Origin of the sequence: Pseudolabrys sp. (assembly GCF_035943735.1) — a bacterium.
Classification (GTDB): domain Bacteria; phylum Pseudomonadota; class Alphaproteobacteria; order Rhizobiales; family Xanthobacteraceae; genus Pseudolabrys.
In genome coordinates this window covers 171,237-228,907 of record NZ_DASZBV010000006.1, presented here as the reverse complement: position 1 = coordinate 228,907, position 57,671 = coordinate 171,237, and the positions used below count along the sequence as shown (strand labels likewise).

51 protein-coding genes (2 of these 51 cut by a window edge) are annotated in these 57,671 nt (G+C 66.9%); 33 read left to right on the top strand and 18 right to left on the bottom strand.

What is annotated here, in order from left to right; genetic code table 11:
- The 5 genes from sufD to VGV41_RS04065 all read right to left on the bottom strand — a co-directional run.
- On the bottom strand, positions 1-557 hold the beginning of the coding sequence (gene sufD, locus VGV41_RS04085) for a Fe-S cluster assembly protein SufD (protein ID WP_326862378.1). 724 nt of this gene lie to the left of the window's left edge; only the first 557 of its 1,281 coding nucleotides appear in the window; its start codon is at positions 555-557; its stop codon lies beyond the left edge, outside the window.
- 24 nt (positions 558-581) lie between these two features.
- Positions 582-1,343, bottom strand: a complete 762-nt coding sequence (gene sufC, locus VGV41_RS04080) for a Fe-S cluster assembly ATPase SufC (protein ID WP_326862377.1) — start codon at positions 1,341-1,343, stop codon at positions 582-584.
- A 10-nt stretch (positions 1,344-1,353) separates the two neighbouring features.
- Positions 1,354-1,626 carry a hypothetical protein gene (locus VGV41_RS04075; RefSeq protein ID WP_326862376.1) on the bottom strand — a complete coding sequence of 91 codons (273 nt, stop codon included), beginning with the start codon at positions 1,624-1,626 and terminating at the stop codon, positions 1,354-1,356.
- A 4-nt stretch (positions 1,627-1,630) separates the two neighbouring features.
- Positions 1,631-3,151 (bottom strand): Fe-S cluster assembly protein SufB, encoded by a 1,521-nt coding sequence (sufB, locus tag VGV41_RS04070; protein ID WP_326862375.1) that lies wholly within the window; start codon positions 3,149-3,151, stop codon positions 1,631-1,633.
- Positions 3,152-3,250: 99 nt separating this feature from the next.
- Positions 3,251-4,420, bottom strand: coding sequence for a cysteine desulfurase family protein (locus VGV41_RS04065; RefSeq protein WP_326862374.1), 1,170 nt, complete (start codon positions 4,418-4,420; stop codon positions 3,251-3,253).
- A gap of 314 nt (positions 4,421-4,734) precedes the next feature.
- On the opposite strand from VGV41_RS04065, the gene VGV41_RS04060 reads away from it, so the two are divergent.
- The gene (locus VGV41_RS04060) at positions 4,735-5,400 is read left to right on the top strand and encodes an alpha/beta hydrolase (RefSeq protein WP_326862373.1); all 666 of its coding nucleotides are present in this window, start codon (positions 4,735-4,737) and stop codon (positions 5,398-5,400) included.
- Between the two features lie 45 nt (positions 5,401-5,445).
- Here the strand turns inward: VGV41_RS04060 and VGV41_RS04055 are convergent, their stop codons facing one another.
- Positions 5,446-6,207: a glucose 1-dehydrogenase gene (locus VGV41_RS04055; RefSeq protein ID WP_326862372.1), complete on the bottom strand. Its 762-nt coding sequence runs from the start codon at positions 6,205-6,207 to the stop codon at positions 5,446-5,448.
- Positions 6,208-6,222: 15 nt separating this feature from the next.
- Positions 6,223-7,341 carry an anhydro-N-acetylmuramic acid kinase gene (locus VGV41_RS04050; protein ID WP_326862371.1) on the bottom strand — a complete coding sequence of 373 codons (1,119 nt, stop codon included), beginning with the start codon at positions 7,339-7,341 and terminating at the stop codon, positions 6,223-6,225.
- A gap of 79 nt (positions 7,342-7,420) precedes the next feature.
- Between VGV41_RS04050 and tyrS the strand changes: the two genes are divergently transcribed.
- Complete coding sequence (tyrS, locus tag VGV41_RS04045) at positions 7,421-8,677, top strand: tyrosine--tRNA ligase (protein WP_326862370.1); 1,257 nt, start codon at positions 7,421-7,423, stop codon at positions 8,675-8,677.
- Between the two features lie 141 nt (positions 8,678-8,818).
- Here the strand turns inward: tyrS and VGV41_RS04040 are convergent, their stop codons facing one another.
- Together VGV41_RS04040 and VGV41_RS04035 are read right to left on the bottom strand one after the other, a co-directional pair.
- Positions 8,819-9,796, bottom strand: a complete 978-nt coding sequence (locus tag VGV41_RS04040) for a tripartite tricarboxylate transporter substrate binding protein (RefSeq protein ID WP_326862369.1) — start codon at positions 9,794-9,796, stop codon at positions 8,819-8,821.
- 97 nt (positions 9,797-9,893) lie between these two features.
- The gene (locus VGV41_RS04035; RefSeq protein ID WP_326862368.1) at positions 9,894-13,445 is read right to left on the bottom strand and encodes a DUF3971 domain-containing protein; all 3,552 of its coding nucleotides are present in this window, start codon (positions 13,443-13,445) and stop codon (positions 9,894-9,896) included.
- A 159-nt stretch (positions 13,446-13,604) separates the two neighbouring features.
- Here VGV41_RS04035 and VGV41_RS04030 point away from each other — a divergent pair, with 159 nt between their 5' ends.
- The 5 genes from VGV41_RS04030 (at position 13,605) to VGV41_RS04010 (ending at position 20,257) form a co-directional block, all read left to right on the top strand.
- Positions 13,605-14,075 (top strand): peroxiredoxin, encoded by a 471-nt coding sequence (locus tag VGV41_RS04030; RefSeq protein WP_414705055.1) that lies wholly within the window; start codon positions 13,605-13,607, stop codon positions 14,073-14,075.
- Between the two features lie 105 nt (positions 14,076-14,180).
- Positions 14,181-15,515: a M23 family metallopeptidase gene (locus tag VGV41_RS04025; RefSeq protein WP_326862367.1), complete on the top strand. Its 1,335-nt coding sequence runs from the start codon at positions 14,181-14,183 to the stop codon at positions 15,513-15,515.
- Between the two features lie 79 nt (positions 15,516-15,594).
- Positions 15,595-17,754, top strand: coding sequence for a carbamoyltransferase C-terminal domain-containing protein (locus VGV41_RS04020; RefSeq protein WP_326862366.1), 2,160 nt, complete (start codon positions 15,595-15,597; stop codon positions 17,752-17,754).
- Between the two features lie 31 nt (positions 17,755-17,785).
- The gene (locus tag VGV41_RS04015; RefSeq protein WP_326862365.1) at positions 17,786-18,901 is read left to right on the top strand and encodes a 5-methyltetrahydropteroyltriglutamate--homocysteine S-methyltransferase; all 1,116 of its coding nucleotides are present in this window, start codon (positions 17,786-17,788) and stop codon (positions 18,899-18,901) included.
- Positions 18,902-19,009: 108 nt separating this feature from the next.
- Complete coding sequence (locus VGV41_RS04010; protein WP_326862364.1) at positions 19,010-20,257, top strand: MFS transporter; 1,248 nt, start codon at positions 19,010-19,012, stop codon at positions 20,255-20,257.
- 9 nt (positions 20,258-20,266) lie between these two features.
- Here the strand turns inward: VGV41_RS04010 and prfB are convergent.
- Positions 20,267-21,398 (bottom strand): peptide chain release factor 2 gene (gene prfB, locus VGV41_RS04005; RefSeq protein WP_326862363.1). Its coding sequence is split into 2 segments (ribosomal slippage): positions 20,267-21,328 and positions 21,330-21,398, totalling 1,131 coding nucleotides; the frame shifts between segments, so codons are not numbered across the junction.
- A 138-nt stretch (positions 21,399-21,536) separates the two neighbouring features.
- Here prfB and VGV41_RS04000 point away from each other — a divergent pair.
- Positions 21,537-22,895, top strand: a complete 1,359-nt coding sequence (locus VGV41_RS04000; protein WP_326862362.1) for a hypothetical protein — start codon at positions 21,537-21,539, stop codon at positions 22,893-22,895.
- A gap of 15 nt (positions 22,896-22,910) precedes the next feature.
- Here the strand turns inward: VGV41_RS04000 and VGV41_RS03995 are convergent, their stop codons facing one another.
- Together VGV41_RS03995 and VGV41_RS03990 are read right to left on the bottom strand one after the other, a co-directional pair.
- Entirely contained in the window at positions 22,911-25,415 is a 2,505-nt protein-coding gene (locus VGV41_RS03995; RefSeq protein ID WP_326862361.1) for a penicillin-binding protein 1A, read from the bottom strand.
- 169 nt (positions 25,416-25,584) lie between these two features.
- Entirely contained in the window at positions 25,585-26,832 is a 1,248-nt protein-coding gene (locus VGV41_RS03990) for an N-acetylmuramoyl-L-alanine amidase (RefSeq protein WP_326862360.1), read from the bottom strand.
- A 617-nt stretch (positions 26,833-27,449) separates the two neighbouring features.
- On the opposite strand from VGV41_RS03990, the gene VGV41_RS03985 reads away from it, so the two are divergent.
- The 4 genes from VGV41_RS03985 (at position 27,450) to VGV41_RS03970 (ending at position 33,518) form a co-directional block, all read left to right on the top strand.
- Positions 27,450-30,404: an Rne/Rng family ribonuclease gene (locus VGV41_RS03985; protein ID WP_326862359.1), complete on the top strand. Its 2,955-nt coding sequence runs from the start codon at positions 27,450-27,452 to the stop codon at positions 30,402-30,404.
- 18 nt (positions 30,405-30,422) lie between these two features.
- A complete protein-coding gene (locus tag VGV41_RS03980; protein WP_326862357.1) occupies positions 30,423-32,477 on the top strand; it encodes a bifunctional aldolase/short-chain dehydrogenase in 2,055 nt (684 codons plus the stop codon).
- Positions 32,478-32,585: 108 nt separating this feature from the next.
- Positions 32,586-32,882, top strand: a complete 297-nt coding sequence (locus VGV41_RS03975; RefSeq protein WP_326862356.1) for a hypothetical protein — start codon at positions 32,586-32,588, stop codon at positions 32,880-32,882.
- Between the two features lie 330 nt (positions 32,883-33,212).
- Positions 33,213-33,518: an NIPSNAP family protein gene (locus tag VGV41_RS03970; RefSeq protein WP_326862355.1), complete on the top strand. Its 306-nt coding sequence runs from the start codon at positions 33,213-33,215 to the stop codon at positions 33,516-33,518.
- 21 nt (positions 33,519-33,539) lie between these two features.
- Here VGV41_RS03970 and VGV41_RS03965 read toward each other — a convergent pair whose 3' ends face one another.
- Both VGV41_RS03965 and VGV41_RS03960 read right to left on the bottom strand, forming a co-directional pair.
- Positions 33,540-34,841, bottom strand: a complete 1,302-nt coding sequence (locus VGV41_RS03965) for a flavin-dependent oxidoreductase (RefSeq protein WP_326862354.1) — start codon at positions 34,839-34,841, stop codon at positions 33,540-33,542.
- Positions 34,842-34,866: 25 nt separating this feature from the next.
- On the bottom strand, positions 34,867-36,042 hold the full coding sequence (locus VGV41_RS03960) for a pyridoxal phosphate-dependent aminotransferase (RefSeq protein ID WP_326862353.1): 1,176 nt from the start codon (positions 36,040-36,042) through the stop codon (positions 34,867-34,869).
- A 168-nt stretch (positions 36,043-36,210) separates the two neighbouring features.
- On the opposite strand from VGV41_RS03960, the gene VGV41_RS03955 reads away from it, so the two are divergent.
- The 9 genes from VGV41_RS03955 to VGV41_RS03915 all read left to right on the top strand — a co-directional run bounded on the left by VGV41_RS03955 (position 36,211) and on the right by VGV41_RS03915 (position 45,176).
- Entirely contained in the window at positions 36,211-37,632 is a 1,422-nt protein-coding gene (locus VGV41_RS03955) for a M48 family metalloprotease (RefSeq protein ID WP_326862352.1), read from the top strand.
- Positions 37,633-37,660: 28 nt separating this feature from the next.
- Positions 37,661-38,428, top strand: coding sequence for a DsbA family protein (locus VGV41_RS03950; RefSeq protein WP_414705058.1), 768 nt, complete (start codon positions 37,661-37,663; stop codon positions 38,426-38,428).
- A gap of 118 nt (positions 38,429-38,546) precedes the next feature.
- A complete protein-coding gene (locus tag VGV41_RS03945) occupies positions 38,547-39,668 on the top strand; it encodes a carboxylate-amine ligase (protein WP_326862350.1) in 1,122 nt (373 codons plus the stop codon).
- A 95-nt stretch (positions 39,669-39,763) separates the two neighbouring features.
- Complete coding sequence (locus tag VGV41_RS03940) at positions 39,764-40,219, top strand: type II 3-dehydroquinate dehydratase (RefSeq protein WP_326862349.1); 456 nt, start codon at positions 39,764-39,766, stop codon at positions 40,217-40,219.
- Positions 40,220-40,230: 11 nt separating this feature from the next.
- Positions 40,231-40,698 (top strand): acetyl-CoA carboxylase biotin carboxyl carrier protein, encoded by a 468-nt coding sequence (gene accB, locus VGV41_RS03935; protein WP_326862348.1) that lies wholly within the window; start codon positions 40,231-40,233, stop codon positions 40,696-40,698.
- Positions 40,698-42,050: an acetyl-CoA carboxylase biotin carboxylase subunit gene (accC, locus tag VGV41_RS03930; protein ID WP_326862347.1), complete on the top strand. Its 1,353-nt coding sequence runs from the start codon at positions 40,698-40,700 to the stop codon at positions 42,048-42,050. Before accB ends, accC begins: the two co-directional genes overlap by 1 nt.
- 75 nt (positions 42,051-42,125) lie before the next feature.
- A complete protein-coding gene (locus VGV41_RS03925; RefSeq protein WP_326862346.1) occupies positions 42,126-43,634 on the top strand; it encodes a sensor histidine kinase in 1,509 nt (502 codons plus the stop codon).
- Positions 43,631-44,083 (top strand): response regulator, encoded by a 453-nt coding sequence (locus VGV41_RS03920; protein WP_326862345.1) that lies wholly within the window; start codon positions 43,631-43,633, stop codon positions 44,081-44,083. The genes VGV41_RS03925 and VGV41_RS03920 overlap by 4 nt, the downstream gene beginning before the upstream one ends.
- 13 nt (positions 44,084-44,096) lie before the next feature.
- A complete protein-coding gene (locus VGV41_RS03915; protein WP_326862344.1) occupies positions 44,097-45,176 on the top strand; it encodes a sensor histidine kinase in 1,080 nt (359 codons plus the stop codon).
- Between the two features lie 4 nt (positions 45,177-45,180).
- Here the strand turns inward: VGV41_RS03915 and VGV41_RS03910 are convergent, their stop codons facing one another.
- The gene (locus VGV41_RS03910) at positions 45,181-45,555 is read right to left on the bottom strand and encodes a response regulator (RefSeq protein WP_326862343.1); all 375 of its coding nucleotides are present in this window, start codon (positions 45,553-45,555) and stop codon (positions 45,181-45,183) included.
- 153 nt (positions 45,556-45,708) lie between these two features.
- Between VGV41_RS03910 and aat the strand changes: the two genes are divergently transcribed.
- A complete protein-coding gene (aat, locus tag VGV41_RS03905) occupies positions 45,709-46,383 on the top strand; it encodes a leucyl/phenylalanyl-tRNA--protein transferase (protein WP_326862342.1) in 675 nt (224 codons plus the stop codon).
- Between the two features lie 3 nt (positions 46,384-46,386).
- Here the strand turns inward: aat and VGV41_RS03900 are convergent, their stop codons facing one another.
- Both VGV41_RS03900 and VGV41_RS03895 read right to left on the bottom strand, forming a co-directional pair.
- Entirely contained in the window at positions 46,387-47,484 is a 1,098-nt protein-coding gene (locus tag VGV41_RS03900) for a DUF2155 domain-containing protein (protein ID WP_326862341.1), read from the bottom strand.
- A 103-nt stretch (positions 47,485-47,587) separates the two neighbouring features.
- Positions 47,588-47,998, bottom strand: coding sequence for an NADH:ubiquinone oxidoreductase subunit NDUFA12 (locus VGV41_RS03895; RefSeq protein WP_326862340.1), 411 nt, complete (start codon positions 47,996-47,998; stop codon positions 47,588-47,590).
- 116 nt (positions 47,999-48,114) lie between these two features.
- On the opposite strand from VGV41_RS03895, the gene VGV41_RS03890 reads away from it, so the two are divergent.
- The 9 genes from VGV41_RS03890 (at position 48,115) to VGV41_RS03850 (ending at position 56,426) form a co-directional block, all read left to right on the top strand.
- Entirely contained in the window at positions 48,115-49,266 is a 1,152-nt protein-coding gene (locus VGV41_RS03890; protein WP_326862339.1) for a mechanosensitive ion channel family protein, read from the top strand.
- Positions 49,267-49,975: 709 nt separating this feature from the next.
- Positions 49,976-53,683 (top strand): vitamin B12-dependent ribonucleotide reductase, encoded by a 3,708-nt coding sequence (locus tag VGV41_RS03885; protein ID WP_326862338.1) that lies wholly within the window; start codon positions 49,976-49,978, stop codon positions 53,681-53,683.
- 103 nt (positions 53,684-53,786) lie between these two features.
- Positions 53,787-53,960 (top strand): hypothetical protein, encoded by a 174-nt coding sequence (locus tag VGV41_RS03880; RefSeq protein WP_326862337.1) that lies wholly within the window; start codon positions 53,787-53,789, stop codon positions 53,958-53,960.
- 143 nt (positions 53,961-54,103) lie between these two features.
- Positions 54,104-54,256 (top strand): hypothetical protein, encoded by a 153-nt coding sequence (locus tag VGV41_RS03875; RefSeq protein WP_326862336.1) that lies wholly within the window; start codon positions 54,104-54,106, stop codon positions 54,254-54,256.
- Positions 54,257-54,324: 68 nt separating this feature from the next.
- Entirely contained in the window at positions 54,325-54,576 is a 252-nt protein-coding gene (locus VGV41_RS03870; RefSeq protein ID WP_326862335.1) for a hypothetical protein, read from the top strand.
- 225 nt (positions 54,577-54,801) lie between these two features.
- On the top strand, positions 54,802-55,038 hold the full coding sequence (locus VGV41_RS03865; RefSeq protein WP_326862334.1) for a hypothetical protein: 237 nt from the start codon (positions 54,802-54,804) through the stop codon (positions 55,036-55,038).
- Between the two features lie 66 nt (positions 55,039-55,104).
- Positions 55,105-55,440 (top strand): hypothetical protein, encoded by a 336-nt coding sequence (locus VGV41_RS03860; protein WP_326862333.1) that lies wholly within the window; start codon positions 55,105-55,107, stop codon positions 55,438-55,440.
- 126 nt (positions 55,441-55,566) lie between these two features.
- Positions 55,567-55,905 (top strand): DUF3147 family protein, encoded by a 339-nt coding sequence (locus tag VGV41_RS03855; protein WP_326862332.1) that lies wholly within the window; start codon positions 55,567-55,569, stop codon positions 55,903-55,905.
- Between the two features lie 41 nt (positions 55,906-55,946).
- Positions 55,947-56,426 carry an SRPBCC family protein gene (locus tag VGV41_RS03850; protein WP_326862331.1) on the top strand — a complete coding sequence of 160 codons (480 nt, stop codon included), beginning with the start codon at positions 55,947-55,949 and terminating at the stop codon, positions 56,424-56,426.
- Between the two features lie 2 nt (positions 56,427-56,428).
- On the opposite strand, the gene VGV41_RS03845 is transcribed toward VGV41_RS03850, so the two are convergent.
- Positions 56,429-56,854 (bottom strand): DoxX family protein, encoded by a 426-nt coding sequence (locus tag VGV41_RS03845; protein ID WP_326862330.1) that lies wholly within the window; start codon positions 56,852-56,854, stop codon positions 56,429-56,431.
- 511 nt (positions 56,855-57,365) lie between these two features.
- Between VGV41_RS03845 and VGV41_RS03840 the strand changes: the two genes are divergently transcribed.
- Positions 57,366-57,611: a FeoA family protein gene (locus VGV41_RS03840; protein WP_414705054.1), complete on the top strand. Its 246-nt coding sequence runs from the start codon at positions 57,366-57,368 to the stop codon at positions 57,609-57,611.
- Positions 57,612-57,624: 13 nt separating this feature from the next.
- On the top strand, positions 57,625-57,671 hold the 5' portion of the coding sequence (gene feoB, locus VGV41_RS03835) for a ferrous iron transport protein B (protein WP_326862328.1). It continues 1,837 nt past the right edge of the window; 47 of the gene's 1,884 nt are visible here — the first part of the coding sequence; its start codon is at positions 57,625-57,627; the stop codon falls past the right edge of the window.

Sequence of the window (57,671 nt, the reverse complement as noted above, 5' to 3'; positions counted from 1 at the left end):
CCGATCGTGACCAGCGAGCGCACGAAGGCAGAGGAGTTGCCCGTGCCCGCAAAGACCAGATGGATCGGCCGCCGGATGCGCGCATGCGCGGCGACGTCGATGACCGCGCCGTCACCCATCAGTGCCGTGTTGAGCGCGACGGCGACGTCGTCGGTCGAGAACGCTGTCCCGAGCGCCGGAACGCCGCCCTTGGCGAGCGCGTCGGCCAGCGAACCGATGGTAAGGCCCGGTTCCGGCGTGAGGTCCGACAGCTCCGGCGCGAAAGCGCCGTCGACGAAGACGATGCGCCGCATCTCAACGCCGGCGAGAATCTTGCCGGCCTCTTTCGCCTTCGCCCTGGCGGCGGCGTCCGGCGCGCCGGCAAGCGGCGCCATGTCACGCATCAGCGCGCGCAGGTCGGTGTATTTCCACTCCTCGACGCGCCGGTGTGGCAGGCCGCGCTCCTCGAAACGCTTGAACGCGTCCTCGCGCAGTGACGCCACGGCGCCTTTGCCGGGCAATCGGCTGCGCGCGCTGGTATAAGCCGCGCTCAGCGCCTGCTCGGCGGGAGTTTTCATGGTGCGTACGTCGGCATTCATCGCTTACGCCGCCTCGCCCACATATTGCGCGTAGCCCTTGGCCTCGAGCTCGAGCGCGAGCTCCTTGCCGCCGGTCTTCACCACGCGGCCCTTGGCCATCACGTGCACGACGTCCGGCACGATGTAGTTCAGGAGCCGCTGGTAGTGCGTGATCACGACCATGCCGCGCTCGGGCGAACGCAGACGGTTGACGCCGTCGGCGACGATCTTGAGCGCGTCGATATCGAGGCCGGAATCGGTCTCGTCGAGCACCGCGAGCCGCGGCCGCAGCATCGCCATCTGCAGGATCTCGTTTCGCTTCTTCTCGCCGCCCGAAAACCCGACATTGACGGCGCGGCGCAGCATCTCCTGCGTGATGCCGAGCGAACCGGAGGTTTCGCGCACCAGTTTCATGAATTCCGGCGTCGAAAGTTCGGCCTCGCCGCGCAGTTTGCGCTGGGCGTTGAGCGCGGTGCGCAGGAAGGTCATGGTCGCGACGCCCGGCACCTCGACCGGGTACTGGAAGGCGAGGAACACGCCCTTGGCGGCGCGCTCGTCGGCGCCCATGTCGAGCACGCTCTCGCCGTCGAGCAGCACGTCGCCCTCGGTGACGGTGTAGCCGGGCTTGCCGGCGAGCACGTAAGCGAGCGTCGACTTGCCGGAGCCGTTCGGCCCCATGATGGCGGCGACCTGGCCCCTCTCGATGGTCAGGTTGAGACCGTTGAGGATTTTCTTGCCCTCGCTCTCGATCTCGACGTGCAGGTTCTTGATTTCTAGCAGCGACACGTATCGGCCCTCACTCAATATTCGTTTGATTACGGCCGGCGCCCCAGCGCCACCGCCACTCGCCTTCGGTCTTGCAGCGGCTCACGATGAACAGCAGCACCAAGGCGACAGCATCGAAAGCGATCAGCGCCGCCAGCGACAAATAGCTTTTGGTCTCGAGCCTCAGAGCGAACGACACCACCACCATCGCCAGCACGGTCGCCAGCGTCACGGCCCAGCCTTCCCAGCTGATGGGCGTGGCGCCGTAGCCGTAGCGTTTCGGTCTGAACCAGTAACGCGTCATCGGATCAGCCCACCGAGCCTTCGAGCGAGATCGAAATCAGCTTCTGCGCCTCGACCGCGAACTCCATCGGCAGTTGCTGCAACACGTCCTTGACGAAGCCGTTGACGACGAGCGCCGTCGCCTCCTCCGCCGACATGCCGCGGCTCTGGCAGTAGAACAGCATGTCTTCGGAGATCTTCGACGTCGTCGCCTCGTGCTCGAACACCGTGGAGGCGTTCTTCGCCTCGATGTAGGGGACGGTGTGCGCACCGCACTGATCGCCGATCAAGAGCGAGTCGCAGTTGGTGAAGTTGCGCGCGCCCTTGGCCTTGCGATGCGCGGTGACGAGACCGCGATAGGTGTTCTGCGAACGCCCGGCGGCGATGCCTTTGGAGATGATGCGGCTCGTCGTGTTCTTGCCGAGGTGCAACATCTTGGTGCCGCTATCGACCTGCTGATAGCCGTTCGAGATGGCGATCGAATAGAACTCGCCGCGCGAATTGTCGCCGCGCAGGATGCAGCTCGGATATTTCCAGGTGATGGCCGAGCCGGTCTCGACCTGCGTCCACGAAATCTTGGAGCGCGCGCCGCGGCAGTCGCCGCGCTTGGTGACGAAATTGAAGATGCCGCCCTTGCCGTTGGCGTCGCCCGGGTACCAGTTCTGCACGGTCGAATATTTGATCTCGGCGTCGTCGAGCGCGACGAGTTCGACCACGGCGGCGTGCAGTTGGTTCTCATCGCGCATCGGCGCGGTGCAGCCCTCCAGATACGAGACGTAGGCGCCCTTGTCGGCGATGATCAAGGTGCGCTCGAACTGTCCGGTGTTCTTCTCGTTGATGCGGAAATAGGTCGACAGCTCCATCGGGCAGCGCACGCCCTCCGGCACGTACACGAACGAGCCATCGGAGAACACCGCCGAATTCAGCGTGGCGAAGAAATTGTCGGAGGTCGGCACGACCGAGCCGAGATACTTCTTGATGAGCTCAGGATGCTCGCGGATCGCTTCCGAGATCGGCATGAAGATCACGCCGGCGCGCTTGAGCTCTTCCTTGAAGGTGGTGGCGACGGACACCGAGTCGAACACGGCGTCGACCGCGACGCGGCCGCGCGACTCGCCGCCGGTCATCTCGTCGTCGTCGAGCTTCGAGGGTTCGCCCTGCCTGCGCACGCCGGCGAGGATTTCCTGCTCCTTGAGCGGGATGCCGAGCTTCTCGTAGGTCTTCAGGATCTCCGGATCGACCTCGTCGAGCGAGGCCAGCGCCTGCCGCTTCGGCGCCGAATAGTAATAGAGGTCCTGGTAATCGATCTTCGGATAGTCGACGCGCGCCCAGGTCGGCTCGCGCATGGTCAGCCAGCGGCGATAGGCGTCGAGCCGCCACTGCAGCATCCACTCCGGCTCGTTCTTCTTGGCCGAGATATAACGGATGGTGTCTTCAGACAGACCCTTGGGGGCCTTCTCGGATTCGATGTCGGTGACGAACCCGTATTTGTATTGGTCAACGTCGATGAGGCGGACCTTGTCGACGGTCTCTTGTACGGCCGGCATTCTTCCCTCCGCTCACGGTTGCAAGGACCGCGGGTTGGATTTGTCGGTTATGGTTCGGTTCGCTACTTCGTTTCGCGATCGTTCCTGATGAGGCCGCGGTCAGGCGGCAAGACCCTGGTTCGGCTGGTTCTTAAGTAATGACGGAACCACCCTTTTCCAAGCAATGAGAAGGCTTTCTACCTGGGTTTCGGTGGTCATCGGCCCCAAACTGATGCGAATGGCGCCGCGCGCCAGCGCCGGTTCCATCCCCATGGCGGCGACCACGTGCGAGGCGGCGACCTTGCCGGAGGAGCAGGCCGACCCCGACGATACCGCTATGCCGTTGAGATCGAAGGCAATCAGCGCGGTCTCGGCTTTGATGCCGGGAACCGCGACGAGCGTTGTGTTGGGAAGCCGATTGACGCCCGCGGCGAAAATGACGGCGTCGGGGGTCGCTGCGCGCAGGCCAGCCTCCAGGCGGTCGCGCAACGCGGCCATGCGCGCGGCGTCGGTCGCGAGGCTCGCGCGCGCCGCTTCGGCCGCGGCGCCAAAGCCGGCGATGGCGGCAACGTTCTCGGTGCCGGCGCGAATTCCCCGCTCCTGGCCGCCGCCGCGAATCAGCGGCGCAACGGAAAGGCGACCGCGCACGATCAGCGCGCCCGCGCCTTGCGGGCCGCCAAGTTTGTGCGATGACAGGCTCATCAGGTCGGCGCCGAGCGCAGACATGTCGAGCGGAATGCGGCCGGCCGCCTGCACCGCGTCGATGTGCAGCAGGCCATTGGCGGCGTGCACGATGCCAGCGATCTCCGCGATCGGCTGGATCACGCCGGTCTCGTTATTGGCGAGCATGACCGAGACCAGCGGCCGTTCAGCCTTGGCCAGCGCGGCGGCGAGCGTGGCCGGGTCGACGCGCCCGTCGCGATCGACCGGCAGGATCTCGACCTGCTCCGGAGCGAAGCGGCCGCCGGCCAGAACCGATGGGTGCTCGACCGCCGACACGAACAAGCGATCACGTGGCGCCTTATTGCCATCGGCCTCGATCGCGGGCGTCAGCGCCAGCGCATTGGCCTCGGTGGCGCCGCCGACGAAGGTCACCTGCTTGGCCTCCGCCCCGGCCAAGGCCGCGACCTGCCGCCGCGCTTCCTCGATCAGCCGCCGCGCCCCCCGCCCTTCGCCGTGTACGGACGAGGCGTTGCCGGGCGCGTCCAGCGCGGCAAGCATGGCCGCGCGCGCCGCCGGCCGCAGCGGCGCGGTGGCATTCCAGTCGAAATAGGCGCGGTCAGCGGTCAAATTGGCATCATCCCAAGTGGCGTCGCGTCGTCCCGGCCAGATTAAAGCCGCAAGCGGCGCATTCTTTGGCCGGGCGCAAGTCCAGCCCTAGTCAGTTCAAGTCCTAGGCCCCGCAAAAAGCTTGCTTTTTGCCCTGTCACCCGTGCTAGGAAGCCGCACGGTCTCCGTGGCTGCTTATAGCCCGCGTTGCGGCAAAGCACAGCAGGAAATCCTATAGTTAGAATAATTCTAAACTGCCCGGCGCTACCGGGCGTGGTGGGACGCCGAAACCGCTCTAGATGATGATGCGGTGACGCCTGATCTCGAGGTTCGAAATGCCTGAAGTCATCTTTGCCGGTCCCGCGGGACGCATCGAGGGCCGCTACCATCCGGCGCGGCAGAAGAACGCGCCGATCGCCATCGTGCTGCATCCGCATCCGCAGTTCGGCGGCACGATGAATCATCCGATCATCTACCAGCTCTACTATCAGTTCGTGCACCGCGGCTTCTCAGCGCTGCGCTTCAATTTCCGCGGCGTCGGCCGCTCGCAGGGCTCGTTCGACCACGGCACCGGCGAACTGTCGGATGCGGCGGCGGCGCTCGACTGGGCGCAGACCATCAATCCGGAAGCGAAGAGCTGCTGGATCGCCGGTTTCTCGTTCGGCGCCTGGATCGGCATGCAGCTTTTGATGCGCCGCCCGGAGATCGAGGGCTTCATCTCGATCTGCCCGCCGGCCAACCTCTACGACTTCTCCTTCCTCGCCCCCTGCCCGTCCTCGGGCCTGATCATCCACGGCGACAAGGACGCAGTGGTGCCGGCCAAGGACGTGAACACGCTCGTCGAGAAGCTGAAGACGCAGAAGGGCATCGTCATCGAGCAGAAGGTCGTGACGGGCGCCAACCACTTCTTCGACGGCAAGGTCGAGCCGCTGCTGACCCAGGTCGGCCAGTATCTCGACAAGCGTCTCAATGTGCAGCGCAAGCCGACCGCGGCGGCGTAAGGCCCGCGGCGACCGGACATCCCGGTCGTCGCCTTCAATTTCAAATCAAGTCTGTACCGAAAATCCGCCGTCGACCGGGATCGCCGTCCCAGTGATGAAGTCCGACGCGCGCGAAGCCAGGAACACCGCGATGCCCGCGAAGTCCGCGGGAGAGCCCCAGCGGCCCGCCGGCGTGCGATCGAGCACGCGCTCGTTCAGGCCGGGCACCTGCGCCCGCGCGGTCCTGGTCAGATCGGTGTCGATCCAGCCTGGCAAAATGCAATTCACCTGGATGTTGTCCTTCGCCCAGGCGACGGCGAGCGCCCGCGCCATCTGCACAATGCCGCCCTTGCTCGCGGCGTAAGGCGCGGCGAATGATGAGGCGAAGATCGACATCATCGAACCGATATTGATGATCTTGCCGCCGCCGCCGCGTTTCATATGCGGATAGGCCGCCTGCGCGCAGACGAAGGCACTGGTGAGGTTGGTGTCCATCACCCGACGCCACTCCTCCGTCGTCAAATCCTGCGGCTGCTTGCGCACGGTGGTGCCGGCATTGTTGACGAGGATGTCGAGCCGCCCGAAGCGCGCAGCGGTGGCGTCGATCGCCTTGCGGCATGAGGCTTCGTCGAGCACATCGAGTTCGACGAAGTCCGCTTCGCCCAGCGCACGCAACTCCGCGAGCGCCGTTTCCGCCTTCGTCTTGCTGCGGCCGGCGATCACGACCGTGGCGCCCGCTTCCGCCAGCCCCTTCGCCATGCCGAGGCCGATCCCGCCATTGCCGCCGGTGACGAAGGCGACGCGCTGGCTCAAATCGAAATTCGGCATCGGACGCTCCTTGAGTCAGGGCGCGGCGACCACTCCGCCGGTCATCGGTTGCGGCGCGCCGGTCGTCTTGGGGAAAGTGATCGGCAGACCGTTCAGCGTGCGCACCGCGAGATAAGCGAAAGCCTGCGCCTCGATCGAGTCCGTCGCCCAGCCGATCGCATGTGCGGTCTCCACCGTCGCAGGCCTCAGCCGCTCGGCGAGCATGCGCATCAAGGTCGGATTGCGCGCGCCGCCGCCGCAGACGATCCAGCCTTTCGGCGGCTGCGGCAATTGCGCCACCACGCGCGCCACCGCCGCGGCGGTGAGCGCGGACAAGGTCGCGGCGCCGTCGGCGACGGAAAAATCCGGCAGGCCGATATTGGCAAAGGCGAAGGCGTTGCGATCGAGCGACTTCGGACAGGGTTGGCCGAAGAACTTGTGCGCCAGCACGCGCGCGACGAAGTCCTCGTCGACGCGGCCGCGCGCTGCCTGGTCACCGTCGCGGTCGAGCGGCGCACCGGTGCGCGCACGCATGAAGTCGTCGATCAACGCGTTGCCCGGTCCGGTGTCGCAGGCGACCGGATCGCCGCCGTCGACCCAGGTGACGTTGGCGACGCCGCCGACATTGAGCACGGCGATCGGATGCGGCTTCTGGAGCGTGCGCGCGAGCGCCTGATGGAACACCGGCACCAAAGGCGCGCCCTGCCCGCCCGCGGCGACGTCGGCGGCGCGGAAATCATGAACCACGGTCATTTCGAGGCGCTTGGCCAGCGCCGCGCCATCGCCGAGCTGCACGGTCAGCCGCTGCTCGGGACGGTGCAGCACGGTCTGGCCGTGGAAGCCGACAACCGCGACGTCGGAGCGGGCGATCCCGGTGTCGCGCAGGAAGGTCTCCACCGCCTCGGCATGCACGGCGGTGACGAAACCCTCCGCCTCCGCCAGTACGCCCGGGCGCTGATCGCGCGCGGTAAGCGTCGCACCGGCGGCCAACGCCTGGCGCAGCAGCGCGCGTTCCGCCTCGGTATAGGGCCGGTACCCGGTGGGGCCGAAGGCGGCGATCCGCTCGCCATCGGTCTCCAGCAACGCAATGTCCACGCCGTCGAGCGAGGTCCCGCTCATCAGGCCGATCGCCCGCACCAACCCCAACGCCGCCATTCCCCGTCGGTTGAATCCCGTACCGGACCTGTTACACCACCGGCCGAACAGATGCGACAGGCCTTGCCGAGCAGTGTCAATGAGCGCCTATAAGTCCGAATTCCTTAACGTTTTGGCCGCGCGCGGCTTCATCCACCAGGTCTCCGAGCCGGAGGCGCTGGATGCGCTCGCCGCCAAAGGCGCCATCACCGCCTATATCGGCTTCGACTGCACCGCGGCCTCGCTGCATGTCGGCTCGCTGCTGCCGATCATGATGCTCCACTGGCTGCAGCAGACCGGCCACCGGCCGATCGCGCTGATGGGCGGCGGCACGACGCGCGTCGGCGATCCGTCCGGCAAGGACGAGAGCCGTCGCATCCTCACCGACGAGATGATCAACCAGAACCTCGCGAGCATCCGCCAGATCTTCGATAAATTCCTCAAATTCGACGGCCACGGCGGCAACGCGTTGATGGCGAACAACGCCGACTGGCTCAACACGCTCAACTACATCGATTTCCTGCGCGACGTCGGCCGGCACTTCTCCGTCAACAGGATGCTGTCGTTCGACTCGGTGAAGATGCGCCTCGACCGCCAGCAGGAACTGTCGTTCCTTGAATTCAACTACATGGTGCTGCAGGCCTACGATTTCGTCGAATTGAACAAGCGCACCGGCTGCGTGCTGCAGATGGGCGGCTCCGATCAGTGGGGCAACATCGTCAACGGCATCGATCTCGGTCGGCGCATGAACAATGCGCAATTGTTCGCGCTGACCTCGCCGCTGATCACCACCGCCTCCGGCGCCAAGATGGGCAAGACCGCCGCCGGCGCGGTGTGGCTTAATGCCGACCTGATGAGCCCGTACGACTACTGGCAGTACTGGCGCAACACCGAGGACGGCGACGTCGGCCGCTTCCTCAAATTGTTCACGGTGCTGCCGCTCGACGAGATCGCCAAGCTCACGGCGCTGAAAGGCCAGGAGATCAACGAGGCGAAGAAGGTGCTGGCCACCGAGGCGACGGCGCTTGTGCACGGTCGCGACGCGGCCGAGCAGGCCGCCGAGACCGCGCGCAAGACCTTCGAGGAAGGCGCGCTGGCATCATCGCTGCCGACGGTCGAGATTTCGCGCACAGAGCTGGAGAAAGGCCTCGGCGTGCTGATCGCCTTCTCCGAGAAGACGGGCCTCGTCTCCTCGAACGGCGAAGCGCGCCGCCAGATCAAGGCCGGCGGCCTGCGCGTCAACGACGCCGCAATTGCCGACGAGAAAATGGCGCTCGGCGTCGGCAATCTCACGCCCGAGGGTGTGATCAAGCTCTCGCTCGGCAAGAAGAAGCACATTCTGCTGAAGCCGGTGTGAGTGTCGTCCCGGGCGAGCCATCGGGTCCGCGCGACGCGGGCCCGATGACAAGCTTCGCGAGGCCTGGGACCCATACTCCTCAGCAGAAATGAGAGGCTGCGCCGTCCGGGTCCCTGCCTTCTCGGGGACGACAATGCCCCCTCACTGCACGGTGATGCCGGCCTTGTGCACCACGTCGCCCCACTTCTTCGTCTCGCTGACGATGAACTGCTCGAAGGCCGGGGTGGACAGCGGCGACGGCGTGCCGCCGAGCTGCGTCAGACGCGTCTTGATCGCCGGATCGGCGAGCGCCGTGTTGATCTCTTTGTTGAGCTTCGCGACGATGTCGGCCGGCGTCTTCTTCGGCGCGCCGATGCCGTTCCAGCTCACCGCCTCGAAGCCGGGCACGGTTTCGGCGACGGCCGGCGTATCCGGCAGCTCCGCCGCGCGCTTCACCGACGTCACCGCCAGCGCGCGCACCTTGCCGGCCTTGATCGACGCGATCGACTCCGGCAGCGGGCTGAACATCACCTGCACCTGATTGGCCATCATCGCGGCGAGCGCCGGCGCACCGCCATGGTACGGCACGTGCTCCATCTTGATGCCCGTGGTCTGCTGGAACAGCTCGCCGACGACGTGCGACGGGCTGCCGACGCCGCCCGAGGCCATGTTCACCTTGCCCGGGTTGGCCTTGGCGTAAGCGATGAATTCGGGGACGGTCTTCGCCGGCACCGCCGTGCTCACCTCCATCACCAGCGGGAATTGCACGATCATCGAGATCGGAATGACGTCGCGGATGAAATTGAACGGCAGGCTCTTGTACAGCCCCGGATTGATGGTCACCGACTGCGGCATGAGCAGGAGCGTGTAGCCGTCGGCGTTCGCATGCGCGACCACCTCGACGCCGATATTGGTGCCGCCGCCGGGGCGGTTGTCGACGATGAACGACTGGCCCATGTGCTGCGACAGCCAGTTGCCGATCAGCCGCGCGGTGATGTCGAGCGCGCCGCCGGGCGGCACCGGCACGACGATATGCACCGGCCGCGCCGGATAGGTCTCCGCGTACGCCAGGCGCGAGACGGCCGGAAGGGCGGCCGCGGCGGACGCCAGCTGAAGAAAGCGACGGCGAATGATTGTCATTGTTATCCTCCCCTGACTGCAGCGGAGGCTAACGTAGATGGCATGAGTCTGAGAAGATGCCTCGGCGCAGCGCCCGCCGGCGACCGGAAGGATGCCTTTACCGCGTCGGCGGGATGAAGTTGCGGTCGAATGAGCCCGGCGACGGTATGAACTTGCGCAACAGGCCCGGCGCGATCGCCGACACCGGATTGACGGTGATGCGCGGCGCCGACGGCGAACCGACCGCCTCGTAGTTGATGCCGAGCAGGCCTTCGTTGCTGCCGCCGCCGAGGAACAGCCCGACGATCGGGATCTGCCCGAACATGTTGTTGAGCCCATAGAACGGCACGAAGGTGCCGCGCAGGTGCACGTCGTTGCGCGCGTAGTCGATCTGCCCTTCGATGGTGGCGCCGACCAGCGGCCCGCGCAGTACGCCGTCGCGCACCGCCATCTTGCCGGGGAAGCGCGTGAAGTCGACATGCGCCTCGGAGAACTCGACCGAATTGTTGTTGGCGTTGGGCGCGCCGGCGACGACGCGCTGCAGCGTCGGCTCGCCGCGCACCACGAAATTGCGCACAAAGAGCGTGCCGATCTGCGGCGTCTGATCCTGCGTCGGCGGATCCATCGCCACCCACATCTGGCCGCCATACATGCGCGGATACATGTCGGTGAAGCGGAACAGCGCGCCGGCATCCGATGTCTCGAAATAGATGACCGGATGGTTGTCGCGCGCGCGCACGCGCATGTCGCCGATCAGCGGCGTGTCGCGGCCGATCTTGGCGTTGAGGTTGAAGGCACGGATATGGCCGCCGCGGCGCGACATCGACAAATCGAGCCCGCGCAGCGTCTCGCCGTTGTGACCGGCGACGGTGCCGATCTTGACGTCGAGGTCGAGGTCCGGCTGCTTCTTGCGGCCGTTGTCGACGGCGTTGGCCATCGACGACTTCACGAAGCTGCGGCCGTCGTAGAGGTCGCCGCGCATCACGACCTTGAGCACGCCCTTGCTGTCGCGGTCGGCCTTGAGCGTCAGCTTGTCGTTGTCCGACAGGCCGAAGACGGGGAAATTGACTGCGGTGATGTTGCCGGAAGTGTCGAGATCGACGGTGCCCTGCACATTGGCGCCGCTGCCGTCGATGACGAGGTTGTCGAGGTGCACGCCCTTGGCGCCCTTGTCGAGCGTGAACTTCGCGTGCGCGGGCCGTCCCGCCGCCTTCTCCCAGCCCGGGAACAGGTCGTCGATCTTCACCGGCGTCAGGTCGGCGTCGACCGCCATGCGCTCGTCGGTGACGTCGCTGCCGACCAGCGCCGTCATGCGGATCGGAATGGCGCCGGCGACCGCGCTGCCGACGTCGAAGCCGAGCCGGCGCCGCGCCGCCTCGTCGAGTTTCGCCGCCAGGTGCACCGCAGCGTCGGCGTCACCCTTCTTGCGGACCACCTCGACGCTCGCCGGCGTGCCATTGATGCGCACGTCGCCGGCGATCCGGTAGCCGTCACTCGTCGCACTGGCCTTGAGCGCGGTGGCCTCGATCTTCTGGCCCGGCACCAGTTTGTCGGCCCCAAAATTGGTGACGTCGGCGGCAATCGCATACGTGAAGGCGTCGGCGGGGACGTCCTTGCCGATCGGGAAGTCGAGGTTGACCGTGGCCGTGACGGCGCCACGGGTCGTCGCCGGATCGAGCGACAGCCCGACCTTGTCGCGCAGGCCATCGCCGGCGAGCAACGCCGCGGCGGCGGGAACGGTGCCGTCGATACGGAAATTGACGTGCGCCGGCGTCGCTGGCTTCAGATGCGTGTCCGGCACGGAGAACACGCCGCCGGCAATGTTGAGCTTGCGCCCGGGCGCCACCTCGACAGTGCCGCGTCCGAGATTGACGGTAGCGTTGCCGCCGGTGACATGGATTGTGAGGTCGGCGTCGCGGATCGCCGGCAGCCTCGGCAGCGGCTTGACCGTCATGCCGCTCGTCTCGACATCGATCGACAGGCCGTCTTCCGACATCGGCGGCCCTTTGGGATTGAACTGCGACAGCGGCGCGTTGCCGGCGATCACCACCCGCTCGACAATGCCGCCCGACATGTGCGCGAGGACCCAGTTGCGCACCGGCGTCGAGATGAAGGACGGCCACAGCCGCTTCATCGCCCACGTCGGCATGCGGTTGCCGGCAACGCCAAAGGCGAGCCGCGGATCGGCGGCGCCCAGATCGAGACTGCCGGAGAAGGCGACGCCGACATTGTGCGTCGGCCGCGTGTCGTTGCGGCGCAGATCGGCCTGGTCGAGGTCGATGCGCTTCTTCACCGTGTCGATGGTCAGGTGCAGGTTGGCGCGATTGAGCGCAAGGCTCTCTTCATCGGAGCCTGTCGGCGGCGCGAGAATGATCGGATCGATCACGGGATCGTCGCGGGTGATACTGGCGGTCCAGATGCCATCGCGCGTCGCCGACGGCGGATCCACCAGTGCGCGCATCGTGAACTGGTTGCCGCCGGAGGTGACCTGGAACGGCACCAGGATTGTGTGACGGCGGATATCCCAGTTGAAGCGGATGTCGGCGCGATCGATGTGCAGATGGAAATCGGGATCGCTCTGGTCGACGATGTTGCCGGCTTCGGCCAACACTTCGCCGGTCACCACCTGCGGCGTGCCGTCCGAGGCGATGTCGGCTCGCACGCTCGCCGACACCGGCAGGTCGGCTGACAAACCGTTCTCGCTCAGGCGCAGCGCCAGCATGAGATCGCGCGTCGACACCTTGCGCGCCTCGATGCCGACGGCGCGCTCGCCGTCGGCGAGCGGACGCATGGCGGCGCTGATCACCCACGGCCGTTTCGGCGCATCGGATTCGATCTTGAACATGATGCCGCCCTGCCCCGGCCGCATCAGGCTGGCGTTGATGTGGTCGAAGGTCCAGCGTTTGCCGTTGCGCTGGTCGTCGACCACCAGATTGCCGTCTTTGAGGCCGAGTTCGTGCAAATCGTGGCCGTCGAGGCCCCTCGCCGCGATCTTGTCGAGCCAACTGAGAGCGCCGGCGACGTCCTCGACGCCGCTGCGCACCGCCGGAGGCGCCGTCTTGCCGCCGGGGCCTGTCGAAGACGGCGGCGTCACCTCATGCACCGGCGCGTGCGCGGTGGCGATCGGCTTGTTTTCGGCGCCGGCAAACACGGTGACGCGTCCGTCGCGCTCGATGCGGATCGACATCTCGGCGCCGACCAGATTCAGACTCTCGGCCGCGATGTGACCGGAGAACAGACTGACGGCGGAGAGGCCGACCTCCGCTTTCGGTGCGCTGGCGACCACGGTTCCGTCGACGTCGCGCACGACGATGTCGCGGATGCGCACCGTCGGCCGTCCCTTCTCGTTGCGCTCGATCTGGGTGCCGCCGACGGCGACCGTGTACTGGCTGCCGAAATTGTCCTGCATGGCGGCCTTGAGCCACGGCGTGGCCATGTCGACTTCGATCGGGCCGCTGGCGAGCCGCCACCACAGGCCAAGCACCGCGACGACGCCGATGCACAAGGCCGCGACCGAGCCGAGGAATATCCGCCAGATCCACTTGCGGTGCAGCACCCGCCACGAGACGCGGCCGAAGCGGAGCATGCGACGCTTGACCACGACGCGCGCGTGGTGCGCGGCCGCATGAGCCTTGTGCGGGTGCCCGTGGTCGTGGACCGTGCCTGTCATACCCTCTGTGCGCCCCTATCCGGGCGCACCATCGCCCGCCGGCCCGGGAAAAGCGGCCCGGCTTGGTTCTGCGGCTGAACGTCGTGGAGCCCGTTGCGCCCCTCCGACGCAAGTGGCATCAGCGACATTGACGGGCCGAAAACGACGAAAGGAAGGCACATGGCGCGCGAAATCGGCGTCGGCGACAAGGCACCGGCCTTCGCGCTGCCGCGCGACGGCGGCGGAACGGTCTCGCTGAAGGACTTCAAGGGCCGCAATCTCGTCCTCTATTTCTATCCGAAGGCGGACACCCCCGGCTGCACCCGCGAGGCGATCGACTTCAGCAAATTGCGCCCGGCCTTCGCCCGCGCGGGAACCGACATTCTGGGCGTCTCGGCCGACCCGGTCCCGGCGCAGGACAAGTTCAAGACCAAGCACAAGCTCTCGGTCGCCCTCGCCTCGGACGAGGACAAGGCCATGCTCGAGGCCTACGGGGCCTGGGGCGAGAAGACGCTGTATGGGCGCAAATTCATGGGCGTGATTCGCAAGACGGTTCTGATCGACGGCCAGGGCCGCGTCCGGCACATCTGGCCAAAGGTAAAGGTCGACGGTCACGCCGAGGAGGTACTCGAAACCGTCCGTGCACTATAATCCCCTGCTTTTGCAGGTAAATCGGTCATGGCCCGATTCGCATTACCCCTTCCTTAACCATATCGGGGCGATATCGGCACTCCGACCCTTCGCGCGGAGTGTTTCGTGTCCCAGCCGTCTCACGCGTCGCGCCCCCGCGGCGCCAACCACGCCATCCACGCCGCCTCCCGCGGGCACGCGCAGACGGCGGCCTCGGTGTCGCGGGCGCTCAACCGGCCACGCGGCGGCGACTACACTCTGGTGCATGCGGGGCGGCAGGTGCGCGTCGGCCCGATCGCCTTCTGGATCGTCGTCGGCACGCTCGTCATCATGGGCGTGTGGACGATCGGCACCGGCACCTATTTCGCCTTCCGTGAGAGCGTGCTCGCGCGGCTGATGGGCCATCAGGCGCAGATGCAATACGCCTACGAGGACCGCATCGCCGAACTGCGCGCGCAGGTCGACCGCATCACCAGCCGTCAGTTGCTCGATCAAGAGCAGTTCGAGCGCAAGCTCGACGCGCTGCTCAAGCGCCAGTCCGTGCTCGAGAACCGCACCTCGGCGCTGACCGCCGACGGCATCACCACCGGCTCCGTGCGCGGCCTGCGCGGCAGCGAGCCGATGAAGCAATCGAAGGCCAAGCCGATCAGCGACACCGTGCTGTTCATGGCGCCACCCGACCGCGAAGCGCGGCTTGCCTCGCGCGATGTTCAGACCGCGATGAACGACCCGCTGCAGACCGCCAAAGCCGGCGGCCTCGACGGCATTCTCGAGCGCGTGTCGCGCTCGCTCGACAAGGTCGAGCAGCGGCAGAACGCCGTGCTGGCGCAGGCGGAAGAGCACGCCGGCAGCAAAATGAACCGCATGAAGACCGTGCTCGACGACCTCGGCGTCAACATCCACAAGGTGTCACTGCGCGGCGTCGGCGGTCCCTTCGTGCCGCTGAAGCCGCCGCGCGCCGGCGCCAGCGATTTCGATCGCGAGCTCTATCACGTGGCGATCGCCCGCGCCGAAGCCGACCGCTATCAGCAGGCGCTCGGCACCGTTCCGGTGCGCAAGCCGCTGCCCGGCGAACTGGAAATGACCTCCCCGTTCGGCGTGCGCATGGATCCGTTCCTCGATCGCCCCGCGATGCATCCCGGCGTCGACCTGCGCGGCGAAATGGGCCAGCCGGTGCATGCCACAGCCAACGGCCGCGTCAGCATGGCCGGCCGCGACGGCGGCTACGGCAACATGGTCGAGATCAACCACGGCAACGGCCTGACCACCCGTTACGGCCACCTCTCCGAAATCGACGTGAAGGTCGGCCAGGACATCCGCGCCGGCCAGGTGATCGGCAAGGTCGGCTCGACCGGCCGCTCGACCGGCCCGCATTTGCATTACGAATGCCGCGTCAACGGCGAGGTCGTCGATCCGCAGAAGTTCCTGCGCGCCGGCGTCCGCCTCGGCGGCCTGATCTGAGGGGCGGCCCGGCGGTTGCCTTCGGCAGCCGGCTGCTCCAAAAGGCTTCCTGCACAAACGAGTTGAGGGGTGACGCGGCATGCGGGTCGGACCACGCCATCCGCGGCTGGGCGCGGCTGGGTTCAAACTCGCACTGGCGCTGTTCGAGCCGTTCTATCGCCGCCGCGCCATTCATCGCGCCGACAGCGTCGTCGCGCGCGCGACGATCGCGGCGATCCGCGCCAAGATCGAGCGCGGCGAGACCGCCTACCTCGCCGGTGTCTCCGCCGCCGGAATGCACAATTCCGGCGTAGCGCTCGTGTCGGTGACGCGCGAAGACGGCCCCACCCTCCTCCTCAACAACGAGGAAGAGCGCTTCTCCGGCACCAAACACACGACCGAATATCCGCGGCAGTCGATCACCGCGATGCTCGAGGCGCTCGCCGAGCGCGGCCTCACGCATGCCGACATCGACGGCTGGTTCGCCTCCTGGGACAGCGCCGCGTTCTGCGCCACGTTGGTCCGCAGCGTGCTCGAGGAATTGCCCGGCACCTGGCCGATGCTGAAGAACGAGCCGACGCCGGTGTTCAGCCTGCGCGATCTCGATCGCGGCATGCGCGCGGCGCGCCGCATCGGCGAGCAGCTTGGCCGTTCGCCGGTGCCGCTGATCGCGACGCCGCATCACGACAACCACGCCTGGTTCTCCTACGCCGCCTCGCCCTTCGCCAAAGACGGCGGCCGCGTACTCGTCGCCGTGCTCGACGGCGTCGGCGATACCGGCTCGATCTCGTTCTACCTGTGCGAAGGCGCGCGCATGCAGCGCCTCTTCTGCAACGACAGCGTGGCTGACTCGCTCGGCATCTTCTATTCGGTGATCTCCTCGACGCAGGGCGGCTGGACCTGGCTGTCGAGCGAAGGCCGCTACATGGGCGCGACCGCCTACGGCAACAACGACCGCGCCACCAACGCTTATTACAAGGCGCTGAAGCCGATCCTCGTGCTCGGCGACAACGGCGCGGTGCATGTCGACCGCGACCTCGCCAACTGGCAGTGCGACATCCTGCACCATCCCTATAAGCCCGGTCTCATCCGCATCCTCGGCGAGCCGATCGACTACAAGCAGATGTGGAATCCGGATGCGGTGCTGCGCGTCGAGGACATCCAGCACAAGGAGAACACGCAGGAGCGGCTCGACAAGGCGGCGGCAACGCAGATGGTCTACGAAGACGCGCTGATGCACGTGCTCGCGCATTTCATCAAGACCACGCAATGCGACCGCCTCGTCTTCTCCGGCGGACTCGGCCTCAATGCGCTCGCCAACATGCGGCTGCTCGAGCATTTCGACGCGGACTGGTTCCGCCGCGAGATGGGGCGGCCCGGGCAATTGCATCTGTGGCTGCCGCCGGTGCCGAACGACACCGGCGTCACAATCGGCGCCGCCTACATGGGGGCCTATCTCGCCGGCTACGGCATCGGCGCGCCGGCCGAGCATGCCTTCTATTGCGGCCTGCCGCCGAAGGACGCAGCGATCCGCGAGGCGTTCGCCGCCTGCCCGGACGTCGATTGCATCGAACTGAAGCCCTGCGACAGCGACGAAGCGCGCGCGGCCTACGCCGACTTCATGGCCTACATGACGGCGCAGGACGCGATCTTCGCGCTCTACCAGGGCGCCGCCGAGACCGGCCCGCGCGCGCTCGGCCATCGCTCGATCCTCGCCAATCCGTGCAACCCGAACACGCGCGCGAACCTGAACGCGCAGGTCAAGTATCGCGAGGCGATCCGGCCCTTGGCGCCGATGATGACGCTCGAAGCCGCGAAGCAGTTCTTCCAGTTGTCCGACGGCGCCAGCGACGCCGCCTGCAACGCCTACAACTACATGGTGCTCACGGCGCACGCCACGCCGGAAGCGCGTGCACGCATTCCGTCTGTGGTGCACGCCGACGGCACCGGCCGCATCGAGATCGTGCGCGAGAATACCGATCCGCTCACTTACGCTTATCTCAAGGCACTCGGCCGCCGCATCGGCGTCGAGGTCGCGGTCAACACGTCGTTCAACGTCGCCGGCCCGATCGCGCAGACGCCGCAGCAGGCGCTCGACACGCTGCGCCGCTCCAAGGGCCTCGACGCCGTGCTGATGTTTGCCGCCGAAGGCCCGGTCTACGCCGCGCTGCATGGCGGCTCAGACGGTTCGGGCGGTGCGCGCTTCCGGCAATGGCTCGCCGACTGGCAGCGCGAAACCGGGCAAACTCTGCAAATCTGACAAGAACACTGCACCGGGAGAAACCTCTGCAATGACCGCCCCGCCGTTCAAGGCCGATCACGTCGGCAGCCTGCTGCGCCCGAAGGCCCTGCTCGACGCGCGCGCCGCCCGGCAGGCCGGCACGCTCTCCGACGCCGCACTCAGGGAGATCGAGGACAAGGCCGTGCAGCACGCCGTCGCCCTGCAGAAGGACGTCGGCCTCCAGTGCTGCACCGACGGCGACTTCCGCCGCCGCCACTGGTTCATGGATTTCATCGAACGCATCGACGGCATCCGCTTCGGCGCGCCGATGGCGGTGCGCTTCAAGAGCACCGATGGCAGCGTCGAGTTCTCGCCGCCGCAGATGGAACTGCACGACAAGCTCAGGCGCACGCAGAGCCTCACCGGCAGCGACTTCGCTCAGGTAAAGCCGCTCGCCGACAAGGCCGGGCTGACGCCGAAGCAGACCATCCCTTCGCCGACTTTGCTGCACTACCGCTCGACGCGCTCGCGCAAGCACTCGACGATCTACCCGGATGTCGACGAGCTCTACGCCGACATCGCTCGCGTCTACCGCGAGGAGATCGCCGCGCTCTACGCCGCCGGCTGCCGCTATTTGCAGATCGACGAGACCAACCTGCCCGGCCATCTGTCCGATCCGAAGCTGCGCGAGCAGGCCAAGGGCGAAGGCGAGGACCCGGATGCGCTGGTTGCGCAGTACGCAAAACTGATCAACGAAACGATCCGCGACGTGCCGGCCGACATGACCGTCTGCATGCACATGTGCCGCGGCAATCACGCCGGCGGCTGGTTCGCCGAAGGCGGCTACGATCCGGTGGCGCGCACGACCTTCTCGACGGTCGACGTCGACGGCTTCTTTCTCGAATACGACACGCCGCGCGCCGGCTCCTTCGCGCCGCTGCAATATCTCGCCGGCGGCAAGATCGCCGTGCTCGGCCTCGTCACCACCAAGTCGCCGAAGCTCGAGAGCAAGGACGACCTGAAACGCCGGATCGAAGAGGCGTCGAAATACGTGCCGCTGGAGCGGCTCGCGCTCTCGCCGCAGTGCGGCTTCGCCTCGACGATCGAAGGCAATCCGCTCACCGAGGACGACGAGAAGCGCAAGCTGTCACTCATCGTCGAGACGGCGCGCGACGTCTGGGGCTAACGGGAACACCGCCGCCAGTTACCCGCAATCCCTGGTCCTGCCCTGCGGCGCCCCGCGTTGTCCGTGCGCGACTTTCCTGCCAGAAGGCGCGCCGGACAGGACTTCACGATGGACGCAAGGCCGCAGCACGACAGCGCCGACGACGCGCGTGAGACGCATGGCGAGGTCGGCTGGGAACGCAACCTCTGGGTCAGCGTCTTCGGCTCTTTCACCACCATCGTCGGCATGACGCTGCTCTTGCCATTCCTGCCGCTCTACGTCGAGGAACTCGGCGTCACGGGCCACGCCGACATCGTGCAATGGTCCGGCGTCGCTTTCAGCGCCACCTTCTTCACCGCCGCATTGTTCGCGCCGTTGTGGGGCCGGCTCGGCGATCTCTACGGCCGGAAGCTGATGCTCATCCGCGCCAGCCTCGGCATGACCATCGCGATCTCGCTCATCGGCACCGCGCAGAATGTGTGGCAGCTCGTCGGCTTGCGGCTGCTCACCGGCTTTCTCGGCGGCTATGCCTCGGGCGCCAACCTGCTCGTCGCCACGCAGACGCCGAAGGCGCGCACCGGCTGGGCGCTCGGCATGCTGTCCTCGGGCATGATGGCCGGCAATCTCGCCGGTCCACTGATCGGCGGCACGCTGCCGCCGCTCATAGGCATCCGCAATACCTTCTTCGCCGCCGGCGCGATGATCGCGGTGGCCTTCCTCGCCACCACCTTCCTCATCAAGGAAGAGAAACGTCCGCCGACGCACAAGGCCAAGAGCCGCGGCGGCTGGAGCGCCATCCCCGACAAGCGTCCGGTGATCGCGATGCTGGTGACCGGCTGCCTGCTGATGTTCGCCAACATGTCGATCGAGCCGATCATCACCGTCTACGTGGCGACCCTGGTCGACCAGGCGCACGTCACCTTCGTCTCGGGTCTGGCGATGTCGGCGGCGGCGCTCGGCAGCATCCTGTCGGCGTCACGCCTGGGCAAGATGGCCGACCGTGTCGGCCATTGGAACGTGCTGATCGGCTGCACCGTCGCCTCCGCCATCCTGCTCATCCCGCAGGCCTTCGTCACCGCCGGCTGGCAGCTCGTCGCCTTGCGCTTCCTCATGGGCCTGGCGCTCGGTGGGCTCCTGCCGTGCATCACCAGCGTGATCCGCCACAGTGTGCCGGTCGGCGTGGTCGGCGGCGTGCTGGGCTATGCGGTGTCGGCGCAGTTCGTCGGCCAGGTGGCGGGGCCGCTCGCCGGCGGCTTCGTCGGTGGCCAGCTCGGCATGCGCTCGGTATTCATCGGCACCTGCCTGCTGATGATCCTGGGCGCAGTTCTCAATATGGTCGTGCAGGCGCGGCTGCGCGCGGAAAAATCCGAGACCTGAGCGCCCGCCCTACTCCACGTCCTCGACGCTTTCCGGGCCGCCGCCGAACGCCTTCTGCGCCAGCGCCGCCTGCATGAACTCGTCGAGATCGCCGTCGAGCACGCCGCCGGTGTTCGAGGTCGAGACGCCGGTGCGCAGGTCCTTCACCATCTGATAGGGCTGCAGCACGTAGGAGCGGATCTGGTGGCCCCAGCCGATATCGGTCTTGGCCGCTTGCTCGGCCTCCGCCTTGGCTTCGCGCTTCTTCACCTCGATCTCGAACATCTTGGCGCGCAGCATGTCCCAGGCCATCGCGCGGTTGCGATGCTGCGAGCGGTCCTGCTGACACTTCACGACGATTCCGGTCGGCTCGTGGATCAGGCGCACCGCGGATTCGGTCTTGTTGACGTGCTGGCCGCCGGCGCCGCCGGAGCGCATGACCTCCATGCGCACATCCTTTTCTTCAATTTCGATCTTGATGCGGTCGTCGACCACCGGGAAGACGACGACGCTCGCGAAGGAGGTGTGCCGCCGCGCGTTCGAGTCGAAGGGCGAGATGCGCACCAGCCGGTGCACGCCGTTCTCGCTCTTGAGCCAGCCATAGGCGTTGCGGCCCTTGATCTGCACGGTGGCCGACTTGATGCCGGCGCCCTCGCCTTCGCTCTCTTCCAGCCAGTCGACCTTGTAGCCGTGCTGCTCGGCCCAGCGCACATACATACGCAGCAGCATGCTGGCCCAGTCATTACTCTCGGTGCCGCCGGCGCCGGCGTGCACTTCGAGATAACAGTCGTTGGCGTCGGCCTCGCCCGAGAGCAGGGCCTCGAGTTCGCGGCGCGATACTTCGGCTTTCAGCTTCTTGAGCTCGGCCTCGGCCTCGGTGACGGTGGCCTCGTCCTTCTCGGCTTCGCCGAGCTCGATCAAGGTGAGGTTGTCCTCGAGCGCCTGCTCCATGCGGCCGATGGCGGCGAGCTGGTCCTCCAGCGCGTCGCGCTCGCGCATCGTGCGCTGGGCGCGCTGCGAATCGTTCCAGAAATTGGGGTCTTCGGACTCTTTGTTCAGTTCGGCCAGACGCCGTTGCGCGGTATCGACGTCAAAGATGCCTCCTCAGCAGCCGCACCGACTGCTTGATTTCTTCGACCAGATTGACTGTTTCCGCGCGCATGATGGTCCTTTCGACGCCGTGGATGTAACGGCATCTCGCGGGTTTCGCAACCCGGGGCGCCGATTGACCCGGTCGCCGATGAAGCTAGAACGTACCGGCAGTTCAAGCCTGTTCGGCGGCCCAGACGGATAATCCCCATTGCAGTCCAAATCGCTGCTCAGGCAGATTCTACTCGCCGGCGTCCTGGCCGTGCTTCTCGTTCTGGCGCTGCAGCCTTTGTTCGTCGCCACCCTGGTCGTCACACGCAGTCATGCCGACCTTGCCGCGATCCGCGCGCATATCACCGAGGCTTATGCCGACGGCACCCTCGCGGCCGACGAACACCCGACGCGGTTCATGCAGGGCGGCGGCCACCAGTTCACCGAATGCACGGGTTTGCTGCTGTCCATCGACAATCAGCCCGACCCGCTGACCGCGGCGCTGTACCCGCAGTTGCACTCCAAGTACCGCGGCCCCTGCGTCGAGTTGCAGGGCATCGCCGCCGGCCACGAGACGGCCGACCGAACCAGCTATGCGCGCTACTGGCACGGCTACCGGGCGTACCTCTGGCCGATGCTGAGCCTATTCAGCCTGGACACCGTCCGCGCGATCAACGCCGTTCTTCTGTACGCGGCGACGCTCGTCTTCTTTCTCAGCCTGCGCCGCGCGATCGGCGCGACCCCGGCCGCAGCCTTCTTCATCGTTCTCCTGAGCCTGACCGACATCTGGCGCATGTGGAACATCACGACCCATGCCCTGAGCATGATGCTCATCCTGGCGGGCGCCGCGGTGTTCGCACGGCTCTATCCGCGCACGAGAAACGTCGTCCTCGCCATCGCCATGGCTGCGTTCTTCGGCGCGGTGTTCAATTTCGTCGATTTTCTCGTCAATCCGCCGCTGATGCCGATGCTGTTCGGCTTCATCGTCCTGGCCACCGAACTGCAGCGCCCGGTGCCGATCACCAGAGCCTGCGTCGGACCCGCAATGGTGAAGGCAGGCTTCGTGGTGCTCGCCTGGTTCGGCGCCTACGGCCTCACCTGGGCGAGCGAATGGGCGCTGGCGATCTGGATGTCCCCGAACGGACACCAGGCGGGACTGTCGATCCTCAAGGAGATCACGCTGCGCCTCTACGGGGTCGAGCCCGATTCCGTCGTGCCGATGTATCCGCTGGTGCCGACGCTGACGATGATCGTCCAGTCGTTCATTTCGGTCGGCAGCGTCACCGTCGCCGTCCTCGCATCTGCAATGATCGTGCACCTGCGTACGAACTGGTCGACGTTCGAATGGCGCCGCTTTCTCCTGTTGATCTCGCCGACGCTCGTCGCCACCGCGTGGTTCGAGATTCTCAACAACCACACGCAGACGCATTCGCATTTCACGTACCGCAGCGAATCCGCGGCAATCGCCATCATCTTCGCAGCGGCGGTGATGGCGACGAACGCGCCGGCGACCATCGGCTCGCTCCTGCGCAATCTGTGGCGGCGCGTCCGGCGAGGCGACGTCGAACCGGCGGTGTGAGCGACGGCGGAAGGCTCAGTAAAGCCCGCCGGTGCCGGTGCGGATGGCGCGGTCGGCGTCGGGCGACACGCCCCAGGAGCGGCCTCCCTGCGGACCCGGGATCACGCCCGGCCCGCCGCCTTGCACCGGCGCACCGTTGTCGCCGACGACGGCATAACCGTCGGGCGGCGCGGTGCCCGGCTTGAACGCCTCGAGGATGACCTTGGCGTCGCCCGGCTGCGCGCGCGCGCCGGTTTTCAGGTTGACGCGCACCAGCTTGAGGCCGGGCGGCACGCGGAACGGCACCGCCGGCTTGCCGGCGAGCGCCACCTTCATGAAGTCGCGCACGATCGGCGCTGCCACCGCACCGCCGGTCTCGCCGCGGCCGAGCGAACGCGGCTTGTCGTAGCCGACATAGACGCCGACCACGACATCCGGAGTAAAGCCGATGAACCAGGCGTCCTTGAAGTCGCTGGTGGTGCCGGTCTTGCCGGCGACCGGTTTGCCCACTTCTTTCTGAAAGCCGGCGCCGGCGGCGGTGCCGCGCAGCACGACGCCCTCCATCATCGAGGTGATCTGGTAGGCGGTCATCGGATCGATGACCTGCTCGCGCCGGTCGATCAGCGACGGCTCCGGCTGGTCCTGCCACTTCTTCGCATCGCAGCCGATGCACTCGCGCTTGTCGTGCCTGTAGACCGTCTGGCCGTAGCGGTCCTGGATACGGTCGATCAAGGTCGGCGTGATCTTGCGGCCGCCATTGTCGATCATCGCGTAGGCGGTGACCATGCGCATCAGGGTCGTCTCGCCGGCGCCGAGCGCGAAGGAGAGATAAGGCGGCAGGTTGTCGTAGACGCCGAAGCGCTTGGCATAGTCGGCGATCATCGGCATGCCGACGTCCTGCGCCAGCCGCACCGTCATCACGTTGCGCGAATGCTCGATGCCGAAGCGCAGCGTCGAGGGGCCGAAGAAGTCGTGCTCGTAGTTCTCCGGCTTCCAGACGCCGAGGCCCGGGCCCTGATCGATCTCGATCGGCGCGTCGAGCACCAGCGACGACGGCGTATAGCCGTTGTCCAGCGCCGCGGAATAGACGATCGGCTTGAACGAGGAGCCGGGCTGGCGCAGCGCCTGCGTGGCGCGATTGAACTGGCTCTGGTCGTAGGAGAAGCCGCCGACCATGGCGAGCACGCGGCCGGTCTGCGGATCCTCGACCACCATCGCGCCGGACACTTCCGGGACCTGTTCGAGCTTGTACTGGCCTTCGCCCTTCTCGGCCGGCGCTACGTAGACGACGTCGCCGCGCTCCAGCACCTGCCCGACTTTCGTCGGCACGCGGCCCTTGATCCTGGCCCACTTCAAGCCCTCGAGCGGCAGAATGCCGACGGTGCGATCCTTGCTGATGAAGCCGCCCGGCTCGCGCCCGGGCTGCAGCCCGATGCGCGCCGAATGATCGGCGACGTCCAGCACCACCGCCAGCCGCCAGGGTTCGACATCGTCGAGCGACTTCACGCCCACGAGCTTGACGCCCCAGTCGCCGCTCACATCGATCTTGGTGACGGCGCCGCGCCAGCCGTGCTTCTGGTCAAAATGTTCGAGACCGGCCTGCAGCGCGCGGCGCGCGATCTCCTGATATTTCGGATCGAGCGTGGTGCGCACCGACAGGCCGCCTTCGTACAGCTTCTTCTCGCCGTACTTGTCGAACAGCTCGCGGCGCACCTCCTCGGAGAAATACTCCGCATCGGTGACGTGGGCGGTGGTCGCCGCCTTGGTGGTGACGCCGAGCGGCGTCTGCTTGGCCTTCTCCGCGTCCGGCTGCTTGATGAAGCCGGCCTCCGCCATGCGGTCGATCACCCAGTTGCGCCGATCGAGGGCGCGCTCGCGCTGGCGGAACGGATTGTAGTTGTTTGGCGCCTTCGGCAGCGTCGCGAGGTAGGCGGCTTCCGGAATGGTCAGCTCGTTCACCGATTTGTCGAAATAGGTGAGCGAGGCGGCGGCGATGCCGTAGGCGCCGAGCCCGAGATAGATTTCGTTGAGATAGAGTTCGAGGATCTTGTCCTTCGAATAGGTGCGCTCGATCTTGAGCGCCAGCAGCGCTTCCTTGATCTTGCGCGTCAGCGACACCTGATTGGTGAGCAGGAAGTTCTTGGCGACCTGTTGCGTGATGGTCGAGGCGCCCTGCGGGCGGCGGCCCGAGCCGTAGTTCTCGATGAAGGACAGCGACGCGCGGGCGATGCCACCGAAGTCGAGGCCGCCGTGATGGTAGAAGTTGCGGTCCTCGGCGGCGAGGAAGGCGTGGATGACGAGCTTCGGCACCGCCTGGATCGGGATGTAGAGGCGCCGCTCGCGGGCATATTCGGCGAGCAGCGAACCGTCGGCCGCGTGCACGCGCGTCATCACCGGCGGCTCGTAGTTCTTCAGCTGCGTGTAGTCCGGCAGGTCCTTGGAGAAATGCCAGAGCAAGCCGGCGACCGCGCCCACGCCGACCACGAACACGATCGTGCCGGCGGCGAACAGGAAGCCGAAAAAGCGCAGCAAAAGCCTCATGAACGAATGGTCCCGTATTCCGGAATGGCCGGATATGCGAGGCGGCCCCGCGCGGCGAGCGCCGGTCCGCCGCAAAGGTCGGTCCCCGCCTCGCCGCCCCTTCCCGAAGCTGCGGCAGCGGTCAGTGATTGCCCGGTTTTATGTTGAAACTGAGGCCGTTGGCTGGGTGTCACCGGCTGCCTCCCGCGGCCGAAGCCGCTGCCGTGCCGGCAAGGCGCGGCGCGAAGAAATGGTCCACCGCCTGCGCCAGTTCGTCCGCAGTGTTCGCCCGCCATTGCGGCGATTCCAGATGCGTCAGATCGGAGCGGTTCGACATGTAGCCGAGTTCGAGCAGCACCGACGGCACGTCCGGCGCCTTGAGCACGACGAAGCCGGCCGACTTCATCGGCCGCTTGTGCATCGGGGTATGGCCCTTGAATTGGTCCACGACCGTGTGCGCGAACTTCAGCGAAAAGGTCTTGGTCTCGCGCTGCGCCAGGTCGACCAGGATGTTGGCGACGTCGTCGGGCTCGGAGGCGAGATCGACGCCGGCGATCACGTCGGACTTGTTCTCGTCGTCCGCCATGCGTGCCGCCTCGGCGTCGGAAGCGTGTTCGGACAGGGTGTAGATGGTCGCACCGTCCGCCTGGCCTTCCTTCTTGGGCAGCGAGTCGGCATGGACCGAGATGAACAGCGAGGCGTTGTGCGCGCGGGCAAAGCGCACCCGGTCGTTGAGCGGGATGTAGCTGTCGTCGCCGCGCGTCATCAACACGCGGTATTTGCCGCTCTGCGCCAGTCTGTCGCGCAACGTGCCGGCGAAGGCGAGCACGATGTCCTTTTCGTATGTGCCGTCGAGGCCATGCGTGCCGGTATCGATGCCGCCGTGGCCGGGATCGATGACGATGACCGGGCGCGGATCGCTGTCAGGCTGCACCGCAACCGCCTGTTTCGGCGCGTGGGCGGGCCGATTCTGCAGCGCCATGTTGCGCATGAAGCTGTCGCGGTCGGTGGCGGCGAGGTCGATGACGAGGCGCGCCGGCTGGCCGTCGGCCGCGGCCATGACGAAGGCGCGTTCGACGCGCACCGGTCCCTTGGTGTCGAGCACGATGCGCGAGCCGCCTGCCATGATCAGACCGTAGCGGAATTCCTTGATCAGCCCCCGCCCCTGCGCGCCGGCCTTGGCGGGGAGGTCGAAGGTGACCTGCGGCAGGTCGAGCACGATGCGATAGGGATCGGCCAGGGTGAAAGCGGCGATATCGACCTTGTGGTCGAGGTCCATGACGAAGCGGGTCTGCTTGTCGTCGCCGCCGACACGCACGGCGGTGGCGGTCGCCGATGCCGGCGTCATGGCGGCCGCACGGGCGTCCGGCACGGCGAACAGCCCGCCGACCGGCCCCGAAGCGAGGATGGCAGCCAAAATAAGCGCGCGGAGTGTCACGAATCCGACCCTTTGCGCAGTCTTCTAACGTATTTGAGACCTGCACAGTTAACGGAACCTGACCGCCGCGGTTGCTTTCCCCGCCGCTGTGCTCTCACGGTCATGGCGGCCGGCGTCGGGGAATGAACCCGTGCTTGCCATCCCCCGATTCAGGCCGTATGTAGGGATTGCTGACGGTTAAAAGTTCCGGTTGTGCCGCGTTTCGGGCCTCCGGCGCGCCAAATGTCCGTATCGCCCCCCTTGAGGAGCTAGGGCGAACGGCGGGCGGCAAAGCCAGACCCCTTGTGAAAGGACAACCCGGACCAGCGCCAACGGCCTCACGGCCTGCCCGCAACCGGACCGTTCAGCGCCGAGAAATCTGGGCTGCGCCCTTCGCGGGCGTGACCCTAGCGATACGGGTCGCATTTTTATGCTGCTGATGCAGCACAGGTCATTCGGGTCCCACCGCTCTCGCGAGTTGCTCGTGACGGCGCGTCTTGCGTCGGGACCGTCGGGATGGCCACCGCACCATGCGGCCTGCCCCTTCCACACCAATCAGGCCCTCTGCCTTGCGCCTTCTCCTGCGCCGGACCGGTCGCGCGAGTGCCCTGGACAGAATGGCCCAGTGAGATCTTGCTATGGCCGACAAAATGCTTATCGACGCAACCCATCCGGAAGAGACCCGGGTAGTCGTCGTGCGCGGCAATCGCGTCGAGGAATTCGACTTCGAGAGCGCCAACCGCAAACAGCTTCGCGGTAACATCTACCTCGCCAAGGTTACCCGCGTCGAACCGTCGCTGCAGGCGGCGTTCGTCGATTACGGCGGCAACCGGCACGGCTTCCTCGCCTTTTCGGAAATCCACCCCGATTACTATCAAATCCCGGTCGCCGACCGGCAGGCTCTGCTCGAGCAGGAAGCGCGCGACCAGCGCGAAGCCGACGAGGAGCACGAGCAGCGCCGTGCCGGTGGCCGCCGCCGCCGCCATCGCCAGCGTGGCTCCGACCGCAACCGCCGCGACCGCGGCGAAGTTGTGCAGAGCCAGCCTTACGCCGAGGGCGAGCCGCCGCACGACGAGAACGCCACGTCCGTGGCTGAAGCAACGTCCGCCGAACACACCGCCGCGCCGGTGAACGAAGCGGCGAGCGCTCCTGAGGCATCCGCTTTCGTCAGCGAAGAGCCGGCCGTCGAGGCTGCCGCCGAGATCCCGGCGCAGCACACACCCGCCAGCGAGTTCGAAGTCGCCCATGCCGGCGAAGCGATCCCGGTGGAGGACATGCCCACCGCCGAGGCGGAAGCGGCTCCCGTTCAAGCCGGCGAGAGTGCGCCGCACGACGAGGAGGAGGACCACGGGGACGACAACGGCGAGCATCACGACGACCACGATGAGCACGACGACAACGACGAGCACGAGGAAGAGGTCGTCGAGTCGGTCGGCGGCGCCGACGCGCTCGAAGAGGTGCAGGAGCGCGCGCCGCGCTTCCGCCGCCAGTACAAGATTCAAGAGGTGATCAAGCGCCGGCAGGTGATGCTGGTGCAGGTCGTCAAGGAAGAGCGCGGCACCAAGGGCGCGGCGCTGACCACCTATCTCTCGCTCGCCGGCCGCTATTCGGTGCTGATGCCGAACACCGCGCGCGGCGGCGGTATTTCGCGCAAGATCACGTCGTCCGAGGACCGCACGCGCCTGAAGGAAATCTCGCAGGAACTCGAAGTGCCGGAAGGCATGGGCGTGATCCTGCGCACCGCCGGCGCCAGCCGTACCAAGACCGAGGTCAAGCGCGACTTCGAATATCTGCTGCGGCTTTGGGAGACGGTGCGCGACCTGACGTTGAAGTCGACCGCGCCGAAACTCGTCTACGAGGAAGGCTCGCTCGCCAAGCGCTCGATCCGCGACCTCTACAGCAAGGACATCGACGAAATCATCGTCGCCGGCGAGGAAGGCTACAAGGAAGCGCGCGACTTCATGCGCATGCTCATGCCGAGCCATACGCGCAACGTGAAGCTCTACAAGGACACGCAGCCGCTGTTCACGCGCTACGGCGTGGAGAGCCAGCTCGACGCGATGTTCTCCCCCGTCGTGCAGCTGCGCTCCGGCGGCTACATCGTCATCAACCAGGCGGAAGCCTTGGTGGCGATCGACGTCAACTCGGGCCGCGCCACGCGCGAGCACCACATCGAGGACACCGCGCTCAAGACCAACTGCGAGGCGGCCGAGGAAGTCGCGCGGCAGCTTCGCCTGCGCGACCTCGCCGGCCTCATCGTCATCGACTTCATCGACATGGATGAGGGCCGCAACAACCGTACGGTCGAGCGCAAGGTGAAGGACGCGCTCAAGCACGACCGCGCCCGCATCCAGGTCGGCCGCATCTCGCATTTCGGTCTGCTCGAGATGTCGCGTCAGCGCATCCGCTCGTCGGTGCTGGAATCCTCGACCGAGAACTGCCCGGTCTGCGGCGGCACCGGCCACGTGCGCTCGGTCTCGTCGGTATCGCTGCAATGCCTGCGCGCCATCGAGGAAACGCTGATCAAGGGCGCCACGCATAACCAGATCGTGCGCACCCGCTCCGAGGTTGCGCTCTACATGCTCAACCACAAGCGCGCCCATCTGCGCGCTCTGGAGGAGCGCTTCCGCATCACCATCACGATCACGGCCGACCCCACCGTCACCGGTCAGCAGTCCTACGTCATCGACCGCGGCGAGCAGGTGCACTCGCCCGACGCCGCGCGCGCCATCGCCGCACAGGCGCAGGTTCAGCCGACTTTGACCGTCGAGGACGACGAGGAAGATCTCGGCCTGCCGGAAGAGACAGCCGAGGAGACCGAGGGCGAAGCCGAAGAGATCGGCGCTGCCGAAACCGACGGCGAAGGCGAAGCGCAAAGCGAGCGCGAAGGCGAACGCGAAGCCGGCGAGCAACGCCGTCGCCGCCGTCGTCGCGGCCGTGGGCGCGGACGTGGCGAAGGCCGCGAGGCGCGCGAGGGCGCGCCGGCGCAGGTCACGCCCGAGACCGACGCCGAGCACGAGGTTGCACACGAGGATCACGACGCCGGCTCGCCGGAAGAAGATGCGGCCGGGGAAGGCCAGCCGCGTGAAGGCGCGATGGCCGATAACGGAATTGGTGAGGATGGCCGCCGTCGCCGCCGTCGCGGCCGTCGTGGCGGCCGCCGCAACCGTCACCGCAATGGCGAAGGCTCCCAGGGCAACGGCAACGGTCACGAAGCCGGCGAGGAGCACGAGGCGCCCTTCGAAGCGGGCGTCCACGAGACCTCGGAAGGCGCGCCGCATCCGGTGCTGAGCGACGAGGACGCCATGGTGATGGCGCCGAGCTTCCCGCAGCCGACGCCGGTACATGCCGAGCCTGCTCCCGCCGCCGCACCGCGTGCGCAGGCCGCCGAGCCGGTGCCTGAGCCGACGCCGCGCCGCCGCTCGACCATCCGCGAACCCGCGCCGGTCGCGCCGCGAGAAGCCGCCACGCCCTCCCCGGCGCCGCAGCCTGCGCCTTCGCCGGTGGCGGAGCCTGTCGTCTCCAGCACGTCAGGCGAGCCGGCCTCGCCCAAGCGCGGCTGGTGGGGCCGCAAGCTTCTCGGCGACAAATAAAGAGTGGCGGGGCGGGCGATGAAATCCGCCTGGGTCGAGCGCGACGCCAAAGCAGCGGTCGAGCGCTACGGTCAGGCGGGAGTGCCCGCCGACCTGGCGCTGCGCGTCTACACGACGCAACTGCTCGGCCGCGATCCGAAGCTGGTGCTGCACGGCGGTGGCAACACCTCCGTGAAGCTCACGATGAAAGATCTCGTCGGCGAGGAAGCCGACGTGCTTTGCGTCAAGGGCTCGGGCTGGGACATGGGCACGATCGAGCCCGCCGGCCTGGCGGCGGTGCGGCTCAAGCCGCTATTGAAGCTGCGCGCGCGCGCGGCGGTGCCGGACGACGAGATGGTGCGCGTGCAGCGCGCCAATCTCATCGACCCGTCATCGCCCAATCCCTCGGTCGAGACGCTGCTGCACGCCTTCGTGCCGCACAAGTTCGTCGACCACACCCACGCCTCGGCCGTGCTGTCGCTGATCGATCAGCCGGACGGCGAGGAACGCGCGCGTGACGTCTACGGCGCGCGTATGGGCACCGTGCCCTACGTCCTGCCCGGCTTCGGGCTGGCCAAATTGTCGGCCGATGTGTTCGACAAGGATCCGAAGGTCGAAGGCCTGATCCTCGCCAGACATGGCATCTTCACCTTCGGCGCCGATGCGCGTGAAGCCTACGAGCGCATGATCGAGATGGTCACGCGCGCGGAAACGCATCTCGCGAAGAACCGCAAGGCGGTCTTCGTCTCGGGCGCGATCCCGCAGCAGGCGCTGTCAGTGACCGACATCGCGCCGGTGCTGCGCGGCGCCTGCGCCATCAAGGACGAGAAGAGCGAAGGCGCTTTCACGCGCTTCATCGTCGAATTCCGCGCGAGCGACACCATCCTCAATTTCGTCAATGGCCGCGACGTCGCCGACTATGCGCGGCGCGGCGTCATCACCCCCGACCATACCATCCGCACCAAGAACCGGCCGGTCGTGCTGCCTCAGGCCGATGCCAGCGACAGCGGCTGGCGCGACAAGGTACGCGCCGCGGTCGCGAGTTTCATCGACGACTACAAAACCTACTTTGCGCGGCAGAACGCGCGCGTCGGCGGCGGCCGCACCATGCTCGATCCGGCGCCGCGCGTCGCGCTCGTTCCCGGCGTCGGCCTCGTCGGCCTCGGCCGCACACAGAAGGATGCCAGGATCGCCGCCGATCTCGCCGAGGCGGCGGTCGAGACCATCACCGACGCCGAAGCGACCGGACGTTTCACGCCGATCGGCGAAGACGACATGTTCGATTGCGAATACTGGCCGCTGGAGCAGGCCAAACTCGGCGCGGCGAAGCCGCTGCCGCTCGCCGGCCAGATCGCCGTCATCACCGGCGCCGCCGGCGCCATCGGCGCGGCAACCGCGAAACTGTTCGCCGCGCAAGGCGCCGCAGTGGCGCTGTTCGACATCGGTGCCGCCGCCGTCGCCGAGATGGCCAAAAGCATTCCCGGCGCCCTCCCCCTCGCGTGCGACGTCACCGATGCACAGTCCGTCGCCGACGCCTATCGCAAGGTGGTCACCGCCTTCGGCGGTGTCGACATCCTCGTCTCCAATGCCGGCGCGGCCTGGCAGGGCAGGATCGGCGAGGTCGACGACGCCTTGCTGCGCAAGAGCTTCGAATTGAACTTCTTCGCGCACCAGACGATGGCGCGCGAGGCCGTGCGCATCATGCGCCTGCAGGGCACCGGCGGCTGCCTCTTGTTCAACGTCTCCAAGCAGGCGGTGAACCCCGGCCCCGCCTTCGGGCCCTATGGCCTGCCCAAGGCGGCCACCCTCTTCCTCGTGCGCCAGTACGCGCTCGACTACGGCGCCGAGGGCATCCGCGCCAACGCCGTCAATGCCGACCGCATCCGCTCCGGCCTGCTGACCGACGATTTCATCAAGGAGCGCTCGCAGGCGCGCGGCGTGTCGGAGAAAGACTACATGAGCGGCAACCTGCTCGGCCGCGAGGTCACCCCCGACGACGTGGCGCAGGCCTTCCTGGCGCAGGCGCTGGCGCTCAAGACCACCGCCGACGTCACTACCGTCGACGGCGGCAATATCGCTGCCGCACTGCGGTAGCGCGCGCCCGCCTCAAGTCGCCCACGCCTGTGGCCGCCCGGACACGCCGTCGCCGCCGATCCATGCTATCGTTCGACTCGAAAAGACGCCCCTACGGAGGAGCCGCCCATGCGCATGCTCGTGATCGCCGCCTTGTTGCCCGCCGCCCTGCTGGCCACTACGCCGGCGCTCGCCGCCACCAAGGCGGAGAAGATGCAAACCTGCAAATTCGGCGCCGACAGCGAACACCTCGAAGGCGCCAAAGCCACGGCCTTCATCAAGAAGTGCATGGGCAGCGGCAATTACGAGCCGGCCGCCCGGCGTGATGCGATGAAGAAGACGGTCAAGAAGAAGAAGCCGATGGCGAAGCCGGCCGCCGCGGCGCCAATGGCCGCACCCGCGCAAGCGCCCGCGCCGAAGCAGTAACGGCCGCGCTCGGCCGACGAACGAATAGCGGACACTCCCGGGCTATTCAGGAGTTCGGCACCCGGGAGCATCCGCATCTCGCGTGGCCCGCGACGCACCGCGCTCCTCAACGACGGCCACCGCAGCACGCAGGGTCAAGCCAAGCGCCGCTTAAAATGCGCGGCTTTGATCCAGATCAACCGCCGGTTCACGTCGGGCCCGCGCCCGCTTGACGTACCGCAATCATGCGCGTGCGCGGCTCCTGGGCGCGCCCGATCGTTTCGGCGTCCGCCGAATTATCGCGGCCGGCCTGCGTGCTACCTCCACGGCGTCAACCAAGGAGGATCCGCCATGGCCGTCACCTGCTGTATCCGCTACGTGCTCGATCCCTACAAGCGCGAAGCGTTCGAAGAGTACGCGCGGCGCTGGGCACGCATCATCCCGAAAAACGGCGGCGATCTCATCGGCTATTTCATGCCGCACGAGGGCACCAACAACATCGCGATCGCGCTCGTCTCCTTCGACAGCCTGGCCGACTACGAAACCTACCGCGCGCGGATCAAGGCCGACGCGGACGGCAAGGCCGCTTTCGGCTTCGCCGAGCGTGAGCGGTTCATCCTGAGCGAGGAGCGAACATTCATGCGCCCCGTTGCGTGACCGGCGCACACCGGCGCGCCGTCAGGTTGCGGGCGCCGCACTTCTGATGCGCGCATCGCGCGGGATCGTCGGCGGCGCCGCGTTGAGCTTCTCGATGGCGAAGCCGGCGGCGGCCTTGTAGCCGGCCATGAAGGCCGCGCGCTCCTCGGGCGCAATGACATCGTCGATATCGTCGAACGTGCCGCCGCAGCGCTCGTCGACCATATTGAGCAGTCCGAACGGACCGGCGCCGCGATTGCGCAGGATGAGCTGCGAGATCGGCCCGCACAACTTCGCGTCGAAGGCCGCGAGCGCCGCTTCCGTGACGCCATGCGCGACCATCGCCGCGCCGAGTTCGCGCGCATCGACGATGGCCTGGCTGCCGCCATTGGAGCCGGTCGGGTACATCGCGTGCGCGGCATCGCCCATGAGCGCGACGGGCCCGTCGTGCCAGGTCGGCACCGGATCGCGGTCGATCATCGGGTTTTCGAAGGCGCTGTCGGCGCCGCGGATCATCGCCGGCACGTCGAGCCAGTCCCAGATCCAGTCGTCGAAGTGATGGACGAAGTCGGAGGTCGGCACCTGCCGGAACCAGCCGCTCTGCTTCCACCCTTCCGAATTATCCGTCGTCACCTCGGCGATCCAGTTGATCATCGAAAGGCCGCTCCGCGGATCGGGCTGCGAGATCGGATAAAACACGACGCGCTGGCGATGCGTGCCGAGGCCGACGAACGACGCGCCGGAGCGGATCGGCTTCCCCCAGGTGGTGCCGCGCCACATGATGGCGCCGCCCCAATGGATCGGCGGTTGCTTGGGATGCATCTGCGCGCGCACGGCGGAGTGAATGCCGTCGGCGCCGATCAGCAGCGCGCCGCTCGTCTCTGTGCGCGTGCCGTCGGCATGCTCGACGAAGGCGGTGACGCCGCCGCCGGCATTTTTCCGGTAACCCGTGACGCGGCTGCCAAGACGTAGCGCGCCCCGCCCCATCCGCTCGACCAGTCTGTCATGCAGCAGCATGTGGAAGCGGCCGCGATGCACGGCGTATTGCGGCCAGTTGTAGCCGGCGGAGACCCCACGCGGCTCGGAATAGATGTCGTTGCCGTTCAGCCCGACCAGCGCCCACTCTTTCGCCGGCAGGCCGACGCGGTCGAGATCGGCGGGCGTGAAGCCGAGATCGTAAAGCTCGCGCACGGCGTTGGGCTGCAGGTTGATGCCGACGCCGAGCGGCCGCATCTCGCGCACCGCCTCGTAGACGATCGAGGGCACGCCGATCTGATTGAGCGTCAGCGCCGTTGCCAGCCCGCCGATGCCGCCGCCGGCGATGATCACCGCATTGTCAGTCACGCACTCCCCCCGGTCGCCACGCACGCTATCGATCAAGCCATGTCCCGATCCGCTCGACCGCCTCGCGCATTTCCACGGCCGAACCGGCATAGCAGAAGCGGATGAAGTGGCGGCCGTCAATCGGATCGAAATCGATTCCCGGCGTTGCCGCCACGCCGGCCTCGTTGAGCATGCGTTTTGCAAAATCGAGGCTGTCGTCGGAGAAGCGCGCGATATTGGCGTAGAGATAGAAGGCGCCGTCGACCGGCAGGAATTGGTCGAGCCCGGTGCGCGGCAGGCCTTCGGTCAGGATGCGGCGGTTCTCCTCGTAGCCGTGCTTGACCGCCTCCATCTCCTCGCGGCCGTCGAAGGCGGCCTCTGCCGCGATCTGCGCCAAAGTCGGCACGGAGATGGCCAGATTGCCATGCAGCCGGTCGACCGTGCGCACCAAAGGCTCCGGCAGCACCATCCAGCCGACACGCCAGCCGGTCATGCAGAAATATTTGGAGAAGGAATTGATCACCACAGCGCGCGACGACAGCTTCGCCGCCGTCTCGGCGCGGAAGGCGTAGTCGAGCCCATGATAGATCTCGTCGGAGATGACGCGGATGCCGGCGTCCTCGGCGACCGCGATCAGTTCGCCGAGAGCGCGCGCATCCATCATCGTGCCGGTCGGGTTGGCGGGGCTGGCGACAATGACGCCTTTAACCGGCGTCTTACGATGGGCAGCGATCAGCGCCTCGGGCGACAGCGCCCAGCGCGTCTCGGCCGACGTCTCGATCAGCACCGGCTCGCAGCCGAGCGCGGTCAGGATGTGCCGGTACGGCGGATAGCCGGGATTGGCCAGCGCCACCCGGTCACCGGCCTCGAACAGCGACAGGAAAGAGAGGATGAAGCCGCCCGAGGAGCCGGTGGTCACCGCCACCCGCGCCGGATCGAGATCGACGCCGTAGGCGTCGCGGTAGTGCCGGGCGATCCGGGCCCGGAGTGACGGCATTCCCAGCGATTCGGTGTAGCCGATGCGGCCACCCTCGAGCGCGGCCTGCGCCGCCCGCCGTGCGCAAAGCGGCGCCGGCGCCGCCGGCTGCCCGACCTCCATGTGCACGACGCGCTCGCCCCGCGCCTCCCGCGCCGCGGCCGCCGCCATCACGTCCATGACGATGAACGGCGGCACATCGCTGCGCCGGGACGGAGAAAGCAGGTCTTTGGCCGCATTCAGCATGGAATTTACGCCATATCGCCGTCGGTTCCGCCCCGCTCCCGCCGCATTCGGCGGGTTGCTTGGCCCGATCAAGCGCATGTCATGACTCACACGTGATCGCAACCCGCGTTGACCGTCCAAGGGCGCGTCACTAGGGTCTCGCCGATCCGCGGCGGATATAATCGTGGAATGAGCGACACCGGCTTTTTTGTCAGGACCCGGCGGGCGGCGTCGGCCATGCTCGCCGCCGCCGGCGCAATCGCCTTCGGCGCCCTCGCCGGCGGACCGTCTCCGCTGCCCGAGGCGGCGCAGGCGCAGAACGCGCCGAACCTGCCGATCATCCGCGACACCGAGATCGAGAACCTGCTGCGCGATTACGCGACGCCGGTCCTGCGCGCCGCCGGCCTGTCGCAGCAGAAGATCCGCGTCGTCATCCTCAACGACCGCAGCTTCAACGCCTTCGTCATGGACGGGCGCCATATCTTCATCAATGCCGGCGCGCTGTTCGAGTCGAAGACGCCGAACGAGGTGATCGGCGTGCTGGCGCACGAGACCGGGCATCTCGCCGGCGGCCACATGATGCGCCTGCGCGAGCAGCTCGCGCACGCGCAGACCGCCTCGATCGTGGCGATGCTGGCCGGCATCGGCGCGGCCGTCGCCGGCGCGCGCGCGGGAGCCGGCGATGTCGGCACCGCCGCGATCCTGGCGCCGCAGTCGGTGATCCAGCGCACGCTGCTCGCCTACGTGCGCACGCAGGAAGACCAGGCCGACCATGCCGGCGTGAAATTCCTCAACGAAACGCATCAGTCGCCGAAAGGCATGCTCGACCTGTTCAAGCGCCTCAGCAACGAGAGTCTGTACAATTCGCGCTACGTCGATCCCTACCTGCAGACGCATCCGATGCCGGCCGATCGCGTCGCGGCGCTGGCGCAGATCGCGCACGCCAGCCCCTATTTCGACAAGAAGGATTCGCCGGAGCTGCAGCTGCGCCACGACATGATGCGGGCGAAGTTGTCCGGCTTCCTGGAAACGCCGGGCACGGTGATGCGCCGCTTCCCGTCGAGCGATCACAGTCTGCCGGCGCGCTATGCGCGCGCGATCTCGGCCTACCGGCATTCCGACCTGCGCAACGCGCTCTCCCAGATCGACGGCCTCATCCAGACCGAGCCGAACAATCCCTACTTCTACGAGCTCAAGGGGCAGGCACTGCTCGAAGGCGGCAAACCCAAGGAGGCGGTGGCGCCGCTGCGCCGCGCCGTCGCGTTGTCGCACAATGCGCCGCTGATCGACGGCCTGCTCGGGCAAGCGCTGGTCGCCACCGGCAACAGGCAATATGCTGGCGAGGCGGTGCCGATCCTGCGCACGGCGATCCAGCGCGACGACGACATCCCCGGCGCCTTCACGCAGCTCGGGATGGCCTACGGACTCACCGGCAATCTCGCCGAGGCCGATCTCGCCTCGGCGCAGGCCGCCGCCGCCCGCGGCGACATTGGCACCGCGCGCCAGCTCGCCTCGCGCGCCAAGACCCGCTTTCCCGTCGGCTCGCCCGCCTGGGTGCGCGCCGACGACATCACGAACCTGAAGCCGCCGAAGCGGACCTTCGGCAATTAGCGTTTCACGCAGAGGACGACCGAACATGATCCCCCGCTCCCGTCTCTTCGCTCTGGCCGGCGCCGTGCTGCTCACGGCCGCCGCGCCCTTCATCGCCAGCGCCGCCGAGTTCTCGGCGCCACAGCGCACCGAGATCGAGACCATCATTCGCGAATACCTCGTGCAGCATCCGGAAGTGCTGCAGGACGCGATGGCCGAACTCGAGAAGCGGCAGAACGCCGCCCAGGCGGAGAAGGGCAAGGCCGCGGTCAAGCAATACTCGCAGGCGCTGTTCTACTCGCCGCGCCAGGTCGTGCTCGGCGACCCCAACGGCAAGATCACCTTCGTCGAGTTCTTCGATTACAACTGCGCCTACTGCAAGCACGCGATGAGCGACATGCTGACGTTGCTCAAGAACGATCCGAAGCTGCGCGTCGTGCTCAAGGAATTCCCCGTACTCGGACCGGGCTCGGTCGAGGCGGCGCAGGTGGCGGTGGCCGTGCGCATGCAGGACAAGAGCGGCAAGAAGTATCTCGAATTCCACCAGAAGCTGCTCGGCGGCCGCGGCGTCGCCGACCGCGCCAAGGCCCTCGCCGTCGCCAAGGACGTCGGTCTCGACATGACGCAGTTGCAGAAGGACATGCAGAGCCCGGAGGTGAAGGCGACTTTGGAGGAGAACTTCAAGCTCGCCGACGCGCTGGGCTTGAACGGCACGCCGAGCTACGTCATCGGCGACCAGGTCGTGGTCGGTGCCGTCGGTCTGCCGCAGCTGCAACAGGACATCAACACCGCGCGCTGCGGCAAGGCGAGCTGCTGAAGCCGACGCCTCAACACTCTCGCTTAAGTTCAACGGCCGCCGCGGATTTTCCCCGGCGGCCGTTTTGCATTCAGAGCTCTCATGGAACCGGGTTCCATTCCCGGACGTTTGCGCGCGCATGGATACGATCGGCATCGAGGAGGAATTCTTCGTCTTCGACCGGCGCACGCGGCGTGCTGCGCGGCGCATGGACCGCGTCTTCCTTGCGCGCGCCCGCGACGCGCTCGGCGAGCACCTGATGACCGAGATGCTGCAGTCGCAGATCGAGGTGGCGACGCCGCCCTGCGAGACCATGGAGGAAGCGCGGACGCACCTTGCACACTATCGTCGCGCGCTCGCCGAAGCGGCCGCGCCGCGCGGTCTCGGCATCGCCGCCATGGGCACCTTCCCGCTCGCCTTCTGGCCGGAGCAGGAGATGACGCCGAAGGCGCGCTACGGCGCCATCATGCAGGACCTGCAGATGATCGGCGCGCGCAACATGCTGTGCGGCATGCACGTGCACGTCGCGGTGCGCGACGGCGCCAGCCGCATCGACCTCATCCGCCGCCTCACGCCCTATCTGCCGCTGCTGCTGGCACTATCGACGTCCTCGCCGTTCTGGCAGGGCCACCTGTCCGGCCTCCGCGGCTATCGCCTCGCCGCTTATGACGAGCTGCCGCGCACCGGCCTGCCCGAGCTGTTCCGCACCGAGGCGGAATACGAGGAATATGTCGGCGCGCTCGTCGCGGCGCGCATCATCCCCGATGCGAGCTACATCTGGTGGGCGGTGCGGCCGTCGCTGTCCCACCCGACCATCGAGCTGCGCGTCGCCGACAGCTGCACGCGGCTTGCCGACGCACTCGCCATCGCGGCGCTGTTCCGCTGCCTCGTGCGCGCGCTCGACAAGAACCCGGCACTCAACGCCGACTTCGACCGCGTCGGCCGCGCCATCACCGCCGAGAACAAGTGGCACGCGCAGCGGCACGGCCTCGGCGCCACCTTCGTCGATCCGTTCAGCCGCGCGCCGCTCGACGCTGCCACCTGGCTCGCGTCGGTGCGGGAGATCGTCGCCCCGCACGCCGCGGCGCTCGGCTGCGGCGGCACGCTGGCGCATCTCGACGCCATCCTCGTCGAGGGCAGCAGCGCCGACCGCCAGATCGCCGTCTACCGCGCCGCGCGCGACGCCGGCGGCCAAAGGTTAACGGCAGTCAAGGAGGTCATCGACTGGGCCGCCGCGGAAACCCTGGCCTCCGCGGCCTGAGCGCCCCTGCGGGCTTCCCCTCGCCCGCCCGTCCACCTATAAGAAACCAACGTTTTCATCCTCCGCGCCCCATCCGGCGCGCCGCCGGTTGCGCCATGGCCACGACCATCCACGTCCTCAACGGGCCGAACATGAACTTGCTCGGCACGCGCGAGCCGGAGAAATACGGCACGACGACGCTCGCCGACGTCGAGGCGCTCTGCCGCGCCACCGCCAGGCGCTTCGGCATCGACATCGTCTTCCGCCAGACCAACGGCGAAGGCGAAATGGTCACCCACATCCAGGAGGCCCGCGCGCAGGGCGCCGCCGGCATCGTCATCAACCCGGCCGGCTACACCACCACCTCGATCGCCATCATGGACGCCATCTTCGCCGTCGGCATCCCGGTGATCGAATGCCACATCACCAACATCCACCAGCGCGAAGCCTTCCGGCACAACTCCTATGTGTCGAAGGCGGCCAAGGCCGTGCTCGCCGGCTTCGGCGTCAACAGCTACGCGCTGGCGATCATCGGATTGGCCGGCATGGTCGGCGCCAAAGAGAAGAACTGAGCGGACACGGAATGGCAAAGACGCCGAAGACCCTCGTCGATCGCGAACTGATCCTGGAACTGTCCAAGCTTCTGGACGAGACCGGGCTGACCGAAATCGAGATCGAGCAGGAGGGCACGCGCATCCGTGTCGCGCGTGGCGGCGTGGCGCCGGCCGCGACCGTGGTCGTGCCGGCAAAGCCGATGGCGGCCACGCCGCAGCCAATCGGGGAATCGGTCGCCGCGTCGCTCGATCCGGCCAAGCATCCCGGAGTCGTCAACTCGCCGATGGTCGGCACCGCCTATGCCGCGGCCGAACCCGGCGCGAAGCCCTTCATCGAGATCGGCACCAAGGTGAAGGCCGGCGACACCCTGCTCATCGTCGAGGCGATGAAGACGATGAACCAGATTCCGGCGCCGCGCGGCGGCACCGTCATCCAGATCCTGTTCGACGACGGCCAGCCGGTCGAGTTCGGCGAGCCGCTGGTGATCATCGAGTGATGTTCGACAAGATCCTCATCGCCAATCGCGGCGAGATCGCGCTCCGCGTGCTGCGCGCCTGCAAGGAGCTCGGCATCCCCACCGTCGCGGTGCATTCGACCGCCGACGCCGAGGCGATGCACGTGCGCTTTGCCGACGAAAGCGTGTGCATCGGGCCGCCGGCGGCGAAGGACAGCTACCTCAATATCCCGGCGATCCTCGCCGCCTGCGAGATCACCGGCGCCGACGCGGTGCATCCGGGCTACGGCTTCCTCTCGGAAAACGCCCGCTTCGCCGAAATCCTCGACGACCACGGCATCGGCTTCATCGGCCCCAAAGCCGAGCACATCCGCATCATGGGCGACAAGATCGAGGCCAAGCGCACCGCCAAGCGCCTCGGCATCCCGGTCGTACCCGGCTCGGACGGCGGCGTCACTTCCGATGTCGAAGCCGCGCGCGTCGCCAAGGACATCGGCTTCCCGGTGCTGATCAAGGCGGCGGCCGGCGGCGGCGGCCGCGGCATGAAGGTGGCGCGCAGCGAGGCGGACCTGTCGACCGCGCTGTCGACGGCCCGCAGCGAGGCGAAGGCCGCCTTCGGCGACGATGCGGTTTACATCGAGAAATACCTGCAGAAGCCGCGCCACATCGAGATCCAGGTGCTCGGCGACGGCAAGGGCAAGGCCATCCATCTCGGCGAGCGCGATTGCTCGCTGCAGCGGCGCCATCAAAAAGTGCTCGAGGAAAGCCCCTCGCCCGCGCTCAACACGCAGGCGCGCGACCGGATCGGCGAGACGGTCGCCAAGGCAATGCGCGATATCCAGTATCTCGGCGTCGGCACCGTCGAGTTCCTCTATGAAGACGGGCAGTTCTACTTCATCGAGATGAACACCCGCATCCAGGTCGAGCATCCGGTCACCGAAATGGTCACCGACATCGACCTGATCTTCGAGCAGATCCGCGTCGCCGCCGGCGCCGAGCTCGAACTGAAGCAGAGCGACGTGCGCTTCCATGGCCACGCCATCGAGTGCCGCATCAACGCCGAAAACCCGGTCTCCTTCCGGCCGTCGCCCGGCAAGATCCTGCATTATCATCCGCCCGGCGGACTGGGCGTGCGCATCGACAGTGCGGTCTACCAGGGGTACACGATCCCGCCGTATTACGATTCGCTGGTCGGCAAATTGATTGTGCACGGCAAGACACGCCAGGAATGCCTGATGCGGCTCAAGCGCGCGCTCGACGAGGTGGTGGTCGACGGCATCGAGACCACCCTGCCCCTGTTCCGCGCGCTGGTGCGCGAGAAGGATATCATCGACGGCAATTATCATATTCACTGGCTGGAGCAGTTCCTCGCCCGAGGGGGCATGGAGGAGTAACGCCGCGCGCATCGGCGCCGAAGTCCGGGGGGTCGGTTTCGGCAGACGGGTGCGCGCCAGACGATCAAAGGTGCAATGGCTGCTAAACGGACTCCCGTCGTCTCGCTGCAACCCCTTCTCCTCGGTCTCGGTTTCGCGCTTCTGGTGGTGATCAGCGCCGCCACGGTCTATCTCGTCGACCGCGCCGCGGACGATCTGCAGCGCCTGACGCAAACCCTGCGCGTCGAGGACCAGCTCTCCAACGTGCTGCTCGACGTGCGGCGCGCCGAGAGCAGCCAGCGCGGCTACCTCTTCACCAACAACCAGGACTACCTCAAGGAGTTCTACGAGGCCGAGCCGCAGGCGCGGCAGCTCCTCGCCGAGCTGCGCACGCTGACCAAGGACAATCCCGCCCGTCAGGCGATGCTCGATGAGGCGACGAAGCTCATCGACGCCAAGTTCAAGGAGATGAGCGCGACCGTGGTCCTGAGCCAGCAGGGCCGCCGCGACGAGGCGCGCAATCTGGTCTTGACCGGCGCCGGCCGCACCATCGCCGACCAGCTGCGCAAGATGATCGACGGCGCGATCAGCGACGAGGCGCATCTCGCGGCAACCCGCCGCGACCAGTCGCGGCAGACCAACCGCATGCTGCTCTACGTAACGCTCGCCGGCGCCGCGGTGATCGTGATCATCGGCATCCTCTCGATCGTGCTCGTCCAGCGCAACATGCGTGAGCGGGAGGCGACGCAGAAGGAGATCGAATCCACCAACGCCAACCTCGAGCGCATCGTCGAATACCGGACCGCCGATCTGACCGAGGCGAACGAGGAGATCCAGCGCTTCGCCTACATCGTCAGCCACGATCTGCGCTCGCCGCTCGTCAACATCATGGGCTTCACCTCGGAGCTCGAGGCGCTGCGCAAGGACATCTTCGAGCAGATCGGCAAGCTCTCCGCCCAGATCGCCGCGCTCGACGCGCAGGCCGCCGCGGCGACGGCCGAGGGCCAGATCGACCAGCTCGGCGAGGAATTCGACGAGGCCATTCGCTTCATCAAGACCTCGATCTCGAACATGGACCGGCTGATCAACGCGGTGCTCAGGCTCTCGCGTGAGGGCCGGCGCCAGTTTGAGCCGCAACAGGTCGACATGGACGGACTGCTGCGCGGCATTGTCGAGACAGTCACCCATCGCGCGGTGGAACTCGGCGCCCGCATCGACATTGGTCATCTGCCTGACGTTGAAAGTGACCGACTGGCGATGGAACAAGTCTTCGCCAATCTCGTTGATAATGCCTTGAAGTACGGCCGGACGGGGGAACCGCTGCACATTGAGATTACAGGCCGCGCTACCGGTGCCCAGGTCGTTTACGACGTGAAGGACAACGGGCGCGGCATCGCCCCTGCCGACCATGCCCGCGTGTTCGAACTGTTCCGCCGCTCCGGTGCCCAGGACCGGCCTGGCGAGGGCATCGGCCTTGCGCACGTCCGCGCGCTGGTTCGGCGGCTGGGCGGCACCATGGGTCTGGCCTCGCAGCTTGGCCAGGGCAGTACATTTACCGTGACACTGCCGCGGCGGTGGACAGGGGGAAACTGGAGGATGGGATGAACAGCCGCATGTCGGAGCAGCCGGTCCAGATCGTCATGATCGAGGACGACGAGGGCCACGCACGGCTGATCGAGAAGAACATCCGCCGCGCCGGCGTCACCAATCCGGTCACACCCTTCGGCAACGGCACCGACGCACTCAAATTCCTGTTCGGTCCGGACGGCACGGGGATAGCAAACAAGAACAAGCCGCTGCTGGTATTGCTGGATCTTAATTTGCCCGACATGACCGGTGTCGATATCCTGAACAAGATCAAGACCAACGACCACCTCAAGCGGGTTCCGGTCGTGGTGCTGACGACCACCGACGACGCCGTCGAGATCCAGCGCTGCTACGATCTCGGCTGCAACGTCTACATCACCAAGCCCGTGAATTACGACAGCTTCGCCAACGCCATCCGCCAGCTCGGCCTGTTCTTCTCGGTCATTCAGGTCCCCTCGCCCACCTGAGCCAGCGAACACAATGCCGCGCAAGATCCTCTATATCGACGACGACGAAGGCCTGCGCACTTTGGTCAAGCGCGGGCTCGGCCGCGAGGGCATCGAGGTCGTCAACGCCGGCTCGGGCGAAGACGGGCTCATGGCGCTCGCCGCGCATCCCGACATCGACGTCGTCGCACTCGACCTCTATATGCCCGGCCTCTCCGGCATCGAGACGCTCGAGCGCATCCACGCGATGGAAAACCACCCGCCTGTCGTCGTCGTCACCGGCGCGCAGGACAGCCGCATGGCGGTCGCGGCGCTGAAAGCCGGCGCGTTCGACTACGTGGTCAAGGACATCCAGGGCGAATTCATCTTCCTGCTGAAGGCCGCCCTCTCCGGCGCCGTCTCCGCCATGCGCATGCGCCGCGCCAAGGAAGCGGCCGAGGCCGAGGTGCGCGCCGCGCGCGACCGCTTCGAGGCGCTCGCCGCCGAGCGCGCGCTCTTGATGCGCGAAGTCAATCATCGCGTCGGCAACTCGCTGCAGATGATCGCCTCCATGTTGACACTGCATGCCAACGCAGCCCCGTCCTCCGACGTGAAGGAGGCACTGACCGACGCCACCGGGCGCGTGCTCGCGGTGGCGCAGGTGCACCGACGCCTCTACACCTCGGACGATGTGCAGTCGGTCGCCGTCGATCAGTATCTCGACGCGCTGATCGAGGATTTGCGCCGTTCCTCCGAAACCAACGAGCTGGCGCAGCTCACGCTCGCGGCCGAGCCGATCGCCGTCGATCCCGATCGCGCCGTCGCCGTCGGCGTCATCGTCAACGAACTCGTCATGAACGCGCTCAAATACGCCTACCCCGAGGGCAAGGGCCCGATCCGCGTCGACTTGCGCGCCAGCGGCAAGGGCCGCGCCGAGTTCAGCGTCGAGGACGATGGCGTCGGCATGGCGCCGAACGCGCAGCCAAAATCGACGGGGCTCGGCCAGCGCATCGTCCGCGCCATGGGTGAGAAACTCGGCGCCAGGGTCGAGATCGACCGCGCGCACAGAGGGACGCGCGTCACCGTGTCGTTCGATGTGCGTAAACCACAGGCCGCGGCGCGGCCGGCCGCCTGATCGGTCAGTGCGTCGTGCCGATGGCGATCTGCTCCAGCACGTGCTGCAGCTTGCGCTGGTCGAACGGCTTCGGCATGAAGGCCGAATGCGGCACCAGCCCGTCGAGATCGTCTCCGCGATAGCGGCCGGAGGCATAGACCACCGGCAATTCCGGCCTGAGCGCCCGCGCTTTCTGCGCGAGCTCGGCGCCTGTCATGCGCCCGGGCAGGTTGATGTCGGTGAAGAGCACGTCGACGGCGCCGCCGCCATTGATGTAGTCGAGCGCCTCGTCGGCGGAGGACGCTTCGTGCACCTCGCAGCCCAGTTCGCTCAACCAGTCGCTGACCAGCATGCTGATGAGGGCTTCGTCCTCGACCAGGAGGACCGAGATCGCCGCCATGATACTCAACTCCCGTTCCGTACTGTCCCGCCGCGTCAACGCGAATCGCGCCGATTTGGATCGAACTTTCCAAAACTTGAGCGGATCATGGTCAATTTCGCGTTAACGGTGCGAAACGCTTCGCGCTAAACTGCGCGGACACGCGGAACAGCCATGGCCAGTCGCGAGAGCGCATTCGTCGAGATCACGCCGCAGGTGCTGCTGAAGGCCTATGCCTGCGGCATCTTTCCGATGGCCGAGAGCGCCGAGGATCCGGCGCTCTACTGGATCGAGCCGGACATGCGCGGCATCATTCCGCTCGACGGCTTCCATGTGCCGTCGCGGCTCGCCCGCACCGTGCGCACGACGCGCTTCACCGTGCACGTCAATCGCGACTTCGAGGGCATCATCGACGGCTGCGCCGAGCCGAAGCCGGACCGCAGCCGCACCTGGATCAACGCGCGCATCCGCCGCATCTACCGCGCGCTGTTCGACAACGGCGACTGTCACACCGTCGAGGTTTACGACGGAGAGACACTTGTCGGTGGATTGTACGGCGTTTCATTGGGGCGCGCCTTCTTCGGCGAAAGCATGTTCCACCACGCACGCGACGCCTCCAAGATCGCGCTGGTGCATCTGGTCGCGCGGCTCAAAGCCGGCGGCTATCGCCTGCTCGATACGCAGTTCGTCACCGGACACTTGAAGACCTTCGGCGCCGTGGAAGTGCCCAAGCATCGCTATCACCGCCTGCTCGAGGAGGCGGTGGTCGGTCACGCCGACTTCTTCGCGTTGCCCGCCGACCGGCCGGTCAGCGGCGAGGAAGCACTGGCGATCGTGGAGCGCGTCTAGGCGTCAGCGCAGCGGCGGCAACGTGCCGGCCGGTTGCTGCGCGCGCGGCTGCACCGTCCGCCGCAAGGCCGGCGCCGGACGCGCGGGCTTCGCCGCCGGCTTCGGCGCTGCCTCTTGCGGCGAGGCGTCGGCCACCGCCGGGTTCTTGCCGCCTTTGCAGTCGGTCAGCCACACGTCGTAGATCGGATGCTCGACCGCATGCAGGCCCGGCGAAGACGCGAACATCCAGCCGGTGAAAATGCGCCTGATCTCGCCCTGCAGCGTCACCTCGTCGACCTCGACGAAGGAGTCGGTGTTCGGCGTCTCCGTCGGCGGCCGCGAATAGCAGACGCGTGGCGTCACCTGCAGCGCGCCGAACTGCACCGTCTCGTTTATGGCGACGTCGAAGGAGATGATGCGGCCGGTGATCTTGTCGAGGCCGGCGAACACCGCGGTCGGATTGGCGATGCGCTCCGGCGGCGGCTCTACGACCACTTCTTCGGTCGGCGGCGCGCCGGGCGTCGCGGCGGCCGGCTGTTGTGGCTGACCGGGCGGTTGCGCCTGCGCTGGCTGTTGCGGCTGCGCATTCGGCGCGCCGGGCGCGCCCGGAGCCTGCGCGGGCGAAGGCTGCGCCGAATTGGTGTTCGCCTGATTGGGCTGCGGCTGCGGCTCGGCCGGCGCCTGAGTCGCGCCCGGCAGCGGCGCCAAATCCTGCGACTGGATGCCGCCCCCGCCCGGCCGGCTCGACGGCGGCAGGCTCATCGGCGGCGGCTGCGGTTCGCTCGGCGGCACGTCGTCGGCGCCGGTGCGCACGTCGGCTGGCGGCCGCGGCGCGTTCGGATCGAACTGCCGCTGCTGGTATGCGGGCTGCTGATACTGCGGCTGCGGCGGGTAGTACCGCCGGTCGTCCTGGCTCGGATAATAGTTCGGCGGCGGCGGAGGCGGCTGCGACGGCGCGTAATACGGCGGCGCATTGTTGCCGGGCGGTGCGTTCGGCACGTCCGCCGGCGGCCGCGGCGGACCGTTATCGCGGAAGATCGATCCGAACTGCGCGAACGCCGGCGTGGCGGCCATCACGGCGCCGGCGATCAAAACGGAATGGAAGAGCTTCGAGCGCGCCATGTACGCGGGACGTCCCCCTTGGACCCCATGGGACGGCGCGGAATCGGGCCGGCGCCCCCGAAGCGCCCGGTTAACATGGAGAATACGGCGGCGGAAGGGCGGATCAGTCGCCCGGCGCCCAGGCGTTGTAATCGCCGGTCGCGCGCGGCCGCTGTCCCTGGGCCAAGGTCGAGCCCGGCGGCCGATAGGCGCCCGGCGTGCCGGTCAGGTTCGGACGATGCGGCTTCTGCCACTCACGCGGCGTGTAATTTTCCTGCGTCGGCGGCGTGTCGACCGTGTGATGCATCCAGCCATGCCAGGACGGCGGAATGGTCGAGGCCTCGGCATAACCGGGATAGATCACCCAGCGCCGCTCGAAGCCGAGCGAGGGGTCGATCTTGCCACCCTTGGTGCGGAAATAACGGTTGCCGAACTCGTCCTCGCCCACCGCCTCGCCGTACAGCCAGGTCCAGACCTGGGTGCCGAAGGTCTGCGAGTTCCACCAGGTGAACGTTTTCAGGAGGAAACTTTTCATGGTTCGACGCCGTTGGTGACGGCGCGTTCTGCCACCTCGCCTGCGCAGTGTAAAGCACAGGGGCCTCCGCCGCGCGCCATGCCGGTCAACACGGAAGGATGATATTGCTCTAACGCATGGATTCGCTGAGAAACGTCCTCGACACGGTGCGCGTCTGGCTCGACTGGCTCCCCGACCCGATCGTGGCGGCCCTGATCCTGCTCATCGCCATCGGGTTCGCGCTCATCCTGCACCGCCTGTTGCGCAAGGCCTCGCGCCGGCTGATCGCCGCGCGCTATCCGAACCTGTTCTCCGTCATCACCCAGATGCGCGGCTTGAGCCGGCTGGCGCTGTTCATCCTGGCGGTCTATTCCGCACTGCCGGTGCTGCCGATCGACTACGACCTCAAGCGGGTGATCGCGCGGCTACTCGCGATGTGTATCATCGCCCTCATCGGCTGGGCGGCGATCGCGGCCCTGCACATCACCGCCGACATCTACCTTCGCCGTTACCGCCTCGACGTCGAGGACAACCTGCTGGCGCGCAAGCACAACACGCAGATCCGCGTGCTCCTGCGCAGCATCGACATCATCCTCGTCCTGTTCACGGTCGGCGCGGCACTGATGACGTTCCAGACCGTGCGGCAATACGGCGTCAGCCTGTTCGCCTCGGCCGGCGTCGCCGGCATCATCGCCGGTCTGGCGGCGCGGCCTGTGTTGTCCAACCTCATGGCCGGCGTGCAGTTGGCGATGACGCAGCCGATCCGGCTCGAGGACGCCGTCATCGTCGAGAACGAATACGGCAATGTCGAAGAGATCGGCTCGACGTATGTGGTACTGCGGCTGTGGGACCTGCGCCGCATGATCGTGCCGCTGACCTATTTCATCGAGAAGCCGTTCCAGAACTGGACGCGCGAGAGTTCGACCCTGATCGGCACGGTGCTCATGCAGGTCGACTACCGCGCCCCGGTCGGCGTGATCCGTAAGAAGGCGGAGGAGATCGTCCGCGCCTCCAACCGCTGGGACGGCCGCGTGTTCAACGTCTCTCTCACCGACTTCAAGCACGACACGATGGAGGTGCGCATCCTCGCCAGCGCCGGCGACGCGGGAAAGGTATTCGACCTGCGCTGCGAGATCCGGGAGAAGCTCATCGACTTCCTGCAGCGCGAGCATCCGGAAGTGCTGCCGCGCCAGCGCACCGAACTGGCAGTGGACCGGGAAGCGCCCGGGTCCTCGGTGACCGTCACCGCGGGCGGCACCAAGGCCGCCGCCGGTGGGCGCAGCGGCTGACCCGACCGCCCGAACCCCACCCGGACACCATCGTCCAGCGATAGCGCCGATTCACAGGGCTTCGTAACGCCCTCCCCGTCGCGCAAGCCGTGCCCTCGCCGGCTAAGGCCCTGAGTCCCTTTCGAGAATCAGCGACCGTCGCCGCATCTCTGCCCAGCCTGTCCACCGCCTGTCCCCGCCGGACGGCTCCGGTCGTGGCAGAGCGCCCCGCGCCGCAAGGCCCGATTTTCCGTCATTTTTCCGTCATGCGACCCGGGATAAAAGCCTACCCGCCCCGGCGGCGAAAACCGCTTTGCGCAGGTCCCCGGCGGCTCGATACTCGGCCCCGTTTCCCGGGACGGCACACGTCCTTGTCACCGAACAGACACAAGACTTAGTGGTTGATTCAGATTTGGTGACTATCTTTTGTTGACGCGTGCGATGAGTCCTCTTAGCTTCGGTTCGTTCGGTCGGGTTGAGTAGCGGTTCCTTCCGGACCCTCATCACGGATCAGGCAGATGCCCTCCCACGCCGGAAATGGCGTTTTGGGACAGGGACCTTCTGTCTCCGGAGATGCCCCCACCGGGGGGGTGGGGCCTGCGGGAGTCCGGGACGAGGCGGCCGTTTTCGGCCGGAGATTTGAGGGAGAGGCGGTCGGATAAACGGCCGCCGGACATATATAATCGGGTGGTGCTTTTAAGCCCGCCCGGAACTGGAAGGGGCTAGACACATGCGGATTGAACGGCGCTACACCAAAGCGGGCCAGGACGCTTACGCCGGTCTGAACTTCAGGTTTACGACCAGCGAGATCCGGAATCCGGACGGCTCCGTGGTGTTCAAGCTCGACAATGTCGAGGTGCCGGAATTCTGGTCGCAGGTCGCCTCCGACGTCCTGGCGCAGAAGTATTTCCGCAAGGCCGGCGTGCCCGCCCGGCTGAAGAAGCTCGAAGAGAACTCCGTCCCCTCCTTCCTGTGGCGCTCGGTCGCCGATGAGGACGCACTCGCGGCGCTGCCCGAAAAGGAGCGCACCATCGGCGAGCAGTCGTGCAAGCAGGTGTTCAATCGCCTTGCCGGCACGTGGACCTATTGGGGCTGGAAGGGCGGCTACTTCGACTCGGACGAAGACGCGCGCGCCTTCTACGACGAGCACTGCTACATGCTGGCGGCGCAGATGGTGGCGCCGAACTCGCCGCAATGGTTCAACACCGGCCTGCACTGGGCCTACGGCATCGACGGCCCGAGCCAGGGCCACTATTACGTCGACTTCCAGAGCGGCAAGCTGACGCGTTCGAAGTCGTCCTACGAGCACCCGCAGCCGCACGCCTGCTTCATCCAGTCCATCAACGACGACCTCGTCAACGAGGGCGGCATCATGGATCTGTGGGTGCGCGAGGCGCGCCTGTTCAAGTACGGCTCCGGCACCGGCTCCAACTTCTCCAATTTGCGCGGCGAAGGCGAGCGTCTGTCCGGCGGCGGCAAGTCGTCGGGCCTGATGAGCTTCCTCAAGATCGGCGACCGCGCCGCCGGCGCGATCAAGTCGGGCGGCACGACGCGCCGCGCCGCCAAGATGGTCATCGTCGACGTCGATCACCCCGACATCGAGAAATACATCGACTGGAAGGTGCTCGAGGAGCAGAAGGTGGCGGCGCTCGTCACTGGCTCGAAGGTCTGCCAGCGGCACCTGAAGGCCGTGCTGAAGGCTTGCGTCAACTGCCAGGGCTCGGGCGACGACTGCTTCTCGCCGGACAAGAACCCGGCTTTGAAGCGCGAGATCAAGCTCGCGCGCAAGTCGATGGTGCCGGACAACTTCATCAAGCGCGTCATCCAGTTCGCCAAGCAGGGCTACAAGGACATCGACTTCCCGACCTACGACACGGATTGGGATTCGGACGCTTATCTCACCGTCTCCGGCCAGAACTCGAACAACTCGGTGCGCGTCACCGACCAGTTCCTGAAAGCGGTCGAGTCCGACGCCAAGTGGGACCTCACCTATCGCAAGACCAAGAAAGTCGCGAAGACGCTCGACGCCCGCGCGCTGTGGGAGAAGATCGGCTACGCCGCCTGGGCCTCGGCCGATCCGGGCCTGCAGTACCACACGACCGTCAACGACTGGCACACCTGTCCGGCCTCCGGCGAGATCAAGGCGTCGAACCCGTGCTCGGAATACATGTTCCTCGATGACACGGCCTGCAATCTCGCCTCGCTCAATCTGCTGCAGTTCCGTGACGAGGCGACCAAGCGCTTCGACATCGAGGGCTACGAGCACGCCGTGCGGCTGTGGACGATCGTGCTCGAGATCTCCGTGCTGATGGCGCAGTTCCCGTCGAAGGAGATCGCGCAGCTCTCCTATGAATTCCGCACGCTGGGGCTCGGCTACGCCAATATCGGCGGCCTTCTGATGACCTCCGGCATCCCGTACGATTCGGACGCCGGCCGCGCCATCTGCGGCGCGCTGACCGCGATCATGACCGGCATCGCCTACGCCACCTCGGCGGAGATGGCCGAGCAGCTCGGCCCCTTCCCCGGCTACAAGAAGAACCGCGAGCACATGCTGCGCGTGATGCGCAACCATCGCCGCGCCGCACACGGCGAGCGCACCGGCTACGAGAAGGTGTCGACGCCGCCGGCGCCGCTCGACCACGCCTCCTGCCCGGATGCCAACCTCATCGTTCACGCCAAGAGCGCGTGGGACAAGGCGCTGGCGCTCGGCGAGAAGCACGGCTACCGCAACGCGCAGTCGACCGTCATCGCGCCGACCGGCACGATCGGCCTGGTCATGGACTGCGACACCACCGGCATCGAGCCCGACTTCGCGCTGGTGAAGTTCAAGAAGCTCGCCGGCGGCGGCTACTGGAAGATCATCAACCGCGCCGTCCCCGAGGCATTGCGTACGCTCGGCTACTCGGAAGCCGACATCGCCGAAATCGAAGCCTACGCCGTCGGCCACGGCACGCTTGCCCAGGCGCCGGCGATCAACCACACCACACTGAAGGCAAAGGGCTTCACCGACGAGGCCATCGCCAAGCTCGAGAAGGCGCTGCCGACCGCCTTCGACATCAAGTTCGCCTTCAACAAATGGACGCTCGGCGAGGAGTTCTGCCGCGACACCCTCGGCATCGCCGCCGAGCAGCTCAGTGCGCCGTCGTTCGATCTGCTCGCCGCGCTCGGCTTCAGCAAGCGCGAGATCGAGGCCGCCAACATCCACGTCTGCGGCGCCATGACCGTCGAAGGCGCGCCGCACCTCAAGGCCGAGCACTATCCGGTGTTCGATTGCGCCAATCCGTGCGGCCGCACCGGCAAGCGCTATCTCTCAGTCGAGAGCCACATCCGCATGATGGCGGCGGCGCAGCCCTTCATCTCCGGCGCCATCTCCAAGACCATCAACATGCCGAACGACGCGACGGTGGAGGACTGCAAGTCCGCCTACCTCTTGTCGTGGAAGCTGGCCTTGAAGGCGAACGCGCTCTACCGCGACGGCTCCAAGCTGTCGCAGCCCTTGAACTCACAGCTCATCGCCGACGAGGACGACGACGAAGACCTGATCGAGGCCTTCCTCGAGCGTCCGGCGGCGGCGCGCGCCGCGGGGTTCGCCGAGAAGGTGGTCGAGAAGATCGTCGAGCGCGTCACCGTGCTGCGCGAGCGCGAGCGCATGCCCGACCGCCGCAAGGGCTACACGCAGAAGGCCGTGGTCGGCGGCCACAAGGTGTATCTCCGCACCGGCGAATACGATGACGGCCGCCTCGGCGAGATCTTCATCGACATGCACAAGGAAGGTGCGGCGCTGCGCTCGATCATCAACAACTTCGCGATCGCGGTATCGCTAGGCCTGCAATACGGCGTGCCGCTCGACGAATATGTCGACGCCTTCACCTTCACCCGCTTCGAACCCCAAGGACCGGTGCAGGGCAACGACTCGATCAAATACGCGACCTCGATCCTCGACTACGTGTTCCGCGAGCTGGCGGTATCGTATCTCGAGCGCTTCGACCTCGCGCATGTCGATCCGAGCGAGTCCGGCTTCGACGCGCTCGGCAAGGGCGAGCAGGAAGGCAAGCCGTCTCCGGCCTCGAACCTGGTGTCGAAGGGTCTGACCCGCTCGCGCACCGACCGGCTGCAAGTCGTGCAGGGCGCGCCGGCCGCGCTGACGACGGCGGAGACGCCGCGCGGCAGCGTGGTGACCGCCCTCCATTCCGGTGCGGCCACCGCGTTGAAAGCCGAGCCGGAGGCGAAGCTGTCGCCGGCCGAGCAGCTCGAGCACCGCATCGACGTCGTCGACGCCAAGCAGCACGCCAAGGTCGCGGCAAGCGAGAAGCGGGCCGAGGCGCGCGCCAAAGGCTACGAAGGCGAAGCCTGCGGCGAGTGCGGCAACTTCACGCTGGTGCGCAACGGGACGTGCATGAAGTGCGATACGTGCGGGTCGACGACGGGGTGTTCGTGACACCGGCGACCCGCAACAGGAGGCTCTGCTGAGCACACCGACCAAGACGACGCAGGAAGCCGAAGCCAAGTTCAAGCGGCGGCAGGACCAGGCGCGCGACGGCATGAAGGCGGCGGCGGAATACGAAGCCGCCGCGATCGCCACACGCGAGAAGACCGCGAAGCTGCGGGCCTTGCGCGAGGCCAAGGAAGCCGCGGATGCGGCGGCCGAGGCGGCGAAGCCGCCGGCCCCGGCGGTGAAAGTGGTCAAGGCCGCGAAGAAAGCGAAAAAGACTTAGGCGCGCGGTTCGTGCGCAGTTGCGCTAAGGCGCGGCCAGAGATCGTAGACCTGTTGCGCTTCCATGGTTGCCTGCATGGAGCGGCGGCGCATGGAACCTTCCCCCTCCCCCCGCGTTATCTCCTCGACGGGGGCCTTGAACGCATGCCGATCTCACGGAACTGGCTGTTTCTGCTCATTGGCGCGCTGATCGTCGCCGTCGCGGCGCTCGGCTTCAAGGTCTACCAGGACCACAGGGAGCCCAAGGGCGTGCAACTCAACTTCGGGCCCTCCGGCATTTCCGTCCAGAAGAAATAACCCGGTAGCCCTCTCTGCCTACGGACGCACCGCGCTTAACGTGCCGTCCGGCAATCCACGGAGACCGAATGACCGATACCCATACGCACGACGCCGCCAAGACAAAGGCCGAAGCTTCGTTCAAGCGCAAAGAGCAGCAGGCGCGCGACGGCGCCATCGCCATGAACGAATATCTCGCGGCGCAGGTCGCCGAGCGCGCCAAGATGGAAAAGCTGCGCGCGCTGCGCCTCGCCAAGCAGGCCGAAGCGGAGCAGGAGCCGGACGTGACGCCAAAGCCGAAGCCCAAGGCCAAGGCCAAACGCAAGGCCGCCGCCCACTGAGGCGCGGCGGGCGCAACGCGCCAACCGATCAACGGAGCGAATCCGACGGAATGCCCGGCCGCGTGTCGGGCATTCGCGTTTTATGCGCTAGTGCAGCGCCCACGCGATCTCCCCGCTTTTTCGTTATCGCGGGTATGGACGGTCAGCGGCCCGGGTCCCAGGCCGGCGAATACCGCCGCCGCGGCGCGCGTGCCGTGCTAGCATCCGGCCGGGAGGTGCACGCCCATGCTCGATTTCCCCGTCGCCCCGCCGATCGTGGTCAAGGACACGCCGCGCCCGCGCAGGATCAAGACGCTCGACGAGGCACGTGCTTTCGTCGACGAGATGTTGCGCGAGCGCCGGCTGTCGACCCTCCGCGAAATCAAGGCGCGACTCGACGGCGCCCGCCACGAGGACGACGCCATCGAGGCGATCGGCTCGCTGCGCGAACTGCTGGCGCTCGAGGATCTGCTGGCGGAGTGAGGCCGTCTCACTGCCGCCACGAAGACGCGGGCTGATGCGCGCGGGGCGCTGGCATTGGAGCCATCGATGCGGCGGATCGTTCTTCTGGTGATGCTGCTGGCGGTGGCGCCGGCTGTCGCGGCCGCGCCGGCCGACAAACCGCCGCACAAGCCCGCTTCGCACAAGCACGCAACGCACAGGAAGCGCCCACACCACTATCGCAGCCCCTACGGCTTCCTGCCCGGCTACGAGCCGCCCGAGGTCGCCGAGGCGCGGCGCGAGCGCGAATACCGCGAGAACCATCCCTACACGTTCTACGGCCCCGCCTGGCCGCGCTTCTATCACGGCCGCTGGAACGGCGGCGGCTTCGGCCCCTGCTACACGCAGACGCCGATCGGTCCGATGTGGAATTGCGGGAATTGACGCTCTTCCCTCATCGTGAGGTGCCCGTCCGCGTTTCGCGCACGGGCCTCGAAGGATCTGTGAGTCTCAATTCGCACCCGCTATGCTTGGCGCCCGCACAGCGGAGGTCCCCTCATCCTCTATCTCGTGCTCAAGGCCGGCCTGTCCGGCGTCATCATCGCGGCCGCGTCGGAGACGGCACGGCGCGCGCCGACACTCGGCGCGCTCATCCTGTCGCTGCCGCTCGTCTCGGTGCTCAGCTTCATCTGGCTATGGCGCGATACCGGCGACACCGCGCGCATTGCCGCCACCACGCAGTCGACGTTCTGGTACGTGCTGCCGACGCTGCCGATGTTTCTCGTCATCCCGGCACTGCTGCGCGCCGGCGTCGGCTTCTGGCCGGCGCTGCTGGCCGGCTGCGCGCTGACGGTTCTGCTCTATCTCGTCACGATCTGGGCGCTGGCGAAATTCGGCGTGACGCTGTAGGAGAGCCGGCGCCCTCCCACACATTCCCAAGTCGCGTCCGCATGGCCTTCCCGCTCATCAACAAACAGACCCTCTCGACCACCGCCTCCCCGGCCGCGGTATGGCGCGCCTTCACGCGCGTCGATCTGTGGCCGCAGGTGCTGCCCTCGGTGATTACCGCGCGGCTCGAGCCGGCCGAGGCTTTCGCCGGCGGCAGCCGCATCCTCACGCGGGCGACACCGGGCTCGGGCGCCGCCGATCTCGAATACCGCATCGTCGCCGCCGAGGCACCTCGCCGGCTGGTGCTGGAAATCGAGGACACCGATTACCGCGCCACGACCGAATATGTCATCGCCGACGCGCCCGACGCGGCCGGCATGACCGACGTCGCCGTCACCTCGAGGCTCGAGGCGCACGGGCTTTCGCAGATCTGGCGCTTCCTGGTATGGCGGGAACGGCTGACGCCGATCCTGTCGGCCTCGGCACGGCAGCGCGGTCAGGCCTTCCTCGATCTCGCCGAGCGCATCGGCGAAACCGGCTGAGCTTACGCGGCCGGCTGCATGGCGCCGCGCGAGCCGCGCGCCGAGCTCATCACCGCATCGAGACTCCACGGCCCCGGCCCGGCGAAGGCGATATAGAAGAACACGAAGCAGTACAGGATCGCCCCGTCGCCGCGATTGAGGATGGGGAAGAAACCGTGCGGCGCGTGGCTGAGAAAATAGGCGAAGGCCATCTCACCCGACATGATGAGCGCCGCAGCGCGCGAGAACAGGCCGAGCGTCAGCAGCATGCCGCCGGCGAGTTCGATCGCGCCGGCGAACCAGTACATCGTGAACAGCGGCGGCGTCGGGATCGGCGAGGGCCATCCAAACAGGCGCGACAGCCCGTGCTCGAGAAACAAGAGCGCCGTCACGATGCGCAAAAGGCTCAGCACGTGCGGCGCCAGACGGGCGGGAAAAGGCTCGGTCACGTGTCGTCTCCTGGTCGGCTTCCCTGCCCCGGGCAGAGATGGCCCTCAGGGATAAACACTTTGGGGCGGTATCGTGTTGGACTCCCAAACCCCGTCGCATGCCCTGCATGCGGTCACACTGCCGTGATCGCCGAGCCTGATGAATATCGGTCGGACGGCGCTTGATGCGGGCGCCATCGCCCCGGCTCCATCTCCATCGCCGCGAGAAAGCAGTAAGCTGGCGCTCCGCCTCGGGCATGGCTGATCGCAGCCGGGCGCATGCGGAGCAGTTGAGAACGATTCCGGAAAAGCGACTAAGCCGATGAATGGCGGGCAGGATCCATACAGAGCGGAACCAACCCTCGCCGCCCGTTCTTTAAAAACATTCCAAGGTATTGATTTTACTAATTTTTTTATTTGACCGTTGGTTTGTCCTGGCGCAAAGGACTGCCACTCATTCTCAACTAAAAAAGCAACCGGCAACGATCCCGTTGCGATCCCTGTCGTCCGCCGCATGAACGAGGTGTCTCCGATGGCGTTAGGTCTGGCGCAACGCGGTTTTCGCGGCCGCATCACCGCGATCAGCGTCTCGCCCGAGGCCTCCGATCTGCCGGTGGGTGAACTGGAGCGGCGCCTGATCGAGCTCGGCTTCACCGAGGGCGCGCAGGTCGAGATCCTGCACGAGGGGCTGTTCGGCCGCGATCCGATCGCCGTGCGCGTCAATGACGCCACGGTGGCGATCCGGCGCCGCGAGGCGATGGCGATCCTCGTAAGCTGATGTGTGCACTGACATGACGGCTGTTGCGGAAAGCGGACCGCTGCATTTCGCGCTGATCGG

Bases quoted from the DNA above. Each gene is read 5' to 3' on its own strand.
- VGV41_RS04075 (WP_326862376.1), bottom strand. From the start codon at position 1,626: ATGACGCGTTACTGGTTCAGACCGAAACGCTACGGCTACGGCGCCACG.
- sufB (WP_326862375.1), bottom strand. From the start codon at position 3,151: ATGCCGGCCGTACAAGAGACCGTCGACAAGGTCCGCCTCATCGACGTT.
- VGV41_RS04060 (WP_326862373.1), top strand. From the start codon at position 4,735: ATGCCTGAAGTCATCTTTGCCGGTCCCGCGGGACGCATCGAGGGCCGC.
- VGV41_RS04055 (WP_326862372.1), bottom strand. From the start codon at position 6,207: ATGCCGAATTTCGATTTGAGCCAGCGCGTCGCCTTCGTCACCGGCGGC.
- VGV41_RS04050 (WP_326862371.1), bottom strand. From the start codon at position 7,341: ATGGCGGCGTTGGGGTTGGTGCGGGCGATCGGCCTGATGAGCGGGACC.
- tyrS (WP_326862370.1), top strand. From the start codon at position 7,421: ATGAGCGCCTATAAGTCCGAATTCCTTAACGTTTTGGCCGCGCGCGGC.
- VGV41_RS04040 (WP_326862369.1), bottom strand. From the start codon at position 9,796: ATGACAATCATTCGCCGTCGCTTTCTTCAGCTGGCGTCCGCCGCGGCC.
- VGV41_RS04035 (WP_326862368.1), bottom strand. From the start codon at position 13,445: ATGACAGGCACGGTCCACGACCACGGGCACCCGCACAAGGCTCATGCG.
- VGV41_RS04030 (WP_414705055.1), top strand. From the start codon at position 13,605: ATGGCGCGCGAAATCGGCGTCGGCGACAAGGCACCGGCCTTCGCGCTG.
- VGV41_RS04020 (WP_326862366.1), top strand. From the start codon at position 15,595: ATGCGGGTCGGACCACGCCATCCGCGGCTGGGCGCGGCTGGGTTCAAA.
- VGV41_RS04015 (WP_326862365.1), top strand. From the start codon at position 17,786: ATGACCGCCCCGCCGTTCAAGGCCGATCACGTCGGCAGCCTGCTGCGC.
- VGV41_RS04010 (WP_326862364.1), top strand. From the start codon at position 19,010: ATGGACGCAAGGCCGCAGCACGACAGCGCCGACGACGCGCGTGAGACG.
- VGV41_RS03995 (WP_326862361.1), bottom strand. From the start codon at position 25,415: ATGAGGCTTTTGCTGCGCTTTTTCGGCTTCCTGTTCGCCGCCGGCACG.
- VGV41_RS03985 (WP_326862359.1), top strand. From the start codon at position 27,450: ATGGCCGACAAAATGCTTATCGACGCAACCCATCCGGAAGAGACCCGG.
- VGV41_RS03980 (WP_326862357.1), top strand. From the start codon at position 30,423: ATGAAATCCGCCTGGGTCGAGCGCGACGCCAAAGCAGCGGTCGAGCGC.
- VGV41_RS03975 (WP_326862356.1), top strand. From the start codon at position 32,586: ATGCGCATGCTCGTGATCGCCGCCTTGTTGCCCGCCGCCCTGCTGGCC.
- VGV41_RS03970 (WP_326862355.1), top strand. From the start codon at position 33,213: ATGGCCGTCACCTGCTGTATCCGCTACGTGCTCGATCCCTACAAGCGC.
- VGV41_RS03960 (WP_326862353.1), bottom strand. From the start codon at position 36,042: ATGCTGAATGCGGCCAAAGACCTGCTTTCTCCGTCCCGGCGCAGCGAT.
- VGV41_RS03955 (WP_326862352.1), top strand. From the start codon at position 36,211: ATGAGCGACACCGGCTTTTTTGTCAGGACCCGGCGGGCGGCGTCGGCC.
- VGV41_RS03945 (WP_326862350.1), top strand. From the start codon at position 38,547: ATGGATACGATCGGCATCGAGGAGGAATTCTTCGTCTTCGACCGGCGC.
- VGV41_RS03940 (WP_326862349.1), top strand. From the start codon at position 39,764: ATGGCCACGACCATCCACGTCCTCAACGGGCCGAACATGAACTTGCTC.
- accB (WP_326862348.1), top strand. From the start codon at position 40,231: ATGGCAAAGACGCCGAAGACCCTCGTCGATCGCGAACTGATCCTGGAA.
- accC (WP_326862347.1), top strand. From the start codon at position 40,698: ATGTTCGACAAGATCCTCATCGCCAATCGCGGCGAGATCGCGCTCCGC.
- VGV41_RS03925 (WP_326862346.1), top strand. From the start codon at position 42,126: ATGGCTGCTAAACGGACTCCCGTCGTCTCGCTGCAACCCCTTCTCCTC.
- VGV41_RS03920 (WP_326862345.1), top strand. From the start codon at position 43,631: ATGAACAGCCGCATGTCGGAGCAGCCGGTCCAGATCGTCATGATCGAG.
- VGV41_RS03915 (WP_326862344.1), top strand. From the start codon at position 44,097: ATGCCGCGCAAGATCCTCTATATCGACGACGACGAAGGCCTGCGCACT.
- VGV41_RS03910 (WP_326862343.1), bottom strand. From the start codon at position 45,555: ATGGCGGCGATCTCGGTCCTCCTGGTCGAGGACGAAGCCCTCATCAGC.
- aat (WP_326862342.1), top strand. From the start codon at position 45,709: ATGGCCAGTCGCGAGAGCGCATTCGTCGAGATCACGCCGCAGGTGCTG.
- VGV41_RS03900 (WP_326862341.1), bottom strand. From the start codon at position 47,484: ATGGCGCGCTCGAAGCTCTTCCATTCCGTTTTGATCGCCGGCGCCGTG.
- VGV41_RS03895 (WP_326862340.1), bottom strand. From the start codon at position 47,998: ATGAAAAGTTTCCTCCTGAAAACGTTCACCTGGTGGAACTCGCAGACC.
- VGV41_RS03890 (WP_326862339.1), top strand. From the start codon at position 48,115: ATGGATTCGCTGAGAAACGTCCTCGACACGGTGCGCGTCTGGCTCGAC.
- VGV41_RS03885 (WP_326862338.1), top strand. From the start codon at position 49,976: ATGCGGATTGAACGGCGCTACACCAAAGCGGGCCAGGACGCTTACGCC.
- VGV41_RS03880 (WP_326862337.1), top strand. From the start codon at position 53,787: ATGAAGGCGGCGGCGGAATACGAAGCCGCCGCGATCGCCACACGCGAG.
- VGV41_RS03875 (WP_326862336.1), top strand. From the start codon at position 54,104: ATGCCGATCTCACGGAACTGGCTGTTTCTGCTCATTGGCGCGCTGATC.
- VGV41_RS03870 (WP_326862335.1), top strand. From the start codon at position 54,325: ATGACCGATACCCATACGCACGACGCCGCCAAGACAAAGGCCGAAGCT.
- VGV41_RS03865 (WP_326862334.1), top strand. From the start codon at position 54,802: ATGCTCGATTTCCCCGTCGCCCCGCCGATCGTGGTCAAGGACACGCCG.
- VGV41_RS03860 (WP_326862333.1), top strand. From the start codon at position 55,105: ATGCGGCGGATCGTTCTTCTGGTGATGCTGCTGGCGGTGGCGCCGGCT.
- VGV41_RS03850 (WP_326862331.1), top strand. From the start codon at position 55,947: ATGGCCTTCCCGCTCATCAACAAACAGACCCTCTCGACCACCGCCTCC.
- VGV41_RS03840 (WP_414705054.1), top strand. From the start codon at position 57,366: ATGGCGTTAGGTCTGGCGCAACGCGGTTTTCGCGGCCGCATCACCGCG.